General features: G+C 72.0%; 53 protein-coding genes and 3 pseudogenes (2 of these 56 only partly in view). 27 read left to right on the top strand and 29 right to left on the bottom strand.

Annotation, left to right across the window (positions count from 1 at the left end):
• On the bottom strand, positions 1-300 hold the 5' portion of the coding sequence (locus ACFWJX_RS25845) for a DUF6153 family protein (RefSeq protein WP_383247605.1). Its footprint begins 90 nt before the window's first position; 300 of the gene's 390 nt are visible here — the first part of the coding sequence; its start codon is at positions 298-300; the stop codon falls past the left edge of the window.
• Between the two features lie 193 nt (positions 301-493).
• Positions 494-1,108 (bottom strand): TetR/AcrR family transcriptional regulator, encoded by a 615-nt coding sequence (locus ACFWJX_RS25840; RefSeq protein ID WP_383247602.1) that lies wholly within the window; start codon positions 1,106-1,108, stop codon positions 494-496.
• A gap of 104 nt (positions 1,109-1,212) precedes the next feature.
• Here ACFWJX_RS25840 and ACFWJX_RS25835 point away from each other — a divergent pair, with 104 nt between their 5' ends.
• The 4 genes and pseudogenes from ACFWJX_RS25835 (at position 1,213) to ACFWJX_RS25820 (ending at position 4,612) form a co-directional block, all read left to right on the top strand.
• Complete coding sequence (locus ACFWJX_RS25835; protein ID WP_383247599.1) at positions 1,213-2,610, top strand: MFS transporter; 1,398 nt, start codon at positions 1,213-1,215, stop codon at positions 2,608-2,610.
• 99 nt (positions 2,611-2,709) lie between these two features.
• A complete protein-coding gene (locus tag ACFWJX_RS25830) occupies positions 2,710-3,237 on the top strand; it encodes an aspartate carbamoyltransferase (RefSeq protein ID WP_383247597.1) in 528 nt (175 codons plus the stop codon).
• A 61-nt stretch (positions 3,238-3,298) separates the two neighbouring features.
• Positions 3,299-3,709: pseudogene (locus tag ACFWJX_RS25825) on the top strand (GNAT family N-acetyltransferase); the annotation flags it as partial.
• A gap of 36 nt (positions 3,710-3,745) precedes the next feature.
• Positions 3,746-4,612, top strand: coding sequence for a class I SAM-dependent methyltransferase (locus ACFWJX_RS25820; RefSeq protein ID WP_383247734.1), 867 nt, complete (start codon positions 3,746-3,748; stop codon positions 4,610-4,612).
• Positions 4,613-4,705: 93 nt separating this feature from the next.
• Here the strand turns inward: ACFWJX_RS25820 and ACFWJX_RS25815 are convergent, their stop codons facing one another.
• Both ACFWJX_RS25815 and ACFWJX_RS25810 read right to left on the bottom strand, forming a co-directional pair.
• The gene (locus ACFWJX_RS25815; protein WP_383247594.1) at positions 4,706-4,960 is read right to left on the bottom strand and encodes a hypothetical protein; all 255 of its coding nucleotides are present in this window, start codon (positions 4,958-4,960) and stop codon (positions 4,706-4,708) included.
• A 459-nt stretch (positions 4,961-5,419) separates the two neighbouring features.
• Complete coding sequence (locus tag ACFWJX_RS25810; RefSeq protein WP_383247591.1) at positions 5,420-6,022, bottom strand: hypothetical protein; 603 nt, start codon at positions 6,020-6,022, stop codon at positions 5,420-5,422.
• A gap of 249 nt (positions 6,023-6,271) precedes the next feature.
• Between ACFWJX_RS25810 and ACFWJX_RS25805 the strand changes: the two genes are divergently transcribed.
• The 4 genes from ACFWJX_RS25805 to ACFWJX_RS25790 all read left to right on the top strand — a co-directional run bounded on the left by ACFWJX_RS25805 (position 6,272) and on the right by ACFWJX_RS25790 (position 10,548).
• A complete protein-coding gene (locus tag ACFWJX_RS25805) occupies positions 6,272-8,857 on the top strand; it encodes a tetratricopeptide repeat protein (RefSeq protein ID WP_383247588.1) in 2,586 nt (861 codons plus the stop codon).
• Positions 8,854-9,234 carry a hypothetical protein gene (locus ACFWJX_RS25800; RefSeq protein ID WP_383247585.1) on the top strand — a complete coding sequence of 127 codons (381 nt, stop codon included), beginning with the start codon at positions 8,854-8,856 and terminating at the stop codon, positions 9,232-9,234. Before ACFWJX_RS25805 ends, ACFWJX_RS25800 begins: the two co-directional genes overlap by 4 nt.
• Positions 9,231-9,899 (top strand): hypothetical protein, encoded by a 669-nt coding sequence (locus ACFWJX_RS25795; RefSeq protein ID WP_383247582.1) that lies wholly within the window; start codon positions 9,231-9,233, stop codon positions 9,897-9,899. The genes ACFWJX_RS25800 and ACFWJX_RS25795 overlap by 4 nt, the downstream gene beginning before the upstream one ends.
• Positions 9,900-9,963: 64 nt before the next feature.
• Entirely contained in the window at positions 9,964-10,548 is a 585-nt protein-coding gene (locus tag ACFWJX_RS25790) for a hypothetical protein (RefSeq protein WP_383247579.1), read from the top strand.
• 190 nt (positions 10,549-10,738) lie between these two features.
• On the opposite strand, the gene ACFWJX_RS25785 is transcribed toward ACFWJX_RS25790, so the two are convergent.
• Entirely contained in the window at positions 10,739-11,266 is a 528-nt protein-coding gene (locus ACFWJX_RS25785) for a hypothetical protein (RefSeq protein ID WP_383247576.1), read from the bottom strand.
• A gap of 247 nt (positions 11,267-11,513) precedes the next feature.
• Here ACFWJX_RS25785 and ACFWJX_RS25780 point away from each other — a divergent pair, with 247 nt between their 5' ends.
• Positions 11,514-12,572 (top strand): PucR family transcriptional regulator, encoded by a 1,059-nt coding sequence (locus ACFWJX_RS25780; RefSeq protein WP_383247573.1) that lies wholly within the window; start codon positions 11,514-11,516, stop codon positions 12,570-12,572.
• Between the two features lie 65 nt (positions 12,573-12,637).
• On the opposite strand, the pseudogene ACFWJX_RS25775 reads toward ACFWJX_RS25780, so the two are convergent.
• The 5 genes and pseudogenes from ACFWJX_RS25775 to ACFWJX_RS25755 form a co-directional block, all read right to left on the bottom strand.
• Positions 12,638-12,877 (bottom strand): annotated as a pseudogene (locus ACFWJX_RS25775) (hypothetical protein); the annotation flags it as partial.
• Between the two features lie 124 nt (positions 12,878-13,001).
• On the bottom strand, positions 13,002-15,236 hold the full coding sequence (secD, locus tag ACFWJX_RS25770; RefSeq protein WP_383247570.1) for a protein translocase subunit SecD: 2,235 nt from the start codon (positions 15,234-15,236) through the stop codon (positions 13,002-13,004).
• A gap of 60 nt (positions 15,237-15,296) precedes the next feature.
• Positions 15,297-15,668 carry a hypothetical protein gene (locus tag ACFWJX_RS25765; protein ID WP_383247567.1) on the bottom strand — a complete coding sequence of 124 codons (372 nt, stop codon included), beginning with the start codon at positions 15,666-15,668 and terminating at the stop codon, positions 15,297-15,299.
• Positions 15,669-15,716: 48 nt separating this feature from the next.
• On the bottom strand, positions 15,717-16,382 hold the full coding sequence (locus ACFWJX_RS25760; protein WP_383247564.1) for a response regulator: 666 nt from the start codon (positions 16,380-16,382) through the stop codon (positions 15,717-15,719).
• On the bottom strand, positions 16,379-17,332 hold the full coding sequence (locus ACFWJX_RS25755; protein WP_383247731.1) for a HAMP domain-containing sensor histidine kinase: 954 nt from the start codon (positions 17,330-17,332) through the stop codon (positions 16,379-16,381). The genes ACFWJX_RS25760 and ACFWJX_RS25755 overlap by 4 nt, the downstream gene beginning before the upstream one ends.
• 332 nt (positions 17,333-17,664) lie before the next feature.
• On the opposite strand from ACFWJX_RS25755, the gene ACFWJX_RS25750 reads away from it, so the two are divergent.
• From ACFWJX_RS25750 to ACFWJX_RS25740, 3 genes are read left to right on the top strand one after another with little or no spacing between them, the layout of a single operon-like run.
• Positions 17,665-17,994: a TraR/DksA family transcriptional regulator gene (locus ACFWJX_RS25750; RefSeq protein ID WP_383247561.1), complete on the top strand. Its 330-nt coding sequence runs from the start codon at positions 17,665-17,667 to the stop codon at positions 17,992-17,994.
• 48 nt (positions 17,995-18,042) lie between these two features.
• Positions 18,043-18,414, top strand: coding sequence for a TraR/DksA family transcriptional regulator (locus ACFWJX_RS25745; protein ID WP_383247558.1), 372 nt, complete (start codon positions 18,043-18,045; stop codon positions 18,412-18,414).
• Positions 18,411-19,214, top strand: a complete 804-nt coding sequence (locus tag ACFWJX_RS25740) for a hypothetical protein (RefSeq protein ID WP_383247555.1) — start codon at positions 18,411-18,413, stop codon at positions 19,212-19,214. The genes ACFWJX_RS25745 and ACFWJX_RS25740 overlap by 4 nt, the downstream gene beginning before the upstream one ends.
• Positions 19,215-19,225: 11 nt before the next feature.
• On the opposite strand, the gene ACFWJX_RS25735 is transcribed toward ACFWJX_RS25740, so the two are convergent.
• Together ACFWJX_RS25735 and ACFWJX_RS25730 are read right to left on the bottom strand one after the other, a co-directional pair.
• On the bottom strand, positions 19,226-20,191 hold the full coding sequence (locus ACFWJX_RS25735) for a DMT family transporter (protein ID WP_383247552.1): 966 nt from the start codon (positions 20,189-20,191) through the stop codon (positions 19,226-19,228).
• A gap of 266 nt (positions 20,192-20,457) precedes the next feature.
• Entirely contained in the window at positions 20,458-20,910 is a 453-nt protein-coding gene (locus ACFWJX_RS25730) for a DUF6299 family protein (protein WP_383247549.1), read from the bottom strand.
• A gap of 227 nt (positions 20,911-21,137) precedes the next feature.
• Between ACFWJX_RS25730 and ACFWJX_RS25725 the strand changes: the two genes are divergently transcribed.
• Positions 21,138-21,338, top strand: coding sequence for a DUF5999 family protein (locus tag ACFWJX_RS25725; RefSeq protein WP_086770839.1), 201 nt, complete (start codon positions 21,138-21,140; stop codon positions 21,336-21,338).
• Here ACFWJX_RS25725 and ACFWJX_RS25720 read toward each other — a convergent pair whose 3' ends face one another.
• Positions 21,339-21,740 (bottom strand): RidA family protein, encoded by a 402-nt coding sequence (locus ACFWJX_RS25720; protein WP_383247546.1) that lies wholly within the window; start codon positions 21,738-21,740, stop codon positions 21,339-21,341.
• Positions 21,737-22,915, bottom strand: coding sequence for an acyl-CoA dehydrogenase family protein (locus tag ACFWJX_RS25715; protein ID WP_383247543.1), 1,179 nt, complete (start codon positions 22,913-22,915; stop codon positions 21,737-21,739). The genes ACFWJX_RS25720 and ACFWJX_RS25715 overlap by 4 nt, the downstream gene beginning before the upstream one ends.
• A 157-nt stretch (positions 22,916-23,072) precedes the next feature.
• On the opposite strand from ACFWJX_RS25715, the gene ACFWJX_RS25710 reads away from it, so the two are divergent.
• Complete coding sequence (locus tag ACFWJX_RS25710) at positions 23,073-24,677, top strand: AMP-binding protein (RefSeq protein ID WP_383247540.1); 1,605 nt, start codon at positions 23,073-23,075, stop codon at positions 24,675-24,677.
• Between the two features lie 15 nt (positions 24,678-24,692).
• Positions 24,693-25,517: a PaaX family transcriptional regulator C-terminal domain-containing protein gene (locus ACFWJX_RS25705; protein WP_383247537.1), complete on the top strand. Its 825-nt coding sequence runs from the start codon at positions 24,693-24,695 to the stop codon at positions 25,515-25,517.
• 8 nt (positions 25,518-25,525) lie between these two features.
• Here ACFWJX_RS25705 and ACFWJX_RS25700 read toward each other — a convergent pair whose 3' ends face one another.
• Positions 25,526-27,835 (bottom strand): bifunctional salicylyl-CoA 5-hydroxylase/oxidoreductase, encoded by a 2,310-nt coding sequence (locus tag ACFWJX_RS25700; RefSeq protein ID WP_383247534.1) that lies wholly within the window; start codon positions 27,833-27,835, stop codon positions 25,526-25,528.
• 2 nt (positions 27,836-27,837) lie between these two features.
• Entirely contained in the window at positions 27,838-28,665 is an 828-nt protein-coding gene (locus ACFWJX_RS25695; protein ID WP_383247531.1) for an enoyl-CoA hydratase family protein, read from the bottom strand.
• A gap of 320 nt (positions 28,666-28,985) precedes the next feature.
• Here ACFWJX_RS25695 and ACFWJX_RS25690 point away from each other — a divergent pair, with 320 nt between their 5' ends.
• Positions 28,986-29,447, top strand: coding sequence for an ATP-binding protein (locus tag ACFWJX_RS25690; protein WP_319254752.1), 462 nt, complete (start codon positions 28,986-28,988; stop codon positions 29,445-29,447).
• Positions 29,448-29,456: 9 nt separating this feature from the next.
• On the opposite strand, the gene argF is transcribed toward ACFWJX_RS25690, so the two are convergent.
• Both argF and ACFWJX_RS25680 read right to left on the bottom strand, forming a co-directional pair.
• A complete protein-coding gene (argF, locus tag ACFWJX_RS25685; RefSeq protein ID WP_383247528.1) occupies positions 29,457-30,467 on the bottom strand; it encodes an ornithine carbamoyltransferase in 1,011 nt (336 codons plus the stop codon).
• A gap of 144 nt (positions 30,468-30,611) precedes the next feature.
• Positions 30,612-31,835 carry an arginine deiminase gene (locus tag ACFWJX_RS25680; protein ID WP_383247525.1) on the bottom strand — a complete coding sequence of 408 codons (1,224 nt, stop codon included), beginning with the start codon at positions 31,833-31,835 and terminating at the stop codon, positions 30,612-30,614.
• A 141-nt stretch (positions 31,836-31,976) separates the two neighbouring features.
• Between ACFWJX_RS25680 and ACFWJX_RS25675 the strand changes: the two genes are divergently transcribed.
• Both ACFWJX_RS25675 and ACFWJX_RS25670 read left to right on the top strand, forming a co-directional pair.
• Positions 31,977-32,975 carry an SPFH domain-containing protein gene (locus tag ACFWJX_RS25675; RefSeq protein WP_383247522.1) on the top strand — a complete coding sequence of 333 codons (999 nt, stop codon included), beginning with the start codon at positions 31,977-31,979 and terminating at the stop codon, positions 32,973-32,975.
• Positions 32,972-33,862: a hypothetical protein gene (locus ACFWJX_RS25670; RefSeq protein WP_383247519.1), complete on the top strand. Its 891-nt coding sequence runs from the start codon at positions 32,972-32,974 to the stop codon at positions 33,860-33,862. Before ACFWJX_RS25675 ends, ACFWJX_RS25670 begins: the two co-directional genes overlap by 4 nt.
• A 130-nt stretch (positions 33,863-33,992) precedes the next feature.
• Here ACFWJX_RS25670 and ACFWJX_RS25665 read toward each other — a convergent pair whose 3' ends face one another.
• The 9 genes from ACFWJX_RS25665 to ACFWJX_RS25625 form a co-directional block, all read right to left on the bottom strand.
• Positions 33,993-36,581 (bottom strand): polynucleotide kinase-phosphatase, encoded by a 2,589-nt coding sequence (locus tag ACFWJX_RS25665; RefSeq protein WP_383247516.1) that lies wholly within the window; start codon positions 36,579-36,581, stop codon positions 33,993-33,995.
• Positions 36,578-38,062 (bottom strand): 3' terminal RNA ribose 2'-O-methyltransferase Hen1, encoded by a 1,485-nt coding sequence (locus tag ACFWJX_RS25660; protein WP_383247513.1) that lies wholly within the window; start codon positions 38,060-38,062, stop codon positions 36,578-36,580. Before ACFWJX_RS25660 ends, ACFWJX_RS25665 begins: the two co-directional genes overlap by 4 nt.
• 108 nt (positions 38,063-38,170) lie before the next feature.
• Positions 38,171-39,097, bottom strand: a complete 927-nt coding sequence (locus ACFWJX_RS25655; protein ID WP_383247510.1) for a DUF4232 domain-containing protein — start codon at positions 39,095-39,097, stop codon at positions 38,171-38,173.
• Between the two features lie 183 nt (positions 39,098-39,280).
• The gene (locus ACFWJX_RS25650; RefSeq protein WP_383247507.1) at positions 39,281-40,204 is read right to left on the bottom strand and encodes an LLM class F420-dependent oxidoreductase; all 924 of its coding nucleotides are present in this window, start codon (positions 40,202-40,204) and stop codon (positions 39,281-39,283) included.
• Between the two features lie 23 nt (positions 40,205-40,227).
• Positions 40,228-40,689, bottom strand: coding sequence for a DUF6099 family protein (locus ACFWJX_RS25645; RefSeq protein ID WP_383247504.1), 462 nt, complete (start codon positions 40,687-40,689; stop codon positions 40,228-40,230).
• 218 nt (positions 40,690-40,907) lie between these two features.
• On the bottom strand, positions 40,908-41,234 hold the full coding sequence (locus ACFWJX_RS25640; protein ID WP_383247501.1) for a nucleotide pyrophosphohydrolase: 327 nt from the start codon (positions 41,232-41,234) through the stop codon (positions 40,908-40,910).
• Entirely contained in the window at positions 41,231-42,472 is a 1,242-nt protein-coding gene (locus ACFWJX_RS25635; RefSeq protein WP_383247498.1) for an ATP-binding protein, read from the bottom strand. The genes ACFWJX_RS25640 and ACFWJX_RS25635 overlap by 4 nt, the downstream gene beginning before the upstream one ends.
• Before the next feature lie 123 nt (positions 42,473-42,595).
• Entirely contained in the window at positions 42,596-42,976 is a 381-nt protein-coding gene (locus tag ACFWJX_RS25630; protein WP_383247496.1) for a cell division protein SepF, read from the bottom strand.
• A 1,111-nt stretch (positions 42,977-44,087) separates the two neighbouring features.
• Positions 44,088-44,603: a YceI family protein gene (locus ACFWJX_RS25625; RefSeq protein WP_383247493.1), complete on the bottom strand. Its 516-nt coding sequence runs from the start codon at positions 44,601-44,603 to the stop codon at positions 44,088-44,090.
• Positions 44,604-44,783: 180 nt separating this feature from the next.
• On the opposite strand from ACFWJX_RS25625, the gene ACFWJX_RS25620 reads away from it, so the two are divergent.
• From ACFWJX_RS25620 to katG, 3 genes are all read left to right on the top strand, one after another.
• Positions 44,784-45,386 carry a MarR family winged helix-turn-helix transcriptional regulator gene (locus ACFWJX_RS25620; protein WP_383247490.1) on the top strand — a complete coding sequence of 201 codons (603 nt, stop codon included), beginning with the start codon at positions 44,784-44,786 and terminating at the stop codon, positions 45,384-45,386.
• 128 nt (positions 45,387-45,514) lie between these two features.
• Positions 45,515-45,958, top strand: coding sequence for a Fur family transcriptional regulator (locus tag ACFWJX_RS25615; RefSeq protein WP_383247488.1), 444 nt, complete (start codon positions 45,515-45,517; stop codon positions 45,956-45,958).
• 107 nt (positions 45,959-46,065) lie between these two features.
• Positions 46,066-48,291 (top strand): catalase/peroxidase HPI, encoded by a 2,226-nt coding sequence (katG, locus tag ACFWJX_RS25610; RefSeq protein WP_383247485.1) that lies wholly within the window; start codon positions 46,066-46,068, stop codon positions 48,289-48,291.
• 100 nt (positions 48,292-48,391) lie between these two features.
• Here the strand turns inward: katG and ACFWJX_RS25605 are convergent, their stop codons facing one another.
• Complete coding sequence (locus tag ACFWJX_RS25605) at positions 48,392-48,601, bottom strand: DUF397 domain-containing protein (protein ID WP_383247482.1); 210 nt, start codon at positions 48,599-48,601, stop codon at positions 48,392-48,394.
• Positions 48,583-49,416: pseudogene (locus ACFWJX_RS25600) on the bottom strand (helix-turn-helix domain-containing protein); the annotation flags it as partial. The pseudogene ACFWJX_RS25600 and the gene ACFWJX_RS25605, both read right to left, overlap by 19 nt.
• Positions 49,417-49,666: 250 nt before the next feature.
• Between ACFWJX_RS25600 and ACFWJX_RS25595 the strand changes: the two are divergent.
• The 6 genes from ACFWJX_RS25595 to ACFWJX_RS25570 form a co-directional block, all read left to right on the top strand.
• The gene (locus tag ACFWJX_RS25595; protein WP_383247479.1) at positions 49,667-49,906 is read left to right on the top strand and encodes a hypothetical protein; all 240 of its coding nucleotides are present in this window, start codon (positions 49,667-49,669) and stop codon (positions 49,904-49,906) included.
• Positions 49,903-50,133, top strand: coding sequence for a hypothetical protein (locus ACFWJX_RS25590; RefSeq protein WP_383247476.1), 231 nt, complete (start codon positions 49,903-49,905; stop codon positions 50,131-50,133). Before ACFWJX_RS25595 ends, ACFWJX_RS25590 begins: the two co-directional genes overlap by 4 nt.
• A gap of 126 nt (positions 50,134-50,259) precedes the next feature.
• Positions 50,260-50,676, top strand: coding sequence for a hypothetical protein (locus tag ACFWJX_RS25585; RefSeq protein WP_383247473.1), 417 nt, complete (start codon positions 50,260-50,262; stop codon positions 50,674-50,676).
• Positions 50,673-51,329 (top strand): hypothetical protein, encoded by a 657-nt coding sequence (locus tag ACFWJX_RS25580; RefSeq protein WP_383247470.1) that lies wholly within the window; start codon positions 50,673-50,675, stop codon positions 51,327-51,329. Before ACFWJX_RS25585 ends, ACFWJX_RS25580 begins: the two co-directional genes overlap by 4 nt.
• A gap of 2 nt (positions 51,330-51,331) precedes the next feature.
• On the top strand, positions 51,332-56,053 hold the full coding sequence (locus ACFWJX_RS25575) for a putative T7SS-secreted protein (RefSeq protein ID WP_383247467.1): 4,722 nt from the start codon (positions 51,332-51,334) through the stop codon (positions 56,051-56,053).
• A 19-nt stretch (positions 56,054-56,072) separates the two neighbouring features.
• Positions 56,073-56,310, top strand: partial view of a hypothetical protein gene (locus ACFWJX_RS25570; RefSeq protein ID WP_383247463.1) — the 5' portion only. Its footprint extends 86 nt past the window's final position; only the first 238 of its 324 coding nucleotides appear in the window; it begins with the start codon at positions 56,073-56,075; the stop codon falls past the right edge of the window.

Below are 56,310 nucleotides of genomic sequence, written 5' to 3'. Positions count from 1 at the left end.
GGCCAAGGCGTCGGGCAGGGCGCCGGCCAGCGCGGGCGGCGCGTATGCGGAGCCGATACCGGCCGCCGCGCACGTTCCGTCGGCGTGTGCGAGGTGCCCGGAGCCGCCGTCGGTGTGCGAGCATGCCGCGCTGGCCTGCTCCGCGGCAGGAGCATGGGCCATGGTCATGGCGTGTTCGGGTGTCGGCGCGCCGCTGGGAGCCAGTGCGTGCATGCCGAGGATCCCGGCCAGCACGGTCAGCACCAGCAGCGCGAACAGCGGCCCAGCGGGGCGGCGGCTCGATCGGGTGCTGCTGGTCATGCCCGCCATCGTACGGATACACCCGCAAGTGCGTGAGGTTGAGGGACCCGCGCGCACGCCTGGCTTGCTGGCGGACACGGACTCATCGCCATGACATCCCACATGCCGAGCAGGCCCAATTCGCCCGTGTCGCCCCGCCTCGGCCACCTGGCGGCCCCTCCCGTGGCTAGCTCTTCGTCGTGGGCTGTCGGTGTTACGCCGCGCCTCCGGTTTCGGGTACCGGCTTGCCTGGTGGCGTGAAGGCGGCGAGCACCGTGGCGGTGATGTGGTGGGCGGCGCGGTCGGAGGTGAGACGGCCGGCGCGGATCTCCTCCGCGGCGCTGTGCATGATCGTGTGCAGGACATTGACCAGCCACGCGATCGGCAGGTCTGTGCGGAAGACGTCCTCGGCGCGGCCTCGGGCGACCAGTGTCTCGACCCGGGCGGCGGGCCCGGCATGCAGTTCGCGGATGCGTCCGGCGGAGAGTTCCTTCTGGGCGGCGACGAGCAGTGCTCGCGCCTGGTCCACCAGATGCCAGCCGGCCTCGACGTAACGCGCGAGGGCAAGCAGCGGGTCACCGGTCAGATCGACCGCGTCCAGTGCCTCGTTGCCCCGGTCGATGGCGCGGCTCATCGCCGCGTCGACGACCTCTGCCCGGGAGGTGAAGTGCGCATACAGCGTCACCCGGCCCACACCCGCGACGCGCGCGATCTCGCTCATGCTCGCCTCCGGGTTACGTCCGAGGCATTCAGCGGCGGCCTGCACGATCGCGTCGATGCTGCGCAGAGCGTCGGCGCGCTTGGTGGCCGTGGAGTTCTTGCTGCCCATGCACCCACACTACCCCAGCAAGTCGTACAGACCTGTTTGGCTTACACCCCCGGGACGTATAACGTGAACACCCTTGTACGACTTAACGAGGAGGGGTGAGGGTCATGAGCGACACGGAAACCACCACCACACACGCACCGGATGCACCGCATCCGCTGCGCTGGACGGCCCTGGGACTGCTCGGGCTGGCCCAGCTGATGCTGATCCTCGACATCACCGTGGTCGCGATCGCACTGCCCCACATGGGCGCCGAACTGGACCTCGGCCGCGCCGCACTGACCTGGGTGGTCAGCGGCTACGCGCTCACGTTCGGGAGTCTGATGCTGCTCGGCGGCCGGGCGGCCGATCTGTTCGGCGCCAAGCGGGTCGTCCTGGCCGGGCTTGCCGTGTTCACCGCCGCGTCGCTGGCCGCCGGACTGGCCACCGGCGCCCTGCTGCTGCTCGGTGCACGGATAGCCCAGGGGGTGGGCGCCGCGATGCTCTCGCCCGCCGCCCTGTCTGTGGTGGTGCGGCTGTTCGACGGCGACGAGCGCAACCGCGCGCTGGGCATCTGGTCGGCGCTCGGCGGCGGAGGCGCCGCCCTCGGTGTACTGCTGGGCGGGCTGATCACGGCAGGTCCGGGCTGGGCCTGGGTCTTCTTCGTCAACGTCCCCGTTGGCCTGGTCGTCCTCGTCTCGCTCGCCCGGATCCTGCCGAGTCTGCCCCGCGCGGCCACCGGTTCCCTCGATGTGCCCGGGGCCGCCCTCGTCGCCGCGGCGACCGGCGCCCTCATCTACGCCCTGATCCGGGCCGGCGACCACGGCTGGCTCGACGCTGTCACCGTCGTTCCGGTCGCCTTCTCGGCAGCTGCCTACGCCGCCTTCGCAGCGTGGCAGCGCCGGGCGACGGCACCTCTGATGGACCTCCGTCTGCTCGGCCGGCGCCAGGTGGTGGCGGGCACCTTCGTAATCGCTGTCACCACGGCGCTGATGGTGGGGGCCTTCTTCCTCGGCTCGTTCTACCTCCAGAACCATCAGGGCCACGGCGCCCTGACGACCGGCGTGCTGTTCCTGCCGGTGGCGCTGGTGACGATGGCCGCCGCTACCGCCGCCGGCCGCGTGATCGGCCGCCTGGGAGCACGGCTGCTGGCCGCGGTCGCCCTGGCCGTCGCAGCCGCCGGCTTTCTCGTGCCGGTGCTCTGCTCCGGAACCGCCGCCACGGTCACCGGTGTGAGCCTCGCCGCGGCGGGACTGGGCGCGCTGTTCGTCGTCGCCGCGGCCACCGCGCTCAGCAGCGTCGCCCCCCACGAGGCCGGCGTGGCCTCCGGGATCGTCAGCACCTTCCACGAATTCGGCGCCTCGGTCGGCGCCGCGGCCGTCTCCAGCGCCGCGGCCGCGAGCATTGCCGTCCCCACCGGCGCGAGCGCCGCCTCCGGCTTCGATGACGCGTTCCTCGTGGCCACGGGTGTGGCCGCGCTGTCCGCCGTCATCGCCCTGTGGCTGATTCCGTCCAAGAACGAGTAAGCCCGTGCCACCCACCAGGCGTCGGCCACGCGATGGAAGCGACCCACCCGAAACGAGCGGGCGTAGCGCACGCCTCGAACTGCGCAACGGAGGCACTGGATGAACGACAGCAAGCGCCGACTCTGGACGGCCGGCATCGCCGCAGGGAGTGTCGGCGCGGCACTGGCCGCAGTCCTGCTGATCGGGAACCCGCAGGAGAAGAGTGACGACGGGCGAACCGACAGGCAGGAAACGGTGGCCGAACGCGGTCAGACCGTGATGCCCTTCGACCTCGAACAGACCACCCACCACTTCACACCCACCAAGACGGGCGGGGTCCAGGACGTCGTCGCCGACCAGCCCGACGACACGAAGCAGATCGGCCTCATACGCACCCACCTCCAAGAGGAGGCCACAGCGTTCGGCCGGGGCGACTTCGGCGACCCCGCCCAGATCCACGGCGACCGCATGCCGGGCCTGGCGGAACTGGAACACGGTTACGAGCGCATCGAAGTGCGCTACCGGGAACGACCCGACGGGGCCACCCTCACCTACACCACGGCCGAGCCGGTCCTCGTCGACGCGCTGCACGACTGGTTCGAAGCGCAGCTCAGCGACCACGGCGACCACGCCGAAACAGGACACTGACCAGCGAGCCGAGCACCGGAGCGGGTCGTTACCGCGCACATCGCACGATCGGAAGTGGAGCTTGAACGACCCGTACGAGTTGACCGTGGGGGTGCCCTCCGTCGAGGTGTTCCGCCGTCTGCGCACCGATGCCGGCCTCTCGGACAAGGCCCCCGAAGCGGTGGCGCTCGCCCTCCCCCACACATGGCACGGGGTGGTCCTTCAGCACGAGGGGGAGCCCGTCGGCATGGGGCGGGTCATCGGTGACGGCGGTACCGCGTTCCAGATCGTCGACATGTGCGTACACCCCGCTCACCAAGGACGCGGACTGGGCAGGCGCATCATGGCCGCGCTCACCGCCGAGCTGGAGCGCCGGGCGCCCGCCACCGCATACGTCTCCCTGATCGCGGACGGCCCCGCCCGCTTCCTCTACGAGAAGTTCGGCTTCGCCGACACCGCCACGCACGACTCGACCGGCATGTACCGCGTCATGGACCCACAATCCACCGTTTCCCACAGGAGGCCCCCCGTGCCGGACGTTGTCAACACCGAGCAGGCACAGGCATGGAACGGCCCAGAAGGCTCCCACTGGGCCCGGAACCAGGACCGCTGGAACGCCGTGAACGAGGGCTTCAACGAGCCACTGCTCGATGCCGCCGGGATCGCCGGGGACCACCGGGTCCTCGACCTTGGTTGTGGCTCCGGGCAGACCACGCACCTCGCCGCGCTCAGAGTGCCCCGAGGGCACGCGCTTGGCCTCGACCTTTCCGGCCCGATGCTGACCGAGGCGCGGGCCCGCGCGGAGCGGGAAGGCATCACGAACGCCTCCTTCGTGCAAGGCGACACCCAGGTGTACCCCTTCGAGGAGGGCTCGTTCGACGCTGCGGTCAGCCGCTATGGGGTGATGTTCTTCGCCGACCCGGCAGCAGCCTTCGCTAACGTTGGCCGGGCACTGCGGCCCGGCGGGCACCTGGCGTTCGTCTGCCCGGCCGATGCCACACTCAACGGCTGGGTTGCGGCGATGGCGTCACTGCGCGAGTTCCTGCCCGTCGGCGACTTCGGACGGCCGGGGCTGCCCGGCATGTTCTCCCTAGCTGCCCCGGACCGCATCCGCGAAGTGCTCGCCGCGGCCGGATTCACGAGCATCAGCATCAACCAGGCGCAGGCGTACGGGACATGGGGACACGGAGCCGAGGACGCGGCGGCGTTCCTGCTTGGCACCGGCCCCGGCCGTCACCTGATGGACCAGGCCGACGCGGCCACGCGATCCCGCGCCCGCCGCACCCTGACGGACCATCTGCGCGCCCAGGAGATGGCGGACGGCACAGTCCGGCTGCTCAGCACGTCGTGGCTGGTCACGGCGGACCGCCCGACCGACCCATCGGACAGGCCCTAGTCAGCCTTCCAGGGGTGGAGCACTGCCGGCACAGGACCCCGGAATCACGACGGCCCGGTCTCTGAATACAAGTGTGTCCGGCTAATGCCGCGGCTACTGGACGGCCCAGGGCTCCGGTTCGACATCGGAGCCGCAGTCGCGCCGCCAGCCCATCCTCGGCACGGTGGACATCAGGACGGTCCGCGCGCTGCTCATCCCGGTGTCGCAGTCGATCTCCTGGCCCTTGCAGTCCTTCTCCGGCCAGAGCGCTTCTGGGATCCCAGGCTGCGCTTCACCGGTGGTGTCTACGATCCACGCGATGACGGGTATGGGCCATACGGCCTGAGGAGCGTCTTTCTCCTGCGCCAAGCACCACTCCTGCACCCCCCCTGGCCCGGCACGACACCAGCCTGTTGGCTGCAGCTTTGGAGCCCGACGAAGCCCTCGATGGAGCCTGCGTCCCGCAGCGGTTCGTTGTGCCCGACGTGGGGCTCACCTGAGGGACCCCACGACTGCACTATGCGGTCCGCCATGCGACCGGTCTCCTGCCGGTACGTCGCCTTGTAGCCGGTCGGATGATCCGGTTGGTCACCGTTCCCCTCCCTCGCTCACGCCCCCGCATCCACCCGAGTGCGACGAGGAGCATCATGTCCACGCTCGGACGACCGTTATCCCTGTACGCCAGAATTGGGCCGTACGACGAGCCGTCCCGCCCCTGCTCACGAGGCGCTGGCGCCGGACCGGATGCCGTCAGCGTCCCGGCCGTCCCGCGCGACTTCGGCCACGAGGGCGGGCTCCCGCAGGCAGACGCCTACAGACGCTTCCGTGTCATCCTGCAAACCGCTGACCAAAAGAGAGCACCCTCACCAAGATCCTGCAGGGCGGCCTCGGCGACAACAGGGAAGCCAACAAGAAGCTGCTCCCCGCCGCCGATTCCAGATGGATCCGGATGACTCGGTCAAGGTCTTGGAGGGTGTCGCCCATCTGGTGACTCAGCTGTCGAGTGATCAGCGAAGCGAATTCATCGACCTCCTCGGTTCGATGGCTGCGAAGGAGGCCGATCTTTCGCGCCGCGCGTTCCTGGAGGGCTTCCCTGAAGGGTTCGGACTTGTTGAGGACGGCTCCTGAAAGCGCGCAGAGGCGGAGTGCCGATGGCGGGCGGACCCTCACCTCGGCCACGGCGACATGCGCGCTCGCTCTGTACGGCCGGTGATGACGGCCACCTCGGTGACCGGTTTCCGCGAGGAACTCGCCGACCGGCTCCAGGAGTGCCTCACCGGGCGCGGGATCACCGACCTGGAACGTGCTGCGGTGGTCGGCGGACACCCGGTGGACCTGCTGTTCACCGCGGCCGGAGAGAACACGGCGGTGCTGATCGACTCCGGCCCGCCGCCCGGTGGTGACCCGGCGCGGCACCCACGGCTGACGCACGCGCGCAGCGACCTGCCGTCCGGGCTGCCGTCCGGGAGCTACGGGGCGGAGGCGTGCCCGGTGGGCCGGACCGTCCGGGTTCCGGCGTGGCGGATCCTGGGCCGGCGAGGAGACGCTGGCGGTGCTGTTCGACTGAGGGCGAAATCGAGCATTCCCGACCGGAATTTGTCAGAAAAAGTGTCCTCTGTCCTGGGAGTGGCGAGGGTGATCGCGGCTGGATATCTTCGGCCTTCGGGGAGAGGGGCACCGATGGGGGATTCCTACACCGCGGACATCGCCGGCCATCCGGCATGCGAGGTGCTCCTGGCCGCCTGGCACAGCGCGGACCCCGGGCAGAGGCAGGCGCTGGTACGGGGCATCGATGTGCCCCCGCCGATCGCCTTACGCAGCCGCTACCGCATGCTGCTGGACCCCGAAGCCCCCTCAGGCCCGTGGAACCCGGACCTGACGCCCGAAGCCTGGGCGCGGCAGTTACGTTTGGAGACCGAAGGCGACAACGCGCTGCGTGCGGGTTCGCTCTCCGTGGCGCTGACCGCGTACCAGGCCCTCCTCGAGGAGGAGACCGGAAGCGACCCGCGACTGCCCACCGTGCACGCCCACATCGGGCTCGGGACGATGGCCAGGGACCGGAACGACATCGAAGCCGCCACCGAGCACTTCGAGACGGCCACGGCGGTCGCCGGCGACTCGATGTACCGCTTCGGTCGTATGCAGGCGCTGGTTCACTGGGCCTACATGACGCTGTGGCACCACTCCGCGGAACTCGCCCTGGACCAGTTCCGGGAGGCGGCGGAGATCGCCGACGCCCTCGACGACCCGGTGTTCCAGGGCAACGCGCTGCTGGGCGCCGCGGAGTGCGCGGAGCGACTCGGCGAGCTGGACCGCATGGAACAGCACGGCAGGCAAGCCTTCGCCACGTTCTCGGCGGTCCGGTCGACCCAGGGCCGGGCGAACGCCGCCCAACGGCTGGGCGGCTGGCTGCACCGCCGCGGAAGGCACTCCGAGGCCTGGGAGTGGCTCGACCTCGCGTTGGCCGCCCTCCAGGAGGAGGGCAATCCGAACGGTCTGGTCAACGTGCACTCGTTGCGCGGCGATCTCTACCTGGACGACCGCCAGTTCGACGACGCCGAGGACGAGTACAACAAGGCGCGGGAACTCGCCGTCTCCGCGGAACTGCCGCGTGCGCAGGCGCACGCCGCGCAGGATCTGGCGAGGACGGCACGAGGTCGGGGGAACTGGGCCGAGGCGGTGGAGTTGTTCACCGAGTCCCTGGAGCGGTACCGGGGGATCGGGGATCTGCTGGGCATGTCCCAGGCCATGGGCAAGCTGGCGGAGGCACAGGAAGAGTGCGGCTCTGTGGAAGACGCGCTGCGGACCTGGCGCGAGGCCGTCGTGGAGGTCGAGTCCTACCGCGCCGACCACCAGGAGGAACGCTTCCAGCAGGAGTACCGGCGACGCTTCCGGGACATGTACGGGGAATCGCTGGCGGCGGCGGAGAGGCACGAATCACCCGAGACCTTCGCCGTGGTGGCCGACTTCCTGGCCGGCCGCAGACTGGCGGGCCTGTTGGAGGCGAGCAGCACCGCCATGGCCGGCGACGCACTGGACCAGCTCCATGAACTGCTGGCCAGGGCCGACCACGGACTGCTGGCGCACCGCCGGATCGCCCGCTCCGACGACGATCGCTTCGGCGACGACCGCCGGGAGAACCGGATACGCCGCCTGGGCGCGTTCGAACTCCGGCAGGGAGCCGAACACCCGGCCGGCAAGTCGCTGGACGACCTCCTGTCGGCCGTGTACCTGCCCCCGGCCGACGAGGGCGGCCCGCTCCTGGAGGCACTGCCTGACGGATGCCATGCGCTGCAGATCCTCCTCGACCCGGTGGACGAGGACCTGGTGCGCTGGTCGTGGAGCGCCCCGGGGGAACGCCCGGCCATGGGCAGCTTCCGGCTGGCACCGGCCGCGACGGACCTGTTGTCCGTGCTCAGGTCCGATGAGCTGGACGCTGAACGCCAGGCGCTGACGGCCGATGATCTGCGACCGCTGTCCACGCTGCTCCCACCGTCTCTGGTCGCGACGCTCGTGTCATCGGGACCGCACGACCTGCTGCTCATCCCGGCGGGTGAGCTGTGGCGGGTGCCGTGGGGTGCGCTCCCCCTCGAAGGCGGGCTTCTCCTGGGCGAGGTCGCGCGGTTCGTGGTCTGCCCCTCGCTCACGATCCAGCGGCAATTGGCCGCACGGCACCCCGGCACGCCGCACAGGGGCTCGCCTCTGGATGTCGATGTGTGGCGCAGCCCGCTCGTGAAGTGTCATCCGCTCAATCTGTTCCAGGACCGCCGATGGAACCCCCGTCGGCTGTCCTCCGCGGCCGAGGCCCGCGGCGCGATCTGTGACGGACGAGAACTCATGGTGCTGACCGGGCACGGCAGGCCGCGCGCCGAGACGGGCCACTATCTCGAACTCGACCAGGACGCATGGCTCCTGCCCGGCGACCTGCTCGGCCGACGCCCGCCCCGGCGACTCGCCCTCATAGCCTGCTGGGGCAGCGCCTACCCGGGCCGTGCGCCCAGCGACCCGATCAGCGTCGCCACGCTCGCGCTGGCCGGAGGCTCCGACGAAGTGCTGGCCACCGTGGGGGAACTGGGCGACTCCGTGTCGGCTACCCGTTACGTGGAGATGGTGCTGGACGCCCTGCCGGAGAACACCATGGCGGCGGCCGTGCACCAGGCCACCCGTCGGTTCCTCGCTCGACGGGAGCACCGCTCGCTCCCCATGCACCACTGGGCCCCTCTCATTCCCATCGGCACGCACCGGCCCCCCGGAGGTCAGCAGTGACGCCCCGCGCCCACCAGGATGTGGAGTACGAGCTCGACGAACCACTGGCATACCGGTGGACGAACGCCGCCTATGACATGTGCAGCGCGGACGACCCGGAGTTGACAGCGGTCGTGGAGGACTACGGCACGGTGACCCGGGTGGTCGTCAGCGGTGCCTGCCCGCGTTGTCTGGGGGACATCTTCCGCGAGGAGATCCTGACGGCCGCCGGCGAGGCAGGCGTGCTCGGTGACGACACGGCCGGCACCCCGGACCCGTACACGCGCATCAACGTGACGTGCAACTGCGAGTCGGCGCACAAGAACCGGCCCGCGGAGGTGCCGACGGGGTGCGGCATCACGTTCGCGCTCGAAGTGCTCCGGAACTCCACCGCATGACTCCCCAGGCGCGATTCCGCAAGCCGTCCTCCCCGCCGAGCGAGCGCGAACTCGCGGAGGACGCGGCCTGGCACGAGTACGCGGAGGAGTCGCTCGACCGGGCTCGGGCCAGTGCGGAGCAGTGGCGCACCGGCCTGGGGTTGCTGGTCACCGTCATGGCCGCCGGGCTCATGCTGGGCGGGCCCGGCAGGATGGCCGACCTGAGCCCCTTCTGGCGCGGTGTCGTGACGGCCGTGCTGGGATTCGGTTTCGCTGTGGCGCTCTACGGTCTGTGGGCCGCGTCGCGTGCTGCCGCGGTGGGTGGTTCAGGGCCCGTCGACCGGGACCGGCTGCGTAGCCGTTACGGGACCCTGGCCCGGTACAAGGCCGCTGCGGCGGCGAAGATCTGGTCCGACATCCGCAGGGCCAGGATCGCGCTGCTGGTCGCCCTGCCCGTGATCGTCGCCATGACGCTGACGTCCTGGTGGCTCCACCGCGACACCCCGACCGGGAATCAGGACTCGCGGCCCCGGGTCGTCGTGGTCACGCCCGGATCCGTCCTCTGCGGCGAACTGACCGCCGGGTCGCGGACCTTGACCGTCCTCACGGACGATTCCGCCACCCCTCGGCGGGTGTCGGCCGCCGAAGTCGTGTCCCTGACGGTCGTCGACTCCTGCCCGCCGTGAGCACACGCCGCCCGGCGTGGCTGGTGACCGTGACACCTCGAAACCGGGAGAGAAGGGAAGCGCCGTGAGCAGACCGAGCAGAGTCGCCTACGAACAGAGCGAGCTGGACTGGAACCGGCTGCGGCGCTATGCGCAGAAGGTGGCCCGGGAGACCCGGGCGCCGCGCGGAACCCGCCAGGTCGTCGAACGGTCGGAGCGCGTCCGCCAGGTCAGGAGTGGGCCCTTCGGCCTGTTCACGCGGCAGGAAACCTACACCGTCGACGTGCCACGAACCGAGACCGACGAATTCTGGGTACTGCAGACCCGGTCCTGGCACAAGAAGGAGCGCGGACAGGGGAATCAGGCGGACGAGGATCTGACTGAGTTGTACGACTACTGCCTCACCGTGAAGGGCGGCCTGACGGTCAGGGTGACCTCGGAGACGGATGCGTTCTTCAAAGGAGCGCTGACGTTCTCGGACAGGACGACGTCCGAGCGACCGATGACCGCCGACGATGTGATGCTCTTCGACTTCGAACCCGAAAGGTACTACCGGGAGAAGGGAAGGTTCACGATCGAGACCAACCGCGACCCCGACCGCAGACAGCTCAAGCACCACGCGAAGGGTGTCGGGCTCTCCCTCGCCCTGAAGCAACTGCACCAGAGGTGAGCACACCGACCCAGGCGGGGTACGACCGCGGCGGCGCGGTCCGCTGCCTCGGTGAGCCATGGCAGTCATGACATACGTCCTCGAGGCGTAAGGGAGTTGAACAGGAGCAGGAGAGAGGTCGCAGGGGGGAACCCGGCGGCGGCGTGACTCGGACTGCGTGGGTCAGGTGGAGTGGCTCAGACGCCGTGGCTCAGACGGCGTGGCTTCGCTGCCGAGGCGCGGCGTCACGCGGCCGCGGCCCGCCCCGATGGTGATCGCCGGCAACGCGTAGCCCGGAGCCGTCGCGCGCGCGAGCCCCCCTCGGCACGGGCAGCGCGGGCGACACGGGCGGCACCGACGCGGGCGGCACGGGTTCGTCCGGGAAGAGGCGGTGCAGCGGCCGTACGAGCACGCGGGTCGTGGCCCAGGCGGCCAGGACGGCTCCCCCGGCCACGACCGGGCGCAGCAGCAGCCCGGTGACCGGTCCCGGCGGCACGAACACAGCCACCGCGACCGTCGCGCCGACGCCCAGGGACCAGGCGAGCACCGTCAGCACGGAGAAGGCGACCGTCACGGGCACCCCGGCCATGTGCCACGCCCGCAGGTCCACGTCCGTGTCGAAACTGCCGACGGCGGCGACGCCCACGGCGGCCAGGAGCCAGAAGCAGGCGACCACGACGAGAGCTGCCGTGAGCAGGATCGTGGGCAGGCCCGTGGCCGCTGCCAGAAACGTGCGCATCTCCCGGTCCCCCTCTCCGTCCGCGGCGTGGATCACCGGATGCTCCGCCGGGCACGGCCGTACGGGCTCCGATGCCGGACCCCTGCCGGTGCCCGGCATCGGAATCACCCGCCGTGCTCCCCATGAGCCATGGTGCACCGCGACGCCTGGTGGGCGCATTGCCGGTTCCCGGCAGTGTTGATTAGGGTCTCCATGCCGGTGGCCGTCAGGAAAGCGTCAACGGCACGCCAAAAAACCGGGGGACGACGTGACGGAGCGGGCGGTGCCCGAGCAGTATCTGGCCGGTTACTCCGAGATCCTGGCCGAGGTGTCGGCCACCGGGCGTCGCCTCACCCGGGACGAGCTGGCTTCCCGCCGTGCCCTGGGCGAGTTGGCCGCCGAGGCGGGCCACGGGCTGCGCGCCCTCGTCAGCGCGCATCTGACCGCCGCCCGCACTGCCTGGCCGAGGACGCCCGGCTCCGCCGAGGACGCGCTCGCCGCCGTGCACCAGGCGGTCGACGCCTTCGCCGAAGGCTACGAACGCGCCCAACTCCTCGCCGTGCGCCAGGAAGAGGCCGCCCGCCGGGAGTTCATCGACGACCTTCTCTACGGCCGCAGCGACCTCGGCCGCCTCGCCGAACGCGCCGAACGCTTCGGCCTGCGTCTCTCCCACGCGCACGCCGTTGCGGTCGCGCAGGGTCCCGCCGCCTACGACGAGGGCGCACCGGTGCCCCGGCAGGTGGAGCGGGCGCTGATCTCCCGGTTCGACGACCGCAGCGTCCTGCTCACCACCAAGGACGGCCGGCTGCTGTGCATCGCCCCCGGCAACCAGGACGAGGTCCTCACCTACTTCGCCAAGCAGGCGCACGCCGCGACCGACGGCGGCCGGGTCGCCATCGGCCGCCCCCAGCCGGGCCCCGGCGGCGTCGTCCAGTCCTACGAGGAGGCACTCAACGCCCTCGAACTGGCCGAGCGCCTCGGGCTCGAGGAGCCGGTGCTGCGCGCCGCCGACCTCCTCGTCTACCCCGTCCTCACCCGCGACCGGCAGGCCATGGCCGACCTCGTCGTCGTGACACTGGGACCGCTCACCACGGCCCGTGGCGGCCCCCAGCCCCTGCTCGACACCCTCACCGCGTACTTCGACTCCGGCTGCGTCGCCGCCGAGGCCGCACGCCGCCTCACCCTCAGCGTCCGCGCGCTGACCTACCGTCTGGAACGCATCCACAAACTCACCGGCGCCAACCCGGCCGATCCGGCGCACCGTTACATGCTCCAGACGGCCGTGATCGGAGCCCGGCTGCTGGACTGGCCGGCCCAAGAGATCTGACCCGGCCGCCGCACCCCCGGGCCAGGACGGGGGTGCGGGGGCCTGATGAGACGTCAGAGTGCCTGTCAGGGCGTCTGCTTCATGGCGTCGACGACCGCTCGTTCGATGACGGCGCTGGTGGAGGTGACCGTGCCGGGCTTGATCAGCGCCTCCTCGCCGGTCCTCTTCTCCACCTGGACCGTGCGCTCGCCGAGGAAGACGTACGTCTTCCTGTCGAAGATCCACTCCTCTCGCTGCCCGCTGGTCTCGTCCAGCCGGGCCACCGCGACGCCGGGGCGGCCGACCGCGTCCACGGCGTCCTGGACGAACAGCTCCGCGAAGGCGGTCGGATCCCCGGCCCGTACCCGGGTACACATGTGAGTGCTCACCTCCATGAGCTGTCCGGCACCGCCCACCGCCTTCCCGTGACCTGCGTCACCACCACGGTCGTCATCGGCGGCGTTCATGGAGGACGACGGCCAGGGGCGTCGCCGTGAACATGGAGGAGTACGTTCCCACCGCGAGGCCGATGAGCAGGGCCAGGGCGAAGTCGGTCAGGGAGTCGCCGCCGAACCCGGCCAGCGCGGTGAGGATGAGCGCGGCGCCCGTCCCGGTGTTGACCGTGCGGGGCAGGGTCTGCCGCAGCGCCCGGTCGGCGCTGTTGCGGAAAAGGGTTCCGCGCTCCTTGCCCGCGTGTCGGGTCAGTTCCCTGAGGCGGTCGAAGACGACCACGGAGTCGTTGACGGAGTAGCCGATGACGGTCAGGAGCGCGGCCAGGAAGACGCCGTCGACGGGTTTGCCGAGCCAGGCGAAGACCCCGACGAGGATCACGACGTCGTGGGCGAGGGCGGCGACGGCGGCGGTGCCGAGCAGCAGGCGGAACCGGGCCGCGAGGTAGACGAGTTGGGCGCAGAGGGCGACGGCGAGGGCGATCAGCGCGCCCCGGCGCAGTTCCCTGCCGAGGCTGGGGCCGATGGTCTCGTCGCGGAGTTTGTCCGCGCGGCTGGTGAGATCGCCGACGGCCGCGCCGACGGCGTTCGCCTGCGCGTTGGTCAACTGGCCCGTCCGGACGGTGAGCCGGTTCTCGCCGGAGGTCTGTACGACGGCGTGGGGGAAGCCGGCGTCGGCGAGGGCGGCGCGGGCCCGGTCGGGGTCGACGGGGGTGGCGGTGGCGTACTCGACCTGACGGCCGCCGGTGAACTCGATGCCGAAGTCGAGGCCGCGCAGGGCGATGCCGGCTCCGGCGAGGACGAGTGCGGCGGCGGAGGCGGCCAGCCATCGGCGGGGGTGCCGCATCAGTTGCGGGTTCCTGCGCGCGAGCCGGTCGCGGACGGCGCCGGTGTGCGCGATGCCCGTGAGACGGGGCCGGCGCCGCAGGCCGGGGCGGGCGACGGCGAGGTCGGCGAGCACGCGGGTGATGACCAGGGCGCTGACCATGGAGGCGAGGACGCCGATGCCGAGGGTGACACCGAAGCCGCGGACGGGTCCGGAGGCGAGCAGGAACAGCAGTCCGGCGGCGATGAGGGTGGTGATGTTGGAGTCGGCGATCGCGCTGAGGGCGTTGCGGAATCCGGCGGCCAGGGCCGAGCGCGGGGTGGGCCGGTGGTGGGCCGCGTACTCCTCCCGGGCGCGCTCGAACACGAGCACGTTGGCGTCCACCGCCATGCCGATGGCCAGGACGAACCCGGCGAGTCCGGGCAGGGTGAGGGTGGCGCCGAGGGCGGCCAGGGCGGCGTAGGAGATCAGGCCGTAGCAGGCCAGGGCGACGGCGGCGAGGGCACCGAGGAGCCGGTAGACGACGATGACGAACAGGGCGGTCAGCGTGCTGCCGACGGCGGCGGCCCAGGCGCTGGCCGTGATGGCCTGCGCGCCCAGGGTGGGGCCGACGGTGCGCTGTTCGACGGTCTCCACCGGTACGGGGAGGGCGCCGCCGTTGACGAGCAGGGCGAGTTCGCGGGCCTCGCCGTCGTCGAAGGCGCCGTTGATCTGCGTGGAGCCGCCGCTGATGCCCGCACCGCACCTGACCGAGGGGTCGACCTGGGGCGAGGAGATGATCCTGTCGTCCAGGACGATGGCCACCCTGCGGGCCGGGTCGCCCGCCGGCCGGCAGGCCGCCTCACCGGTCAGGCCGGCCCAGCGGTCGCGGCCGGTGTCCTGGAAGTCGACGGTGACGTGCCAGCCCGCGCCGCTCTGCGGGTCGAACCGGGCGGCGGCCTCCTCGACGTCCTTGCCGGTCAGCGCGGCCGCGTCCAGGCGCAGGGGCTGTCCGGACTCGTCACGCAGGACGTGCGGGCGGGACCGGTCGGGCAGCGGTCCGGCCGTGGTGTCGGTGGCGGTGCCGAGGACGTGGTGGAAGCTGAGCCGAGCCGTGCGGCCCAGCACCTCCGCCGCTTCCGCCGGGTCCTGCACGCCGGGCAGTTCGACGACGATCCGGTCGCTGCCGGAGCGGACGATGGTGGGTTCGGCGACACCGAGCGCGTCGACGCGGCCGCGCAGCACCTCCACGGTGCGGTCGACGGTGTCTCCGCCGGCGTCGTCGGCGGCGGTGGGGCGGGTCTCGAGCACGATCTGGGTGCCGCCGCGCAGATCGAGCCCGAGGTGGACGGGCACGGTCACGGCGACGTACAGGGACAGGGCGACGACGGCGAGGGCGAGCAGCCCTCGGATGCGCTGGGCGCGGGTCAAGCGGGCCTCCGGCAGGCATGCCGCGTCCGGGCGGGACCGCGGCGAAGGAAAAAGGGGACGTCAGATGCCTGGAGGAGGCGGCGGAGCGCGCAGCGGGTGACCGTCCGCCGGTCGCGGGCGGACGGAGGGATGTACGGCCGTCGGCGGGGCCGGGATTCCCGGCGGCGCGGGATCGGCCGAGTGCCGGGGGACGAGTGCGGCGGCGGGCGGTGCGGGGAGGTCGCCGTGGACGCGGACCGCGGCCGTGCGGACCGCGGGCGGCGCGTCGTCGGCGACGGGGGCGCCGCTCGCCTGCACGGAGACGGTGTCCGGGGCGTGGGAGGTGTCGTAGGCGGCCGGGGCGAGGAGGTTGGCGAGGACGACGAGGAGGGCGACGAGCAGAGCCGCTGCAGTCGCCCTGGGACGGGGGACGGGGCGCGCCGTGCGTGTCATGTGCCGTCCCCCTCTCCCGCGTTCCGTCGTGGTTTCCGTGCCGGCGGTTCAGGGTTCGATGAGACCGGCGCGGATGGCGTACCGGGTGAGTTCCAGCCGGTCGCGCATGCCGAGTTTGTGCAGGAGGTTCGCACGGTGCCGGTGGACGGTCTTGATGCTGATGAAGAGCGTATCCGCGATCTCCTTCGAGGAGTTGCCCTCCGCGACGAGTTTGAGGACTTCCTCCTCGCGCGCGGTCAGCAGCCGGTCCGGGGGTTCCTCGCCGTGGCGGACGCGGTCGAGGTAGTTGCGTACGAGGGCGGTGACCGCGCCGGGGTAGAGGAAGGGTTCGTCGCGCACGGCGGCCCGGCAGGCGGCGACCAGGTCGCGGTCGGCCACGGACTTGAGCACGTATCCGCCGGCCCCGGCCTTCAACGCCTGGAAGAAGTACTGCTCGTTGTCGTGCATCGTCAGCATCAGGATGCGCAGTCCCGGTTTCAGCGCGACGAGTTCACGGGCCGCCTGGAGGCCGGTCATCCGGGGCATGGCGATGTCCAGCACGGCCAGGTCGATGTCGTGGGCCCGAGCCAGGGCGATGGCCTCGGCGCCGTCCCCGGCCTCGGCGACGACCTCGAGGTCGGGTTCCCGGTCGAGGATGAGCCGCACCCCGCGTCGTACCAGCGCGTGGTCGTCGGCGAGGAGGATACGGATCGCGGACGGGTCGGTCGGGGTCATGGCACCTTCTTCCGGGCGGGCACGGTCAGCCGGACCTGTGTACCGGTCAGCGGCTCGGAGACGATGTCCAGGGTGGCCCCCACGAGCAGCGCCCGTTCACGCATCCCCCGGATGCCCGCGCCCTCGTGCCCGATGCCGGTTCCGCTGCCGTCGTCGGCCACGGCCAGCACCAGCGCGCCGTCCGTGTGCCGCAGGCTGACCTCGACCCGGCCGGCCCCGGCATGGCGGGCCGCGTTGGTCAGGCTCTCCTGGGCGACCCGGTACAGCACCAGCTCCGTCTGCGGGTCAAGGGCCGGCAGGTCCGCGTCGAAACGGCGCAGGACGCGCAGCCCGGCGTGGGTGGTGAACTCGGTGGTGAGCGAGGTCAGGGCGCTGACCAGGCCGAGGTCGTCGAGTACGCCCGGCCGCAGCCGGCGTACCAGGCGGCGTACTTCGTCCAGGCTGCCGCGGGTGATCTCCTGGGCCTGCTGGAGTTCCCCGCGCAGGGGCTCGTCCGCCTCGTCCGCCGCCCGCTTCAGCGACAGCAGGATCGCGGTCATGGTCTGCCCGACCTCGTCGTGCAGCTCCTGCGCGATGCGGCGGCGTTCGGCCTCCTGCGCCAGCAGGACGCGTCCGCTGCTCGCCGCCCGCTCGTTCTCCAGCCGGTCGAGCATGGCGTTGAAGGTGCGGATGAGGTCGGCGACCTCGCGCAGGCCGTGCGCGGGCAGCCGCTGGCCGGGGCGCAGCAGGTCGACCGTGGTCATCAGGCGGGTGAGCCGGTCGAGCGGGGTCAGCGCGAGCCGCAGGAGGGCCGCGTTGGCGACCAGCATGACCAGCAGGCCGCCCACCAGGATCACCGCCTCGGTGAGCAGGACCGGTACGGAGACGGTCACCGGAGCCCACAGCAGCAGCGCGGTGGCCGTGCCCAGCACCACCGCGTTCAGCCCGAAGATCCGCCAGAACAGGGACACCGGGAATCGCGCCTTTCGTCGTGACACGGTGCGTACACCTCGTACACCGTTCCTCTCGTCGCCGGGGCCGGTCGCCGCCCCCGCGCGCGTGAGCCGCGGGACGCGGACCGACCGGCCCCCCAGACAGCCTGCGGGCTGTCCGGCGCCACGTCGATGGGCTCTGATGCCCATTTCCTGCCGTGCGCCCCGCCTGGGCGGCGGGCCCGATGGGCACCGGGTGGCGCGCGAGATGGGTACTGCGCCCGATAGGCGTGGCGCGGCACATCGGCGACGGTGGAGACACAGCGGCCGCGACCGGCCGGCCGCTCCCCCACCGGAGGAGGAGGACCGCCATGTCGTCGCTCGACACGCCCCCGACCGAAGGCCGTCCCGAGCGTCTGACGGCGCACGAGGCCCGGCAGCGTCTGGAGCACGAGCGCAACGCCCGGCTGACCCAGCTGCGGGCCATCGACGAGGCCGGGCGGGACGGGGCGGACCAGGTGATGTCCGGGCAGAAGGACGCCGTCCAGCGCGTGCTCGCCGAGATCGAGGCGGCCTTCGCGCGTGTCGGGGACGGCAGTTACGGCACCTGCCTGGGCTGCTCGCGGCCCGTCCCCGCCGAACGCCTGGAGATCCTGCCCTACACGCGGTTCTGCGTCGTCTGCCAGCGCCACTGTGCCTGACGTCCGGCACTTCCTTGTCCTGTCACGTTCTGACCGAGGGGTGAAGTCGTGAACCACCGGACCGTCGTCGAACGGACCCCGGCCCTGTCCGCGGAGGACCTCGCCGCGCTGCGCGAGAACCTGCGCGAGCAACTGCTGTTCCGCCGGGAGCAGATCCAGCAGCTCACGGCCGCTGCCCCGGCCCGTGGGGACGCGCTGCGCGAGCGGCGGGCATCCTCGCAGGTGGAGGTCGGGATCCAGCTCGCCGCCTCCGCCCGTATGGTCCTCGCCGACGTGGAGGCGGCGCTGCGCCGCATGGACGAGGGCCGCTACGGCACCTGCGGCCTGTGCCGGCGGCCCATCGCCCGCGAGTTGCTGGAGATCGTGCCGCAGGCCCGTCACTGTGCCCGTTGCCGCCAGGTCCGGGAGGCGGACCGGTGATCCCCGCGCCCCGTCGCGGCTCCGGCCGGCACCGGCCGTGGCCGCTGTGCCGGCAGTGCTACGGCCTCGCCCTCGACCTGGGCGGCGCCCGTACCCGCGCCTGGACCTCCGACCGGGGCACGATCCTCGACGTCCCCACGGTGACCGGCTCGGGGAACGGGGAACCGGTCCCGGAGCCGGGAGCCGCCGACACCGCCGGTACGGCACGGATGCTGGACCGGCTGTTCGGCGACCGCCGGCCGGCCGCCGGCCGCCCGCTGGTCATCGTGACCGCGCCCGTCCTGGACGGCGTCGCCCACCGGGGCCGGGCCCGAGCCGCCGTCGAGGTCCTGCGGCCGCGCACCGTGCTCACCGTCCCCACCGCACGTGCCGTCGCCGTGGCGGCGCGGGCCGACCTGTCCCGGCCGCTCCTGGTCGTGGACCTCGGCGCCCGTCGCACGGAGGTCGTCCTGCTCGCCGACGGTGCGGTGATCGACGCCCGCGGCACCGCCCTGGGCACGGATGACGTCGACGGCACCGGCCGACCGGGCGCCCTCCTCGTCGACGCCGTCACCGCCATGGTGACCGCGATGCTGGAGCAGGACCGCACGCCGCGGACGCTGGACGCCCTCCGGCGTGGTGCCCTGCTCGCCGGCGGGGGCGCCCTGCGGCCCGAGATCCCCTACCGGTTGACCGGCAGGCTGCACACTCCGGTCCGCCCGGTGCCCGCCCCGCACACCGCGGCCGTGCGGGGCGCCGCGGAACTCCTGCGGGCCGCGCACACCCACCCCTCGGCCACCGGCACGGTGGGGGCGGGCTGACGGCCCCCCGGCTACCGGCCCTCGGCGACCGCCCCCTTCACGGGGACGGCGAGGAGGACGAGCCCCACCCCGAGGACGGCCAGCCCGCACCAGGAGACGTACGGCAGGCGCTCGCCGAGGACGGTGACGCCCAGGACGGCCGCGACGGCGGGCTCGGCCAGGGTCAGTGACGTGGCCGCCGACGCGGACGTACGGCGCAGTCCGTGCCCGAAGAGGCGGTAGGAGAGGTAGACGGTGAACAGGGCGAGATAGCCGGCCACGGCCGCGCCCCTGACGGTGCCGAGCCAGGTCACGTCGACGAACGGCGCGAGCGGCAGGACGAGCAGCCCGGCCGCGCCGAACAGCGCGCCCATCACCGCGCCGGACTCGTGCCCGTGGGTGATGAGCCGGCCGCCGATCGACGCGTAGACGGCGTACGAGAGTCCGGCGAAGGCCGCGAGCAGGACGCCCGTGAGGTCCACCGGTGTGCCGGCTCCGGTGAGCCGGGGGCCCAGCACGAGGAGGGTGCAGCCGAGGACGGCGGCCGAGGTGGCGCCGGTCCAGCGTGCGGTCGGCCGGGCCCGGCCGGTGAGCCAGGACAGGAGTCCGGTGAAGACGGGTGCGCTGCCCAGGGCGATCACGGTGGCCACGGCCACGCCGGTGCGGGCCACGGCCGGGTAGAAGGTGACCGGGTATCCGGCGACGGCGAGGGCGCCGAGGACGAGCAGCCACCGCTCGGAGCGGGTGCAGCGGGCCGGCAGCGAGCGGGCGCCGCGGGAGGTGAGGAGGAACAGGATGCCGCCGAGGGCGAGACCTGCGCAGCCGATGGCCGCGGCGGGCGCGCCGGCCGGGGCGAAGGAGGCGGTGGTCCCGGTGGTGCCCCACAGCAGGCACGCGGTGAGTATCGGGGCGGGACCGCCGAGGAGCGGGTGGTGGGGGCGCGGGGCCGCCGGGGCGGCCGGGCGCGGGGAGGTCAGGCGTGAAGTGCTGTTCGGCACAGTCGTGGTCTTCCGTCGTCGAATGCGTCTGGGACTCGATCCGGAACGGGCGCACGACACGGCCGCCGGCCGGCGCGGGAGGCGGCCGGTCGGGGCGGGGGGTCACTGCTTCGGTGCTGCGCCCGTCAGACGGCGAGCGGCGGAAGCACGACGTGCCAGTACGTATTCACCCGGCGATCCTAACGTGCGTGGGCGGGGCCCCGGCAGCCCGCCCGCCGGGACCACAGCACCCGCGACGTCAACGCACGCGACGTCGGTTCACGCTCTCAGCTCGCCGTCAGCGTCACGTCCTGCTCGGCCGCCGCGTGGAAGTGCGGCAGCGGAAGGCCGCCCGCCGGGCGCAGTTCCATCACGGTGGCCTCGACGCGGGCCGCGCCGGGCTCCACCGGGTCGGGCGCAGGCTTGCCCGTGTTCACCCAGCGGTGCTCGGCGCCGTCGCACACGGCACGGGTGCCGCCGATGCCGTGCCGGGTGGTCGAGGACTTCTGCCCGACGGAGGAACTGACGAAGACGGGACCGGAGTTGCCGGTGCAGCGGTAGGTGCCGGAGAGGGTGACGGTACCGTCGGCGGCGACCCGGCCGACCGGGTCGACGGTCACGGACTCGGACGGGCCGGCGGTCGCGGTCACCGCGGGCGCGGCCAGCAGGAGCAGGGCGGCGCCGGCGGCCGCGGTGAGGACGGGACGCAGGACGGGGCGCGGGACTGGGTGGAACGACATGGGTGGACCTCCTGGTAGGGGGTTCCACTGGTACCGGGAGGGCGGGCCCGCGACCGTGATCGTCACTCCTTCGGTGGCGAGTCCGCACCGTGCGTCGGCGAACGGTCCGCGAGTTGTCCTGGTGCTGTCACACTCCCCGGCGGGCTCTGGCGGCGGCCCCCGCGCGAGCGCATGGTCGGTTCAACGGGGTCCACCGCCCGGTGACCCCACCGACGTGGAGGTGCGCCATGTGTACCCACCGGACCCCGAGCCCCACGGCCGACCCCGCACACGTCGTCGCCGCCCACCCCGAGCAGGGCTGGACCCTGCTCTGCGACGGCACGATCGTCTTCGACGACTCCGGCGAGCTGCTGCCCGACGGCCGCGTCGTGGCCCCGCACCGCGTCCCGGCCGAACGGCGCCCCGTCGCCGTCGCCGTCGCGGCCTGATCAGTCCCCCAGGACGGCGAACCCGTCCAGCTCGACGAGGGCCTCCTCGTCCCACAGCCGTACGATCCCGACGACCGCCATCGCCGGGTAGTCCCGGCCGGCCAACTCCCGCCACACGCGCCCGAGTTCAGGGGCGGACGCCCGATAGGCGGCGACGTCCGTGACGTAGACGGTGACGCGTGCCAGGTCCGCGGGGGTGCCGCCGGCCGCCGCGAGGGCGGTCAGCAGGTTGGCCAGGGCGCGGGCGAACTGGTCCGGCAGCGAGTCGCCGACCACCTTCCCGTCGGCGTCCAGCGCGGTCTGGCCGGCCAGGAACACCAGGCGTGAGCCGGTCGCGACGACCGCGTGCGAGAAGCCGGCCGGCGGGGACAGGCCGGGCGGGTTGACGCGCTCGGCGGTCATCGGACGCCCTCCGGCCCCGCTCGGGACGGCACGTCCTCGCCCGCCGCCTCCGCGCGCTCCGCCTCCGCGTACAACTCCTTCGCGATGATGGCGCGTTGCACCTCGCTCGCCCCCTCGTAGATCCGTGGCGCCCGTACCTCGCGGTACAGGTGTTCCAGCAGGTGGCCCCGGCACAGGGCGCGGGCGCCGTGGAGCTGGACGGCCGCGTCGACGACGTACTGCGCGGTCTCGGTGGCGAGGAGCTTCGCCATGGCGACGCGGCGTGGCACGTCCGGGTCGCCGGTGTCGTACGCCGTGGCGGCGGCGTAGACCATCAGGCGGGCCGCCTCCGTGCGCAGGGACATCTCGGCGACCTGGTGGGCGACCGTCTGGAGGTCTCTCAGCTTGCCGCCGAAGGCGTCTCGTCGCGCGGTGTGGGTGAGGGTGGCGTCGAGTGCGGCCTGGGCCATGCCGACGGCGAAGGCGCCGACGCTGGGCCGGAAGATGTTGAGGGTGGCCATCGCCACGCGGAAGCCGCGGTCCGGTTCGCCGAGCAGGTCGGCCGTGGTCACCGGGACGGCGTCGAAGACGAGGGTTCCGACGGGGTGCGGGGAGAGCATGTCCAGGGCGGTGCCGGTCAGGCCGGGGCGGTCGGCGGGGACCAGGAACGCGGTGACGCCGCGGGCACCGGCTCCGGGCGTCGTACGGGCGAAGACGGTGGCGAAGTCGGCCTCGGGGGCGTTGGAGATCCAGCACTTCTCACCGGTCAGGCGCCAGCCGCCGGGGCCGTCGGGCTCCGCGGCGAGGGAGAGGGCGGCCGCGTCCGAGCCCGCCCCCGGCTCGCTGAGCGCGAACGCGGCCACGGCGCTGCCGTCGGTGACGCGGGGCAGCCAGCGCTCGCGCTGCTCGCGGGTGCCGTGCGCGTGGACGGGGTGGGCGCCGAGGCCCTGGAGGGCGAGGGCGGTCTCGGCCTCGGTGCAGGCGTGGGCGAGGGATTCGCGCATCAGGCAGAGGTCGAGGGCGCCTGAGGTGAACAGGCGGGACAGCAGGCCCAGTCGGCCGAGTTCGGCGAGGAGGGGGCGGTTGACCCGGCCCGGTTCGCCCTTCTCGGCGAGCGGGCGCAGCCGGTCGGCGGCCAGGGTGCGCAGCGCGGCACACCAGGCGGTCTGTTCCGGTTCGAGCGAGAATGCGGGCATCGCCGCCCCTCTCCACCGCTGGCCTTTCCTCTGCCGCTCCCACGGTATCGCGAACCGTTGACTGTCGTCACCAACGCGATACGCTCGGTGCGCGAGCCCACCACCACGCCCGCCACGGCGCCCCGGGCGCCCACCAAAGGCAAGGGGGCGACCCGCCATGCACGCCTCGGCCCACGTCGACACCTTCGCGCGCGACCACCTCCCGCCACCCGGCCAGTGGCCCCGGCTGCGTTTCGGCCTGCCGGAGCTGCGCTACCCCGAACGGCTGAACGCCGCCGCCGAACTGCTCGACGGCGGCGCCCCCGGCCGGCCGGTGTTCCGCACCCCGACCGGCCCGTCCTGGACGTACGGGGAGCTGCGCGCCCGCGTCGACCGGCTCGCGCACCTCCTCACCGGCGAGCTGGGCGTCGTACCGGGCAACCGGGTGCTGCTGCGCGGGCCGACCACGCCGTGGCTGGCGGCCTGCTGGCTGGCGGTGCTGAAGGCGGGCGCGATCGCGGTCACCGTGCTGGCCCAGCAGCGCTCGCACGAACTGCGGACGATGTGCGAGATCGCCCGGGTGGAGCACGCCCTGTGCGACATCCGCTCCGTGGACGACCTCGCCAAGGCGGAGATACCGGGGCTGCGGATCGCGGTGTACGGCGGTGACGCCCCCGACGACCTGCTGAACCGGCCGGCGCCCGGCGCCCCGTTCACCGCCGTGGAAACCGCCGCCGACGACGTGGCGCTGATCGCCTTCACCTCGGGCACCACCGGCCGGCCCAAGGGGTGTCTGCACTTCCACCGGGACGTGCTGGCGATCGCCGACACCTTCTCCCGGCACGTGCTCGCTCCGCGCGCCGACGACGTGTTCGCGGGCAGTCCCCCGCTCGGTTTCACCTTCGGTCTCGGCGGGCTGCTCGTCTTTCCGATGCGGGCCGGCGCGAGCGCCCTGCTGCTCGAACAGGCGGGCCCGCAGCAGCTGTTGCCGGCCATCGCCGAGCACCGGGTGTCCGTGCTGTTCACCGCGCCCACCGCCTACCGGGCGATGCTCGGCGTCCTCGACGGGCACGACGTGTCGTCGCTGCGCCGCTGTGTCTCCGCCGGTGAGAACCTGCCCGCGGCCACCTGGCGGGCCTGGCACGAGCGGACCGGGCTGCGCCTGATCAACGGGATCGGGGCCACCGAACTGCTGCACATCTTCATCTCCGCGGCCGACGAGCGGATCAGGCCGGGCACCACGGGTGTTCCCGTGCCGGGATGGCAGGCGCGCGTGCAGGACGAGAACGGCGAGCCCGTCCCCGACGGTCGTCCCGGGCTGCTCGCCGTGCGCGGCCCGGTGGGCTGCCGCTACCTCGCCGACCCGCGGCAGCGCGAGTACGTGCGCGACGGGTGGAACGTCACCGGCGACACCTACGTCCGCGAGGACGACGGCTACTTCCGGTACGTGGCCCGCGCCGACGACATGATCGTGTCGGCCGGGTACAACATCGCGGGCCCCGAGGTGGAGGACGCGCTGCTGCGGCATCCCGACGTCGTCGAGACGGCGGTCGTCGGACGGCCGGACGAGGCGCGCGGGCAGCTGGTGGTGGCGTTCGCCGTCCTGCGGGCCGGGGCGCGGCCGGACGCCGAGGCGCTGCGGGAGTTCGTCAAGGCGGAGCTGGCGCCGTACAAGTGTCCGCGGGAGATCGTCTTCCTGGACGCGCTGCCGCGCACCGCGACCGGCAAACTCCAGCGCTTCCGGTTGCGCACCACGGGTGATACCGATGGTGACCAGCAGTGATGCCGACGACCTAAGATGATCAACGTGTCCGACCAGCCCGCACCTCGGTCCCTCATCGTCACGCTCTACGGCGCGTACGGCCGCTTCGCGCCGGGCCCGGTGCCCGTCGCCGAACTGATCCGGCTGCTCGCCGCGGTCGGCGTCGACGCGCCCTCCGTGCGCTCCTCGGTGTCCCGGCTGAAACGACGCGGCCTGCTGCTGCCCGCCCGCACGGCGCACGGGGCCGCCGGTTACGAACTGTCCGCGGAGGCCCGGCAGTTGCTGGAGGACGGCGACCGGCGCATCTACGCCACCGCGCCGCCCGAGGACGAGGGCTGGGTGCTGGCGGTGTTCTCGGTGCCGGAGTCGGAGCGGCAGAAGCGGCACGTTCTGCGCTCCCGGCTGGCCGGTCTCGGCTTCGGCACGGCCGCTCCCGGCGTGTGGATCGCCCCCGCCCGGCTGTACGAGGAGACCCGGCACACCCTGGAACGGTTGCGCCTGGACGCCTACGTCGACCTCTTCCGCGGCGAGCACCTCGGCTTCGCGCCGACCGTAGAGGCCGTCGCCCGCTGGTGGGACCTGGCAGCCATCGCCAAGGAGCACGAGGCGTTCCTCGACCGCCACGCGCGCGTGCTGCACGCCTGGGAGCGGCGCGCGGACACCCCGCCGGAGGAGGCGTACCGCGGCTACCTCCTCGCCCTGGACGCCTGGCGCCACCTGCCCTACACCGACCCCGGGCTGCCCGCCGGGCTGCTCCCTGGGGACTGGCCGGGGGCCCGCTCGGCGGCCGTGTTCCGAGGGCTGCACGAACGGCTGCGGGACGCGGGCGCCGAGTTCGCGGGCCTCCTCCCGGACGCCTGACCCGGGCCTCAACTCCCCAGCGCAAGGCGGGGCTTGGGGGCGTCGATGCGGCCGGTCCGGGGTGGCCGGCTGCCTGCCCGGTACGGCGCCGGCCAGACGGCGCCCGGTCCGTCGTAGCCCTGCTCGGCGGCTGCGTGCAGCGTCCAGTGCGGGTCGTACAGGTGCGGGCGGGCCAGCGCGCACAGGTCCGCGCGTCCGGCCAGGAGCAGCGAGTTGACGTCGTCCCAGGAGGAGATCGCGCCGACCGCGATCACCGGGACCCGCGCCTCGTGCCGGATCCGGTCCGCGAACGGCGTCTGGTACGACCGCCCGTACTCCGGTGCCTCCTCGGCGACGACCTGTCCGGTGGAGACGTCGATCGCGTCGGCGCCGTGCGCGGCGAAGGCGCGGGCGATCTCGACGGCGTCCTCGGCCGTGGTCCCGCCGTCGGCCCAGTCGGTCGCGGAGATCCGCACGGTCATGGGCCGTTCCTCCGGCCACACGGCCCGTACGGCGTCGAAGACCTCCAGCGGGAACCGTAGCCGCCGCTCGAGCGAGCCGCCGTAGGCGTCGGTGCGCCGGTTCGTCAGCGGGGAGAGGAACCCGGACAGCAGGTAGCCGTGCGCGCAGTGCAGTTCGAGAAGGTCGAACCCGGCCCGCGCGGCCCGCCTTGCGGCCGCCACGAACCGCTCACGCAGATCGGTGAGTTGCGCCCGGCCCAGCTCCCTGGGCAGCTGGCTTCCCGGCTTGTACGGCAGCGGGGAGGCGGCCAGGAGCGGCCAGTTGCCGTCCGGGAGGGGTTCGTCCATGCCCTCCCACATCAGCCGGGTCGAGCCCTTGCGCCCGGAGTGGCCGAGCTGCACGCCGATCGCGGTGCCCGGCGCCCGCTCGTGCACGAAGTCGGTGATCCGCCGCCACGCCTCCCCCTGCCGACCGGTGTAGAGACCGGCACAGCCGGGTGTGATGCGCCCCTCGGGGGACACGCACACCATTTCCGTCATCACCAGTCCGGCCCCGCCGAGGGCGCGGGCGCCGAGGTGGACGAGGTGGAGGTCGCCGGGGACGCCGTCGGCCGCCGAGTACATGTCCATCGGGGAGACGACGACCCGGTTGCGCAGGGTCAGACCGCGCAGTCGGAACGGCGTGAACATCGGGGGGGTGCCGGGCGGGCAGCCGAACTCCCGTTCCACGCCGGTGGTGAAGCGCCCGTCGCGCAGCCGGAGGTTGTCGTGGGTGACGCGGCGACTGCGGGTGAGCAGGTTGAAGGCGAACCGGCGCGGCGGCTGGCCGACGTACAGGGCGAGGTTCTCGAACCACTCCAGGCTGGCGCGGGCGGCACGCTGGGCGGAAGCGACGACCGGCCTGCGCTCCTCCTCGTAGGCGGTCAACGCCGAGCGCAGGTCGGGGTGTTCCTCCAGGCAGGCCGTCAGCGCCAGCGCGTCCTCGACGGCGAGCTTGGTGCCGGAGCCGATGGAGAAGTGGGCGGTGTGGGCGGCGTCGCCCAGCAGCACCACATTGCCGTGCGACCAGCGCTCGTTGACCACCGTGCGGAACGTCGTCCACGCCGAGTTGTTCGACCTGAGCGGCCGTCCGCCGAGCGCGTCCGCGAAGATCTTGGCGCAGCGCTCGACCGACTCCTGCGGGGTGACTTCGTCGAATCCGGCCGCGTGCCACACCTCCTCGCGCATCTCGACGATGACGGTGGAGGCTCCGGGTGCGTAGGGGTAGCCGTGCAGCTGCATCACGCCGTGCTCGGTCTCGGCGATCTCGAAGCGGAAGGCGTCGAAGGCGAAGTCGGCGGCGAGCCAGATGTAGCGGCAGCGGTGGGCGGTGACTCGGGGGCGGAAGACGTCCGCGTAGGCCTCTCGGGTGGCGCTGTGCACGCCGTCGGCGGCGACGACCAGGTCGTAGGTCTCCGCGAGGCGCTCCACCGGGGGTGCCTCGGTGTGCGGGCGCAGGTCCACGCCGAGGGCGTGGCAGCGGGTGTGCAGGATCTCCAGGAGGCGTTTTCTGCCCAGGGCGGCGAAGCCGTGGCCTCCGGCGGTGTGGCGGGTGTTCCTGTGGACGATCTCTATGTCGTCCCAGCGGGTGAAGTTCCGCCGGAGGGCCTCGTGGACGGCGGGGTCGGCGTGTTCTATGCCGCCGAGGGTCTCGTCGGAGAGGACGACTCCGAAACCGAAGGTGTTGTCGGGGGTGGTGCGTTCCCAGAGGGTGACCTGGCGGTCGGGGGCGCGCCGTTTCAGGAGGGCCGCGGTGTACAGACCTCCTGGGCCTCCGCCGATGATCGCGATGCGTGGGGGGTGCGCCCCTGGGGTCGGCGTTCCCACGTCGGCCACCATGGTTACCGTCCCCTCCACTTCGGGGGGCGCTTCTCCGTGAAGGCCGCGTGGAACTCCGCGTAGTCCTCGCCGTTCATCAGGAGGGCCTGGGTCGCCGCGTCCAGCTCCACCGCCGCCGCCAGGGGCATGTCGAGTTCCGCCGTCAGGAGGGCCTTGGTCTGGGCGTACGCCAGGGCCGGTCCGTCGGCCAGGCGACGGGCCAGGCGGTGGGCTGCCTCGTCCGCGTGGGCCTCTTCCGTCAGTTCGCTGATCAGGCCGATCCGCTCCGCCTCGGGTGCGCGTACCGGTTCGCCCAGCATGAGGAGGCGAGTGGCGTGGCCGAGGCCGACGACGCGGGGCAGGAGGTAGGCGGCGCCCATGTCGCCGCCGGAGAGGCCGACGCGCGTGAAGAGGAACGCGAAGCGGGCGCTGGGGTCGGCGACCCGGAAGTCCGCGGCCAGGGCCAGCACCGCGCCCGCCCCGGCGGCCACCCCGTGCACGGCGGCGATCACGGGGAACGGACACTCCCGTATCGCCCGGACGACCTGGCCGGTCATCCGGTTGAAGTCGAGGAGCTGGGCGGTGTCCAGGGCGAGGGTGGCGCCGATGATCTCCTCGACGTCTCCGCCGGAGCAGAAGCCACGTCCCTCGCCGGCCAGCACCAGGGCGCGCACCGTGCGTTCCCGGGACAGTTCGGCGAGCAGGTCGCGCAGGTCGGCGTAGGCGCCGAAGGTGAGCGCGTTGAGCTTCTCGGGGCGGGCGAGGGTGACGGTGGCGACGCCGTCGGTGTGGGTGACGCGCAGGTGGCGCCAGTCGGAGGTGCGGGCGGCGGAGCCGGTGAAGGGACTCATGAGGGCGGCCTCCTCGACGAGCGGTCCCCTCGAAGTTATCACCTGTATGTGACTGTCGTCAGGAGTGCGCGATAGGCGAGGCGGGTATGCGACGGATGTGTCACCGCGTGACCGGTCCGCGTCACACGCGTCACCGGTCGTCGATAACGCGGTAACAACGGGATCAGGGGTGGGCGCGGGACCGTTGTGCCGGGTAGGCCGACCGGTGACGGGGCGGACGGTCCCGTACGGCGACCGGCCTGGGCCTCTGGCGGAGGCCGCCGTACCATTCCTCAAGTCGAAAGCAGGACCGCCTGATGCCGTACACGGGAACCTGCGCCATGAACGGACTCGCCTTGCACGAACGCCCCTCCGCAGCCGCCTCCTGGCGCATCGCGCTGCCGCACTCCGCCGCGGCCGTGCCGGTGGCCCGTGCCCTGGTCCGCACGGCGCTGGCGGAGCTGGAGCACGGGGCGGACAGCGACACGGCTGAGCTGCTGACCGCCGAGCTGGTGGCGAACGCCGTGGAGCACACCGCCGGGGACGATCCGATAGAGCTGGTGGTGCAGCTGCTGCCGACCGGCTGCCAGGTCGAGGTGCACGACCCCGACCCGGTGCCGCCCGGCGACCTGACCCGTCCGGCCGCCGGCCGGGAGCCCGACCCGTGGCAGGAGCACGGGCGCGGGCTGCTGCTGATCCGGGCGCTCAGCTCGTCCTGCGGTCACCGGCCGACGGAGAACGGCAAGGCGGTGTGGTTCCGGCTGGCCGCGGTGCCGCCGCAGGGGCGGCCGCGTCCGGCGTAGAGCCGGACCTCACCTGGCGATCGTCGCGACCAGGACGGCCTTGATGGTGTGCAGCCGGTTCTCGGCCTCGTCGAAGACGACGGAGTGGTCGGACTCGAAGACCTCGTCGGTGACCTCCAGCGAGTCCAGGCCGTGCCGGTCGTGGATCTCGCGGCCGACCTTGGTGCCGAGGTCGTGGAAGGCGGGCAGGCAGTGCAGGAACCGGACGTCCGGGTTGCCGGTGGCACGCAGGACGTCCATGGTCACGGCGTACGGCGCGAGGGCCGCGATCCGCTCGTCCCAGATCTCCTTGGGCTCTCCCATGGAGACCCACACGTCGGTGGCGACGAAGTCGGCGCCCCGTACGCCCTCGGCCAGTGACTCGGTGAGGGTGACGCGCGCGCCGCTGGTCTCGGCCAGTTCGCGCGCGCGGTCGACGATCTCCTGGGCGGGCCAGTAGGTCTTGGGGGCGACGATCCGCACGTCCATGCCGAGCAGGGCACCGGTGACCAGGTAGGAGTTGCCCATGTTGAAGCGGGCGTCACCGAGGTAGGCGAAGGCGACCTCGTGCAGCGGCTTGGCGGTGTGCTCGGTCATGGTGAGCACGTCGGCGAGCATCTGGGTGGGGTGCCAGTCGTCGGTGAGGCCGTTGTAGACGGGCACACCTGCGTGCGCGGCCAGCTCCTCGACCTTGTCCTGGCTGTCGCCGCGGTACTGGATGCCGTCGTACATCCGGCCGAGGACGCGCGCGGTGTCCTTCACGGACTCCTTGTGGCCGATCTGCGAGCCGCTCGGGTCGAGGTAGGTGGTCGAGGCGCCCTGGTCGGCGGCGGCGACCTCGAACGCGCAGCGGGTGCGCGTGGAGGTCTTCTCGAAGATCAGCGCGATGTTCCTGCCGGTGAGGTACCGCGTCTCGGTCCCGGCCTTCTTGGCGGCCTTCAGCTCGGCGGCCAGCTCGATCAGTCCGCGGAACTCCTCCTGGGTGAGGTCCAGCTCCTTGAGGAAGTGGCGGCCGGCGAGGGCGGTCGGGACTGTCGCCATGGGGGCGCTCCAGAGGTGCGGTGAACAAGTGCCCTCGAACGGGTTCAAGGGCAGGACCAATGACAGGACCATGGAAGTCTATACGACATTAAGCATTTCTATACATCCCCGTCCCGCTCCCCCGTCCCGCCCTCCGGTCGGCGCCTATACCGGCCCCCGCTCCACCGGACAGCTCATGCAGCGCGGCCCGCCCCTCCCCCGGCCCAGCTCACTGCCCGGGATCTCTATGACCTCGATGCCCTGCTTGCGCAGATGCGTGTTGGTGGTGGCGTTGCGTTCATAGGCGACGACGACGCCCGGCTCGACCGCCAGCACGTTGCAGCCGTCGTCCCACTGCTCGCGTTCGGCGGCGTGCACGTCCTGGGTGGCGGTGAGGACGCGGATCTCGCTGAGGCCGAGAGCGGCGGCGATCGCGCGGTGCATGTGCTCCGGCGGATGGTCGGTGACCTTGAGTTCCTTCTCGCCGACGCCCGGTTCGATGGTGTACGAGCGGAGCATGCCGAGGCCCGCGTACTGGGTGAAGACGTCGCCGTCGACCATCGTCATCACGGTGTCGAGGTGCATGAAGGCGCGCCGCTTCGGCATGTCGAGGGCGACGATCGTGGTGGCCGAGCCCGCCGCGAACAGCTTGTGGGCGAGCATCTCGACGGCCTGGGGGGTGGTGCGCTCGCTCATGCCGATGAGGACGGCGCCGTTGCCGATGACGAGGACGTCCCCGCCCTCGATGGTGGAGGGGTAGTCGGCCTGGCCCTCCGACCAGAGCTGGAACGTTTCCGCGCGGAAGAGGGGGTGGTAGCGGTAGATCGCCTCGAAGTGCACGGTCTCGCGCTGCCGGGCCGGCCAGCGCATCGCGTTGATGGAGACGCCGTCGTAGATCCAGGCGGAGGTGTCGCGGGTGAAGAGGTGGTTGGGGAGGGGGCCGAGCAGGAAGTCGTCCAGCTCCATGACATGGAAGCGCACGGAGGTCGGCTCCGCGTGCGCGTCGAGGAACTCCCTCTTGGTCATGCCGCCGACGAGGACCTCGGCCAGTTCGGACGCGGGCAGGTTCTCGAAGGCGGCACGGAGGTGGTCGGTGGCGAGGACCCCGTACTCCTTCTCGTCGAAGACCCGGTCCAGGACGAGCGCTCGGGCCGCCGGGATCTCCAGGGCCTCGGTGAGCAGATCGCCGAAGATGTGGACGGCGACACCGCGGTCCCGCAGGACGTCCGCGAAGCCGTCGTGCTCGGCGCGCGCCCGGCGCACCCAGAGCACGTCGTCGAAGAGGAGGGCGTTCTTGTTGCTGGGGGTGAGCCTTTTGAGCTCGAGATCCGGCCGGTGCAGGATGACGCGGCGCAGCCGCCCGGCCTCGGAGTCGACATGGAATCCCATGCCTCCATCCTGACCTTCGGGGCCCGCCTTCACCCGCTCCTGGCCGGATTCCGCCCGACGTTGTTTTCGTCCCCTTGACGACAAGTGAACCCCTCCGTTATCGTCGCAGTGACGAAAATCGTTCGACGCGAGGGGGATCCCGTGGCCGACATCACCCGGCGCCTGGGCTGGCGCCACCTGCGGGGCGCCCCGACGGCGCACATCCGCCACCACCGCTCCGGCACGCTGGTGCACGACGGCCCCGGACTCAGCTTCTGGTTCCGCTCGCTGACCGCCGCGCTCTCCGAAGTTCCGGTGGACGACCGCGAGTTGGCCATGACCTTCCACGCCCGTACGGCCGACTTCCAGGACCTCGCCGTGCAGGCGACCGTGACCTACCGGGTCAGCGACCCGGCCGTGGCCGCCGCCCGCCTCGACTTCTCGATCGACCCGGACACCGGGGCCTGGCGCGGCGCTCCCCTGGAACAGCTCGGCACCCTGCTGACCGAGACGGCCCAGCAGCACGCGCTGGACGTGCTGGCCCGTACGCCGCTGTCCGAGGCACTGGTCGACGGGGTGACGTCGGTGCGTGAGCGGGTCGCGGCCGGGCTCGCGGCGGAACCCCGGCTGCCCGCCACCGGCATCGAGATCGTCGCCGTACGTGTGGTGGCGCTGCGACCGGAGCCCGAGGTGGAGCGGGCCCTGCGTACCCCGGCGCGCGAGCAGATCCAGCAGGAGGCCGACCGGGCGACGTACGAGCGGCGGGCGGTGGCCGTCGAGCGGGAGCGGACGATCGCCGAGAACGAGCTCGCCAGCAAGATCGAACTTGCCCGGCGCGAGGAGCGGCTGGTCGACCAGCGCGGGACGAACGCCCGCCGCGAGGCCGAGGAGAACGCGGCGGCCGACAAGGTGCGCGCCGAGGCGGAGGCGACCCGGACGGTACGGCTGGCCCACGCGGAGGCGGAGGCCGCGCGTGAGGTGGGCGAGGCACGGGCGGAGGCCCAGGCGGCCTGGCTCCGGGTGCACGCGGACGTCGATGTGACGACCCTGCACGCGCTCACCGGCACCCGGCTCGCGGAGAACCTGCCGCGCATCGACAGCCTGACCGTCTCGCCGGACGTGCTGACCGGGCTGCTGGCCAAGCTCGGAGCATCGGAGTGAGTCTCGCCCCGCGGGCCGTGCTGGTCCACCGCACCACGGAGTACGAGGAGTTGGTGGCCCGGCACGGCACGCACGGCCAGGCCGCCTTCTTCCTCTCCACGCGGGGCCGGGACATCGAGGAGATCGCCGAACGCCACCGCCGCACCCGGCGGGCCCTGGCCGAGGTGACGGCGGCGATTCCACTGACCTGGCGCCAGACACGCGTGGAGCGCGGGGACTTGGACCGCTTCCTGTTCGCGCCCGAGGACGTCGTGGTCGTGGTCGGCCAGGACGGGCTGGTGGCCAACGTGGCCAAGTACCTCGCGGGACAGCCGGTGGTGGGCATCGACACGGACCCCGGCCGCAATCCGGGCGTCCTGGTCCGGCACCGGCCCGCGGACGCCGGGGCGCTGCTGGCCGCCACCGCGGGCGTCGAGGAGCTGACCATGGTGGAGGCCGTCGCCGACGACACCCAACGGCTGGTGGCACTGAACGAGATCTACCTCGGCGCGGCCGGCCACCAGACCGCCCGGTACCGCCTGGGCCTCGACGGCGACGGGGGTGCCGCCGAGGCCCAGGCCTCCTCCGGGGTGCTGGTCGGCACCGGCACGGGGGCCACCGGCTGGATCCGCTCGGTGTGGCAGGAGCGGGGCGGGAGCGTCCCGCTCCTGCCGGGACCGTCCGAGCAGCGGCTCCTGTGGTTCGTCCGGGAGGCCTGGCCGTCCCCGGCCACGGGAACCTCGCTGGTCGCGGGCGAACTCGCGGCCGGCGCCAGGCTGACCCTGACCGTCGAGTCCGAGCGGCTCATCGCCTTCGGCGACGGCATCGAGAGCGACGCGGTGGAGCTGACGTGGGGGCAGCGGGTGACGGTGGGGGTGTGCGGGGAGCGGCTGCGGCTGGTGGGCTGAGCCCGGGTTCCCTCGCCGCCGCCCACGGGTGGGCCGAGCCCCGCTCTCCTCGCCCCGCCACCCCCTCCCGTCCCACCCTGGACCCCGCTCCTCGAACTCCCCCGGAGGGGGACCCCCAAGGGGCCGTATTTCACAGCCTCGGGTCCACCGGCTCCGATTCCAAGGCCAGTACGCCGAACACCGCCTCGTGGACGCGCCACAGGGGCTCGCCCTCCGCCAGCCGGTCCAGGGCCTCCAGGCCGAGGGCGTACTCGCGGATCGCCAGGGAGCGCTTGTGGTTCAGGAAGCGCTGCCGCAGCCGGGCGAGGTTGTCGGGGCGGGTGTACTCCGGGCCGTAGATGATCCGCAGGTACTCACGTCCCCGGCACTTGACGCCCGGCTGGACCAGGCGGCCCGCCGTGCTGCGGACCGCCGCCCCCAGCGGCTTGACGACCATGCCCTCGCCGCCGCGGCCCGTCATCTCCAGCCACCAGTCGACGCCGGCCCGCACCGACGCGGGGTCGGCCGTGTCGACGTACAGGCGCCGGGTCGTCCGGAGGAGACCGGTGCTGTCGTGCTTGACCAGCCGGTCCAGCAGGGCCAGTTGGTCGTCGTGGGGCAGGGCCGCGAGACTGCGGCCCTGGACGGCGAGGATCTGGAACGGTGCCAGGCGGACGCCGTCCAGGCCGTCCGTGGTCCAGCAGTAGCGGCGGTACGCCTCGGTGAACGCGGCCGCGTCCGAGGCGCGTTCGCGCTGGCGGGACAGCAGGTCCGAAACGTCGACCCCGCGCGCGGCGGCGCCCTCCAGCGCGGCCAGGGCGCCCGGGAAGACCGCGCCGGACGCCGCGCCGACGGCCGCGTACTGCGAGCGCAGCAGCCCGGCCGCCTTCAGCGACCACGGCATCAGTTCCGCGTCCAACAGCAGCCAGTCGGTGTCGAGTTCGTCCCAGAGGCCCGCCTCGCCGACCGCCGCGCGGATCCGGCCGAGGATCTCCTCCGTGACCGCTCCGTCGTCGAAGAACGGTCGTCCGGTGCGCGTGTAGAGCGAGCCCGTCGGGCCTCCCCCACTCTCGGCTGCGCTCGAGCCGGAGGTGCCCCCCACCCCGAACCGCTTGCGGGCCGTCTCCGCGTCCCGGCACACCAGGGCCACCGCCCGCGAGCCCATGTGCTTCTCCTCGCACACGACCCGCGCGACACCGTCCTCGGCGTACTGCGCGAACGCCTCGACCGGGTGCTCCAGATACCCCTCGACACGACTGGTCGCGGTGGGTGCCATGGTCGGCGGCAGGTACGGCAGCAGGCGCGGGTCGACGGCGAACCGGCTCATGACCTCCAGGGCCGCCGCCGCGTTCTCCTCCCGCACGGACACCCGTCCCGCGTGCCGGGTCTCGACCACCCGTCGGCCGTGCACGTCCTTCAGGTCCAGCGGCCGCCCGTCGTGCCCGCCCGGCGCCTCCGCCCGCAGCGGCTTCACCGGCTCGTACCAGACCCGCTCGGCCGGTACGTCGACCAGTTCCCGCTCCGGCCAGCGCAGCGCGGTCAGCTTGCCGCCGAACACGGCGCCGGTGTCCAGGCAGATCGTGTTGTTGAGCCAGCTCGCCTCCGGGACCGGGGTGTGGCCGTAGACGACGGCGGCCCGGCCCCGGTAGTCCTCCGCCCACGGGTAGCGCACCGGCAGGCCGAACTCGTCGGTCTCGCCGGTGGTGTCGCCGTACAGGGCGTGCGAGCGGACCCGGCCCGAGGTGCGGCCGTGGTACTTCTCCGGCAGACCGGCGTGGCAGACCACCAGCTTGCCGCCGTCGAGGACGTAGTGGCTGACGAGGCCGTCGAGGAACTCCCGTACCTCGGTGCGGAACTCCTCGCTCTCGCGCTCCATCTGCTCGATGGTCTCGGCGAGTCCGTGGGTGGGCTGGACCTTGCGGCCGCGCAGAAAGCGGCCGTACTTGTTCTCGTGGTTGCCGGGCACGCACAGCGCGTTGCCCGACTTGACCATCGCCATCACGCGGCGAAGCACGCCGGGGCTGTCGGGGCCCCGGTCGACGAGGTCGCCGACGAAGACGGCCTGCCGGCCCTCCGGGTGGACGCCGTCGACGTAGCCCAGCTTGCCGAGCAGCACCTCCAGTTCGGAGGCGCAGCCGTGGATGTCGCCGACGATGTCGAAGGGGCCGGTGAGGTGGGTCAGGTCGTTGAAGCGCTTCTCGGTGACGACCGTGGCGCTCTCGATGTCCGCCACGCCCCGCAGGACGTGCACCTTGCGGAAGCCCTCGCGCTCCAGCTGCCGCAGGGAGCGGCGCAGTTCGCGGATGTGGCGCTGGATGACCCGGCGGGGCATGCCGGCGCGGTCGGCGCGGGCCGCGTTGCGCTCGGCGCACACCTCCTCCGGCACGTCCAGCACGATGGCGATGGGCAGCACGTCGTACTGCCGGGCCAGGTCGATCAGCTGCCGTCGGGAGTCCTGCTGCACGCTGGTCGCGTCGACGACGGTGCGCCGGCCCGCCGCGAGCCGCTTGCCCGCGATGTGGTGGAGGACGTCGAAGGCGTCCCGCGAGGCGCTCTGGTCGTTCTCGTCGTCGGCGACCAGGCCGCGGCAGAAGTCGGAGGAGATGACCTCGGTGGGCTTGAAGTGCCGCCCGGCGAAGGTGGACTTGCCCGACCCGGACGCGCCGATCAGCACGACGAGGGAGAGGTCGGTGACGGGCAGGACACGGCCCTGCTCCGGGGATACCTGAGCGTCGGTCATGCTGCCTTCGCCTCCTTCTCGTCCTTGCTGCTCGGTGTGGCGGTGCTCAGTGAGAACACGGCCATCTGGGTCGGGGGTCCGACCTCGGGGTCGTCGGGCCCGACGGGCACGAGGTCCACGTCGTAGCCGTGCCGTCCGGCGACCTCGGTGGCCCAGGTGCGGAACTCCGCGCGGGTCCACTCGAAGCGGTGGTCGCCGTGCCGGACGTGGCCGGCCGGGAGGGTCTCCCAGCGGACGTTGTACTCGACGTTCGGGGTGGTCACCAGAACCGTGCGCGGTCGGGCCGAGCCGAACACCGCGTACTCCAGGGCGGGCAGCCGCGGCAGGTCGAGGTGCTCGATCACCTCGCTGAGCACGGCCGCGTCGTAGCCCTTGAGCCGGGTGTCGGTGTAGGCGAGCGAGCCCTGGAACAGGGTGACGCGCGAGGCCTGCCGCTCGCCCATGCGGTCCAGCTTCAGCCGCCGGGAGGCGATGGTCAGGGCACGCATCGACACGTCGACGCCGACGATCTCCGTGAACCGCGGGTCCTTCAGCAGCGCCTGTACCAACTGGCCCTGGCCGCAGCCGAGGTCGAGGACACGGGCGGCGCCGGACTCGCCGAGCGCGGCCATGATCGCGTCCCGGCGCTGCACGGCGAGCGGGGTCGGCTTCTCCTCGGTCTCCGCCTCCGCCTCGACCGCGTTGTCGATCTCCTCGACCGCGCTGTCGTCGGTCTCTGCGAGCCGCACCAGCTCCAGGCGCTCCATCGCCTGCCGGGTCAGCGACCAGCGGCGCGACAGGAACCGGCTGGTGATCAGCCTCTGCTCGGGGTGGCCGGGCAGCCAGCCGTCACCGGCGCGCAGCAGCTTGTCGACCTCGTCGGGAGCGACCCAGTAGTGCTTGGCGTCGTCGAGGACGGGCAGCAGGACGTACAGGTGCCGCAGCGCCTCGGCGAGCGTCAGCGTCTCGGACTCCAGCACGAGACGCACGTACCGGGAGTCGCCCCAGTCGGGGAACTCCGTGTCCAGCGCGACCGGTTCGGCGCTCACCGCCCAGCCCAGCGGCTCGAACAGGCTCCGGACGAGGTCGGGGCCGCCGCGCGCGGGCAGCGCGGGCACCTCGACGCGCAACGGCCGTGGCCGGGCGGGCAGTTCGGGCTTGGCCGTGCACACGCCCCGCATGGCGCTGGAGAACACGGCGCTCAGCGCGACGGCGAGCAGCGAAGAGGCCGCGTAGGGGCGGTCGTTGACGTACTGCGCGAGGGCCGCGTCGGGGGCGCCACCGCGGCCCTTGCCCTTGCCCCGGCGGACCAGCGCCACGGCATCGACCTCCAGCAGGAGCGCCGCCGTGCAGCGTTCGGCGTCCGCCTCGGGGTAGAGGACGTGCGCCGTGCCGTAGGAGGTGGAGAACGCCTGCGCCTTGTCGGGATGCTTGTGCAGCAGGAAGCCGAGGTCGGTGGCGGGACGTTCGCGGGTGCCGGTGGTGGTGATCGTCAGGAACACGGTGGTTGCCTCGAAAGGGTTCGGAAGGAGCGAAAGCGCTGGTGGTGCGCCTGCGCGCCCCTCCAACGTACAGACAGGGGCGCATGGGCACCCAGGGGTTTTTCCGAGCTACTCCGCCGCCCGCTTCCACGGCCGGACGCCGAGCTTTCCGGTCGTGCCGAGGTCCAGTCCGGGCGTCACGACGACCGGGTCCGCACCCTCCTTGGCCCGGACCCGGACGTAGGGGACGTTCACCGGCGTCCCGAAGTCGGTGGTGTTGCGCCACACCAGACTCGCGAGCGCCGTCTCGCCCGGCTTCAGGGTGACGGGCTGGGGCGCCTCGTCGGGTCCGGCCCCGGTGGTGATCTCGCCGCTGCCCTTGAGGATCTCGACGCCGTCGACCGGCTCACGGTTGTCGTCCAGCAGCTCCAGCAGCGGGTAGCCGTTGACGGAGTAGTCGCGCGTTCCGCAGTTGTGCAGGTGCAGTCCCACGACGCGCAGGCCCATCGCCGCGTCGCCCTCGTCGGCGAAGACCCGGACCCCGGAGGCCGGGCAGTCGCCCGCCTCGGCCGGTGCCTCGTCGGCGGGCACCTTGGTGACATCGCCGACCGCGGCCCGCGTCACCGACGAGGATCCCGGCGCCACCATCCCCAGGTGCACGGTGCCACGGACGGTCTTCCCGGCTCCGACGGCGCGCACGGTCTCACGCTTGTTGCCCATGACCTCACCGGCGCTGTTGGTGAAGTTGACGAGGATCGTGTACGTCATCGCCTCGGTGCCCTGGTTGGTGACCTCGTACGCGGCGGAGATGCCGGAGTCCGTGGGCAGCCGGTCGGCGGTGACCGAGAGGCTGCGCTCAGGAGACGGGGTGGGCGACGGGATGGTCACCGAGGTGATGCGGACGCCGTCGATGCCCGGGTCGATCACCTGGGTCGCGGGTGACGGCGTACCCGCGCCGGGGCCGCCGTTCCCGGTGTCGGCACGTTCCGTGCCGCACGCCGAGAGCAACAGGACGGCGGCGAGGGCCGGAAGGAGAAGGGGTGCGGGTCTGCGCATCCCGTCACCTCATCAGGGGGCCGCCCCGGCGACTGTGGTGGAGGCCATAATTCCGGTCACAGGGCTGTCACAGGTGCCCGCGATCGCCTGGAGGCGTCTCCGGGGGATCACCTTCGCGTCCCGGTGCACCGGACATCGTTGTCCGGCGCCCGGAACGCGTGGGCTGTGCGGCGTACGGCGTCGTTACGGCAGCTGCGACTGCACCTGGGCGGAGATCAGCTCCAGGTGGTCCAGGTCGTGCAGGTCGAGGACCTGGAGGTAGAAGCGCGTGGAGCCGGTCTCGGCGTAGCGGCCGATCTTCTCGACGACCTCGGCCGGGGTGCCCGCCAGGCCGTTCTCCTTCAGCTCGTCGACCTCGCGGCCGATCGCGGCGGCACGGCGGGCGACCTCCCGGTCGTCCTTGCCGACGCAGACCACGAGGGCGCTGGAGTAGGTGATGGCGTCGGCCGCGCGTCCGGCCTTCTCGGCGGCGGCGCGGACCCGGCCGAACTGCCGCTCGGTGTCCTCGACCGAGCTGAACGGCATGTTGAACTCGTCGGCGTAGCGGGCGGCCAGCCGGGGCGTACGGCTCGCGCCGTGACCGCCGATCAGTACGGGGATCTTCGCCTGGGCGGGCTTGGGCAGGCCGGGCGAGTCCTTGAGCTGGTAGTACTCGCCGTCGAAGTCGAAGGTCTTGCCGGCGTCGGTGGCCCACAGGCCGGTGACGATCTCCAGCTGCTCCTCCAGGCGGCCGAACTTCTCCTTCGGGAAGGGGATGCCGTACGCCGCGTGCTCCTCCGCGAACCAGCCCGCGCCCAGGCCGAGTTCGACGCGACCGCCGGACATCTGGTCCACCTGGGCGACCTGGATGGCGAGCACGCCGGGCAGCCGGAAGGTGGCGGCGGTCATGAGTGTGCCGAGGCGGATGCGCCTGGTCTCCCGGGCCAGCCCGGCCAGGGTGATCCAGGCGTCGGTGGGGCCGGGCAGGCCGTCCGAGTCGCCCATCTTCAGGTAGTGGTCGGAGCGGAAGAAGGCGTCGAAGCCGAGGTCTTCGGTGGCCTTCGCCACCGCGAGGAGGGTGTCGTAGGTGGCGCCCTGCTGGGGTTCGGTGAAGATGCGGAGATCCATGTCTCCATCCTGCACGAGCGGGCTCACCCGTCTCGCAACACCCCTTCGCGCGCCGCCAGCTTGCGCAGCATCTCCAGGACCCGGTCCCTGGACTCGTCCGCCGCGTCGATCGCCTCCATGCACTGCCAGTACGTCCCCTCGTCGGCCGCCGCACTGGCGACGCCGACGAGGGCGATGCCGACCTCGCCGAGCAGGTCGGCCAGGCGGAGGAGGGCCTCGCGGGCGTCGTCCAGCTTGGTGAGCCGGGCGGCGAGCAGGTCACCGGGATCGAGGTCCGGGGTGTCCAGTACCCCGCAGCCCCGGCCCGCCAGCTCGGTCAACCCCAGGGCCTCGCCGCGCAGTTCGGGCGGGCCCGAGACCGCGAGGCGACTGCCTATCGCCTGGGCCAGGGCCTGTGCCTGCCACACCTCGGTCAGGGTCCGTCTCCCGTCGACACTGCCCGCGAGAGCCCGGCTACTCGTCAGGATGAGCCGCACCGCGTCCATGGGGCGCCCCCGTCTGTCCCGACGTGCTCCGCGCACGTCCACGTCACCGCTTCACTACCCAGAGTGAAGGCCTGTGGGACGAAAAGCCAGAGGAAGACGGAAATCTGTGGACAACAAATCGGTCTCGGACCGCTGAACGATTACGGTGAGTGATATCGGAGTCCGGTTCCTCCGGCTGCCGAGGACGTACGGCTCCGCGTCCGCGGCTACGGCTACGGCTACGGCGCCGGAAATCTCCGCTCGTTGCGGTCGATCTTCGCGTCCAGGGCCGCCAGCGGATCGATGCCGAGCACCTCGCACAGTTGCAGCAGATAGGCGAGCACGTCGGCGACCTCGTCGGTCACCCGGTGGGCGCTCTCCGGGTCGTCCATCACGCGCGACGACTCCTCAGGCGTCAACCACTGGAAGATCTCCACCAGTTCGGAGGCTTCCACACTGAGCGCGGAGACGAGGTTCTTGGGGGTGTGGTACGGCTGCCAGTTCCGGGCGGCCGCGAACTCGGCCAGCCGGCGCTGGAGCTTCGCCACGTCGAGATGTTCTGTCACGGCTCCAGGTGTACCACCGTGACGCCGGCCGTCCCCGCGGCCCAGGAGGCGTCGCTCACCGCCCCGACACAGCGGATGTGGCCGCGCTCGCCCATCCGGACGGCCAGCCGCAGCAGCTCGCGGCGCTGGCGCGGGTCCAGGTCCCGGTCGAAGCCGTCGGCGAGCACGGTGAGGGCGCGCATCGCGTCCGGCACCTCGCCGGGCGGGTCCACGTCCAGGACGCCGGGGCCGGTCAGCAGGACCAGAGTCAGGGCGAGGTGGCGCAGTTCGCCGTCGCCGAGGCGGGCCAGTTCGGTACGCGGCCCCACGCCCCGGTCGAGGAGGGCACGGACGGTTCCGTCACCGAGGGGCTCGGCGAGTACGTCGGTCACCGGCCCCGCACAGCCTGCCCGGACGGCGGCGACGAGCTGCGCGTGCCGCCGTACGCACTCCTCACGGGTGCGCCACAGGACGTCGGCGAGGTTGTCGCAGCCGCCCAGCAGGCGTCCGGAACCCGAGCGGGCGGGGGCCCGCATCCGGTCGGGCCGTGGATCACAGGCGAAGACGGAACGCAGTGCGACGACCATCTGTTCGGCGGCCGCGATCACCTGGCGCTGTCCGTCGGTCTTGCCGGCCACGCGCAGCGGCAGCAGGGCGGTGGCGAGGCGGTCGTCGGGCAGCGGGGCGCGGGTGACCGACGAGGAGCCGGCGGTGTGCCAGGCGGCCTGGACCGTACGCCGGCCCGGGTCGCGCAGCGCGGTCTCCAGCAGCACGAGCCCGCCCGCACTCAGCCGCTCCCCCACGATCCGCAGGTCCGGTTCGGCCTGTACGGCGACGTCGAGCCGGACCGGTCCCTCGGGTCCGTCGGCCGTGCATCCGATGCGGAACCCGCGCCGGTGCTGGGCGTCGGGCCGGGACCGCTCCGGCACGCAGGCGACGGGGTCCGGGAACACCTCCCGGACCGCGCCGCCGCCCGCGAGCCGGGCCAGTGCCTCGTACGCCCGCAGCGCGCTCGTCTTCCCGCTGCCGCTGGGTCCGGCGAAGAGGGTGACCGCGCCGAGCGGATGGGCGGCCCGCCGATGCCGGGCGAAGGCGGAGAGCCGCAGCTCGGTGAGACCTGGACGGGCAGGGCGGGACGGCTGGGAGGGCTGGGAGGGGTGGTCGACGGGAGGCGGAAACCCGGCGGCGGGCGTGGGCCCGACGGCAGACGAGGACACGGAGGAAGGCGAGGACACAGGGGATGTCAGCGGCACGGCCATACGCGGACCGTAGGACTCCGCCGGTCTGGCGAACCGTTCCGCCCTGGTGAGCTTCCTACGAACGGGCGACGGCGCGCGCGGGGCGGCCCCGGTGAGTAACCGTCACCGCCCGGCGCGCCCGTCTCACACCCCCGCGCCCTCCATGAGCCCGCCCACCTCGGTGCCCGGCGGGGTCAACAGAAACACGTTGCGGTCGACCCGGTGCATCCCGCTGGCGAGGCCGAAGACCACGCCGGTGGAGAAGTCCAGGACCCGCTTGGCGACGTCGGTCTCCGCGCTGCTCAGGTCGAGCAGCACCGGGACGCCCGCCATCAGGGTCTCGGCGACCTCGCGGGCGTCCGCGAAGACATTGACCCGCAGGACGACGAAACGCCGCCGGGTCTCGGTCTCCGCGTCCGGCAGCGAGCGGTGGCTCACCGCCGACGGCCAGGCGTCCCGGCCGCGCAAGGGAACGACCTGAGCGAGCCCTTCCCACTGTTCATCGGTGACGTCGTAACGGTTCACCGGCACCCCCCGAACTGACTCGCTTTCACTGCCTGCACCAGCCATTCTTACGCCAAGTCACCCGTTCGGCCCAACAGCGACACGGTCCGCGACAGCCCCGGGAGCAACCGGGCGGCATCTCACCTCCGCCACCCCGGAGTCCCCACCTCCACGCGCACCCCGCTCGCCGGCCTCGATTACCGTCCGGGGCCGCGCACTTGGCGAAAGCCCGCCCCGACGACACCCGCTCGGCGGACCCGGCCGGCCGTGTCGTGCGCCCTCTCCCGAGACTCCCGCACCTCCCGACGCTTCCGGCGCCCGTTCCCTGGCGCCTGCGCCTGGTCACCGTTCCACCGGGCGGCGACGAGGGGGCCCGCACCAGCCAGGCCGTGCGAGAGCCGGTCACCGGTCACGGGGTCCACGGACAGCCGTGGCCCCTGCTGTCCGGCCACGGCATCGCCCTCACCCCGACGGTCGACGGCGGCCACGACTTCACGTACGACCGTCTCCGCCGGCACCGCTTGTGCGGCTGGGGCACGGCGGTGCCCCGGCGAGGGCGCCGGCGACCGGCGCGCTCGTCACCGGCGCGGCCGGGCTGTGGCGGCTGCCCGTGCCGTGGCGGCCTGCGGCGACCGGTGACGGTGGCGCGCCGGCCACGGATCTGGCGGGGCGGGCGGCCGGCGCACCGGGGATGGCGCGGGCCGGGTGCCTGGGCGCGGCCCGCGCCGCGCAGCGACTCCCCTGGTTCGTCGCCCCGTTCCTGCCGGCCGGCTCTCTGCGCGGTGCGCCGGGGCGCACGGGGCCCGCGAGGCGCGGCGGGCGTGCTGCTCCGGGTCGCCGAGGTCGCCACCGCCTGGCAGCCGGCCCTCGGCGCGCCGGCCTGGCCGCGCGGGAGTCGCGCCCGGCCGGCGTTGGCCGTCCGGCCCCTCGTCCCGCTCCGGCGAGCCCGACGGTGCGGCCATGGGCACGCCCCGGCTGGGGACGCGGGTCACGTCGGCCGGACGGTCCTCTCCGGGCCCGCTTCGAACTGCGGCCACCGACCCGGGCGCAGGCCTTCGGAGCGACACCGCAGACGCTGTCGAGCACGGACCTGGGCAACGCGCTGCGGAGCGCGCCCTGGTGAGTGAGACCGTCAGCCGGTCGTGCGCGTGAAGCGCAGCGACATGGCGACCGTGGTCAGGCCGCGGATCATGCCCATCTGGTTCCAGCCCATGCCGAACTCCTTGCGGTCCACGGTGAATTCGCCGTCCAGCGTGAGCGCGTCGGCGTCGGCCCCCACCAGGCGCGCCGTGAAGGAGAGCGGCCGGCTGATGCCCCGCACGGTCAGCTGCCCGACGACGTGTACGGCGTCGCCCTCGCGGAGTTCCACGCTGCGGGCGGCGAAGGTGATCCGGGGGTGGTGGTCGGCGTCGAAGAAGTCGGCACCGCGCAGATGCGTGTCCCGCTTGGCGTGCTTGGTGTCCAGGGAGGCCACGTCGATCGTGATGGTGCCGACGGCGGACCCGTCGGAGCGGACCTCGCCCTGGCCGGCCACGGCGGTGAAGGTGCCCTTGACCGTGACCAGGTTCCACATCGTCTTGTGCCGGAACGCGACGGTGGAGGCCCCCGCGTCGAGCTGCCACAGTCCGGTTTCCACGGCGACGGTCATGGTGTTCTCCTGCTGTCGATTGCTGACGTTGCCGTCATCGGTGTCATCGGCTGACGTTGCCGCCATTGCCCAGTGATCCAAATTTGGATGACCATAGGCTCGAAGGTAGCGGGTTATCCAAATCTGAACAACCCCGCTGCCCGCACTTCTCCAAATTTGGACGACAGGTACACTCGACTCATGGCCGAGCCCGAGGTGCACAGCACCGACCTGCCGGAATGCCCGTCCGCACAGGGCACCGGCCTGCTGCCTCAGGAGCTGAGGGGCTGGATGGTGATGCTCGCCGCGGTGGGCGCGGTGGAGCAGCGCCTGCGGTCGGTCCTGAAGGAACGGCTCGACGTCTCGCACGACGAGTTCCTCGTGCTGTGCCTGCTGGCGGAGCAGCCGGAGGAGGGGCTGCGGATGACCCGTGTCGCGGAGCTGCTGGGCCGCCCGAAGACCCGGCTCACCTACCAGGTCGCCTGCCTCCAGCACGCCGGCCTCCTCACCCGCAGGTCGGTCTGCGGTGACAAGCGCGGCGTCGAGGTGGCCCTCACGGACAAGGCCCGCCTGCTGCTTCAGGAGACGTCCGGCGCCTTGGCCGAGACGGTCGCCGAGGCCCTCGCGCATGTCATCGGCCCGGACCAGCGCGAGGCGATGCACGGCCTGCTGCCGGGGCTGCACGCGGCGACGGGGACGGCGCAGACGGCGGCCGGGACACCGGCGCAGACGGCGCCGGCCGCTGCGGCGGACGAGATCCCCGCGGGGATGGCCGAGGAGGCCGCCGTCCGAGCGAGCGACTGACGCCGACGACCTCGGAGCCCTTCCCCGCCGCCTCCCGGAAGGGGACCTTCCGCCCGACCCGACGCGACACAGACTTGGATCGATTCCATTTCTTGAACCGTTCGTGTTTATGGGGGTAGGTTGGCCTCATGACCGCACCCGGAAATCCGTCCACGGCTGAGGAGCTGCGCGGTGCCGGCCTGCGGGTGACGGCCGCCCGCGTCGCGCTGCTCGACACCGTCCGCCACGGCGACCACCTCGGGGTCGAGGCGATCGCCGCCGGTGTGCGCGACCGAGTGGGCCACATATCGTTGCAAGCCGTGTACGAGGCGCTCCACGCGCTCACCGCGGCAGGTCTCCTGCGCCGTATCGAGCCGCCCGGCAGCCCTGCCCGGTTCGAGGGCCGCGTGGGGGACAACCACCACCACCTCGTGTGCCGCTCCTGCGGCACCGTCGCCGACGTCGACTGTGCGGTCGGACACGCCCCCTGCCTGACCGCCTCCGACAACCGCGGCTTCTCCGTCGACGAGGCCGAGGTCATCTACTGGGGCCAGTGCCCCGCCTGCTCCAGCACCCCTGATGACCACGTGTGACCTCGTTGACCTGTTGACCTCTGTAACCCCTGTGACCACCCCTGTGACCACCTGATCCACGCAGTACCTCAGCACCGTGATCCCCGTAGTTCGGAAGGATTCCCCCAATGACCGAGAACCATGACGCGATCGTCACGGACCCGAAGGCGGAAGAGGCGGGCGGCTGCCCGGTCGCGCACGGGCGCGCCCTCCACCCGACCCAGGGCGGCGGAAACCGCCAGTGGTGGCCGGAGCGCCTGAACGTCAAGATCCTGGCCAAGAACCCGGCCGTGGCCAACCCTCTCGATGAGGACTTCGACTACGCCGAGGCGTTCAAGAACCTCGACCTCGCGGCCGTGAAGCAGGACATCGCCGAGGTACTGACGACCTCGCAGGACTGGTGGCCGGCCGACTTCGGCAACTACGGCCCGCTGATGATCCGCATGGCCTGGCACAGCGCCGGCACCTACCGCATCAGCGACGGCCGCGGCGGCGCCGGCGCCGGTCAGCAGCGCTTCGCCCCGCTCAACAGCTGGCCGGACAACGCCAACCTGGACAAGGCCCGCCGTCTGCTGTGGCCGGTCAAGAAGAAGTACGGCCAGAGCATCTCCTGGGCCGACCTGATGGTCCTCACCGGCAACGTCGCCCTGGAGCAGATGGGCTTCGAGACCTTCGGCTTCGGCGGCGGCCGCGAGGACGTCTGGGAGCCCGAGGAGGACGTGTACTGGGGTCCCGAGACCACCTGGCTCGACGACCAGCGCTACACCGGCGACCGCGAGCTGGAGAACCCGCTCGGCGCCGTCCAGATGGGCCTCATCTACGTCAACCCCGAAGGCCCGAACGGCAACCCGGACCCGCTGGCCTCGGCCCGCGACATCCGTGAGACGTTCCGCCGGATGGCGATGAACGACGAGGAGACCGTCGCGCTGATCGCCGGCGGCCACACCTTCGGCAAGACCCACGGCGCCGGCCCGGCCGACCACGTCGGCGACGACCCCGAGGCCGCCTCCCTCGCGGACCAGGGCCTCGGCTGGAAGAGCACCTACGGCACCGGCAAGGGCGGCGACACCATCACGTCCGGCCTGGAGGTCACCTGGACCGCCACGCCGACGCAGTGGAGCAACGGGTTCTTCAAGAACCTGTTCGAGTACGAGTACGAGCTGACCGAGTCCCCAGCCGGCGCCAAGCAGTGGGTGGCCAAGGACGCCGAGGCGATCATCCCCGACGCGCACGACTCGTCGAAGAAGCACCGCCCGACGATGCTCACCACCGACCTGGCGCTCCGCTTCGACCCGATCTACGCGGAGATCTCGCGTCGCTTCTACGAGAACCCCGACCAGTTCGCGGACGCCTTCGCCCGCGCCTGGTACAAGCTGACCCACCGCGACATGGGCCCGAAGTCGCTGTACCTCGGCCCGGAGGTCCCGGCGGAGACCCTGCTGTGGCAGGACCCGCTGCCGGAGCGGACGTACGAGCTGATCGACGCCGACGACATCGCCGCTCTCAAGGCGCAGGTCCTCGCCTCGGACCTGACGGTCTCCCAGCTGGTGTCCGTCGCCTGGGCGTCGGCCTCGACGTACCGCGACAGCGACAAGCGCGGCGGTGCCAACGGCGCCCGCATCCGCCTCGAGCCGCAGCGCGGCTGGGAGGCCAACGACCCCGACCAGCTCGCGCTCGTGCTGCGCACCCTGGAAGGCATCCAGCAGTCCTTCAACTCGGGCCGCACCGACGGCAAGCAGGTCTCGCTGGCCGACCTGATCGTGCTGGCCGGTGCCGCCGCGGTCGAGCGGGCCGCCAAGGAAGGCGGCTTCGAGGTCGAGGTTCCGTTCACGCCGGGCCGGGTGGACGCGACCGAGGAGCACACCGACGCGGAGTCCTTCGCCGCGCTGGAGCCGACCGCCGACGGCTTCCGCAACTACCTCGGCAAGGGCAACCGCCTGCCGGCCGAGTACCTGCTGCTCGACAAGGCCAACCTGCTGACCCTGAGCGCGCCCGAGATGACCGTCCTCGTCGGCGGCCTGCGCGTCCTGGGCGCCAACCACCAGCAGTCGCCGCTCGGTGTCCTCACCACCACGCCCGGCTCGCTGACCAACGACTTCTTCGTCAACCTGCTCGACCTGGGCACGACCTGGAAGTCGACCTCGGAGGACCAGAACACCTTCGAGGGCCGCGACGCCTCGACGGGCGAGGTCAAGTGGGCCGGCACCCGCGCCGACCTCGTCTTCGGCTCGAACTCCGAGCTGCGCGCGCTGGCGGAGGTCTACGCGAGCGACGACGCGAAGGAGAAGTTCGTCAAGGACTTCGTCGACGCCTGGGTCAAGGTCTCCAACCTGGACCGCTTCGACCTGGTCTGATCCCCGCGCGCCGCGCGCACCTGGCGCACCTCGCGTGAAACGGCCGGGCCGCTCCTTCGGGAGCGGTCCGGCCGTCGGCGTCCGGGGCGGTGGTCCCTGCTCAGTCCCTCAACTGCCCGTCCCTGACCGCCGAAACGAAGGAGGCCCAGCCGGAAGCCCGGAACACGAGCACCGGCCCGTCCGGAACCTTGCTGTCCCGAACCGGGACGGCGGCGGCGAAGTCGTCGGAGACCTCGAGGCAGGCGCCACCGTCCTGGTTGCTGTAGCTGCTCTTGCGCCAGGAGGCGGCAGTCAGGTCGATGGATCGCACGTTGCTTCCTCCAACATCCGCAGGATGAACTTGCGCGACTCAGCCGGAGTGAGCGCCAGGTCACGCACGGCATCGTACGTCTTCTGCAAACGTACAACCGAGCTGGATTCCTCGATGAGTTCGCCCCGGTATCCATTCTCGGTATACGCGACGGTCCTGCCCTCCGGAAGGAGCAGGTACCACATATCGGCGCTCATGAGGCCGTGCGGTCCCGCGCTCTGTAGCAGCACGTGAACCGTCACGTTGGTTCGCTCCGCGGCATCCCTCAGATGTTCCAGTTGCCCTCGCCACTCCCCCACATCCCGCAGCGGCGTACGCAGCACCGCCTCCGACAGGATCGTCCGGAACGGCGGCGCGTCCTCCCCCTCCAACAACTCCCGCCGCCCCATCCGCGCCTCCACCTGCTGCTCAAGCTCCTTCCCCTTGAGCCCGCCCGCCGCCAGCACCTCCCGTGCGTACCCCGGCGTCTGCAACAGCCCCGGCAACACGCTCACCGCGAAGTGCCACAGGCTGACCGCCTCCGCCTCCAGGGCCATGTACCGCCGGTACCGCTCACGGAACTGCGTATGGTCCCCGGCGGCCAGTTCCCACAACGCCAGCAGCAACCCCGGCGTCCCGTAGTGCGTGTCGAGCGCCTGGACGACCTCCGGGCTCCCGAGCGTCTCGCCCTTCTCCATCTTGCCGAACAACGACCAGTCCCAGCCGAGCCGTTCACCGAGCGCCCGCAGGCTCGTCCCGCTCCCGGCCCGCAGGGTCCGCAGTTCCTCGGCGAACCGCTGACGGGGTTCCTGGCTGCGGCCGGTGACGACGCGTCGCTACGGCATACCGCTCCCTCCGGGACGTTCGCGTGAGCGATGTGGAACATGTGGAACGTGTGGAACGTGTGGAACCACGTTCGCGCGACGGGGAAGCACCGTTCCGTCCACGACCCGGCCGCACGCATCCGGCCGCATTCTCGTAGCGACCGGACTACGCAGCGTAATTCAGCCGGCGCAGCCGGGTCATGGAATCAGCGGAACCGCACCACCGTCCGCACCGCCGCCCATCACACCGACGAGGACAGACATGACCCCCACACCTCCCGCTCCCCGCACCGTCAAGGTCCAGGAGGCCCTCGCCGCCCGCGACGCCCTCGCCACGGCCCTCTCCCGGGCCGGCATCCAGCTGCCCGCGATGGACATCCGCACCCCGTGGGCGGACGACCGCAAGGCCGAAGCGCAGTACGCGCTGGTCCACCTCGGCGTGTGCTCGGCCCCGGTCGCCCTCATGCTCGCGGACGTGATCACGAAGGGGATCGCCGGGTGACAGGGGACGCCGGCGGGATCCCCACCGTCGGCGAGGCCGTCCACGACAGCGCCCGCGACCGCGTCGGACGTGTCATGGGGCACGTGGGCCCGTACATCCAGCTCCGCCCGCTCACCGGTGGCCGCGAATGGGACGCCGACCCCGACCGCCTCCGCCCCCTCACCCCGGCCGAACTGCTCAGCGCCCTCGTCGCCGAGGCGAACGCCCGGAGCAGACGGCCCAGATGACCGCGCCACGCCATCCACCGAAGGCGGTCCCGTCCCGGCGCCCCCACACCTTCACAAGAACCGCCCCCACCCTCCCGCGCGTCCTGTTCTACGGTGCCATCAGTCACTCACGTCCAGGGAGGAACCGTGCAGCAGCCCAAGGCCGCGCTCGCCGAGCGCATCGCCGAGCGGAGATGGGGAGGCGACGACCCTCGTGCCCTGGTCGGCGAGATGCGGCGTTCGGTGCTTCTGGTGCCGGTGGCCGACGGGGGTCTGTGGTCGGTGCGTTCGGGCGGGGTGCGGTGGATCTGCGGGTTCACCGACGAGGCCGCGCTGGCCCGGTTCGCCCTGCACCACGGGCCCGGCGACCAGCCGATGGAGTACGCGGCGCTGCTCGGCGCGCGCATCGTGGACGAGATCGTGCCCACGCTGGGCGAGCCCGCCGGTCTGGCCGTCGACATCGCCACCGAGGACGGTTCGATGTTCTTCCCGCCGGTCGTCGGCATCGTTCCGGAGGCGGTCGCCGTCGACACCGGTGAGGCGGAAGAGGGGGCTCGGTCATGAGCGGTGACGGTACGGACATCAATCTCGACAAGGCGTCCGTCGCCAAGTTCACGCAGGGCGTGGGCGCGACGATCGACCAGCTCGGTGAACTCGGCGGCGCCACCGGCTCGATCATGGGCAAGGGCTTCTCGGAGCTGGCGATGACGGGAATGGAGGCCGGGCACCACGGCCTCTCGGTCGACTTCGAGGACTTCTGCGAGCGCTGGGAGTGGGGTGTGCGCGCCCTGGTGCACGACGCCAGCGAGCTGGCGAACCGCCTCGGCCTGGCGGCGGGCACCCTGTGGGAGCACGACCAGTACGTCGCGGGCACCCTCAAGGTGGGCGCCAACTCCCTGTTCGGCGGGAACCCCCATGCCAGCGAGGAGGACATCGCCAAGCAGGACTGGGGCGACATCTTCACGCCGGACTATCTGAACCCGGACTGGAGTGCCGAGTCGTTCGACAAGGCCGGCGAGGAGATGGAGCAGACCTGGAAGGACACCGGGCGTACCGTCCTCACCGAGGGCCAGGGCGGTCAGCGGTCCGAGATGCTCAACGACGCACTCGGCATCTCCGACGACCAGTGGAACCAGGCGCTGGACGACACCTTCGGCCCGTCGCCGGAGGAACGCGCCGAGCAGGCGCAGCAGCAGGGTGAGTCCGAGGGGAATTGACAGTGGGTATCGGCGACTTCATCAGTGACATCACACCGGACTCGGTCGAGGACCTCGTCGAGGACGGCACCGAGTGGGTGGGCAACCGGGTCGAGGACGCGGGCAACTGGACCGCCGACCGGCTGGACGACGTCGGCTGGGAGTCCGGCGCGGACTGGGTGCGTGAACAGTCCCGCTCGGTCGCCAACCGGCTGGGCGCCGAGGTCGACGAGATGGACCTCGGACAGACCGAGGACAAGACCAAGCTGATCTACGGCAGCCCCAGCAAAATCACCTCCACCGCCACGAAACTCCGCGCCTTCCAGAAGGCCTTCGACGGCACCGGCGACGGCCTCAAGGGCATGGACCCCTCCCGGCTCAAGGGCGAGACGGCCGACGCGCTGCGCACCGCGGTGAGCACCCAGCCGCCCAAGTGGTACAACGCCGCCGACGCCTGCACGAAGGCGGTGGGCGCGCTGGACGCGTTCGCCGACACCGTCACCTGGGCGCAGGGTCAGGCCCAGGCGGCGATCGACAAGTGGAAGGAGGGCGTCAAGGCGTCCGAGAACGCCGCCGACGCCCACCGCAAGAAGGTCGACGACTACAACAGCGCCGTCGACCGCTACAACGCCCAGCCGGCGGACAAGCGCGACCCGGCCTCGCTTCCGCCCAAGCCCGGGGAGACGTTCGACGACCCCGGCAAGAAGCTGATGAAGGAGGCCCAGGACATCCTCGCCGAGGCCCGCAAGCAGCGGAACTCGGCGGCGGAGACGGCCCGTACGGCGGTCCGCGCCGCCCGCGACATGGCTCCGGAGAAGCCGTCGTACGCCGATCAGCTGGGCGACGGGTTCAAGGAACTGCAGATCATCGGCGACCATGTCGGCGGCGGCATCATCAAGGGCACGGCGGGACTGCTCAACTTCGTCCGCAGCGTCAACCCGTTGGACCCGTACAACATCACGCACCCGGCCGAGTACGCCACGTCCCTCAACAGCCTGGCCGCCGGACTGGTGGTCGCCGCCAACGACCCGGTCGGCACCGGCAAGCAGATGATCAGCGACTTCATGAAGGACCCGGCCGAGGGCTTCGGCCGCCTGATCCCCGACCTCGCGCTCACCGCGGCCACCGGGGGCGGCGGCGCCGCGGTGAAGGGCATCCGCATCGCCGAGGAGGCCGCCGACGCCGCGCGGCTGCGCAAGCTGGTCGACGACGCCCCGGACGGGACGCACAACCGACCGGACGGCGGGCGCACCACCGACGGCACCGACCCGGTGGACCTCGCCTCGGGCCGGATGTTCCTGCCCCAGACCGACCTCGAGATCCCCGGCATCCTGCCGCTGGTCTTCACCCGCCGCACCGAGTCCGGCGCCACGACCGGCCGCTTCCTGGGGCCCGCCTGGACGTCCACCGTCGACGAGCGCCTACAGATCGACGCCATCGGTGTCCTCCACATCACCGCCGACGGGCTCCTGATCCCGTACCCGCACCCGGTCCCCGGCGCGCCCACCACACCGGAATCGGGCCGGGCCCGCACCCTGCTGGCCCGGGACGCCGACGGCGACTACACGGTCACCGACCCCGACACCGGTCTGACCCGCCACTTCACCGCCCCGCCCGGCACCGAACCGGGCGACGACGGCACGGCCTGGCTGTCGACCGTCACCGAACGCAACGGCCACACGATCACCGTCGACCGCGGCGAGGACGGCCTGCCGCTGGCCCTGGTCCACTCGGCGGGCCCCCAGGTGAAGCTGTCCGTCGCCGACGGCCTGGTCACCGCCCTGTCCCTGGCCGGCGCGGGCGAGAACGGCGCGGACCTGCCGCTGATGGGATACGGCTACGAGGACGCCGATCTCACCACCGTCACCAAGCCCTCCGGCGCCACCACCACCTTCGTCTACGACGACCGCCACCGCGTCATCGCCTGGATCGACTCCAACGGAAGCCGCTACGACTACGTCTACGACGACCGGGACCGCGTCGTGGCGGAGGGCGGCGAAGCGGGGCACATCCAGATCACCCTCACCTACACCGAACCCGACCCCGAGACCGGCCACCGCACCACCACCCTGACCACCGCCGCCGGACACACCACCCGCCACGTCATCGACGACCACTGCCGGGTGATCGCCACCACCGACCCCCTCGGCCACACCACCCGCTCCACCTTCGACACCCACGGCAACCTGCTGACCCGCACCGACCCTCTCGGGCGGACCACCGCTTACTCCTACGACGACGCGGGCCGGCTTGTCACTGTCACTCGTCCCGACGGCAGCACGGTCCGGGCGAGGCACAGCCCCACAGGGCTACCGGTGGAGCTGAGCGATCCGGACGGCGCCCGCCACACGCAGGAGTTCGACGAGCGCGGCAACCGGATCGCGCTGACCGACCCGGCCGGCCTCGTCACCCGCTACACCTACGACGCCGCCGGCCGCCCGACTTCCGTCACCGATGCCCTCGGCGCCACCACGACGATCCTCTGTGATGCCCGGGGCCTTCCGGTGGTGGTCACCGACCCGGTCGGGGGCACCACCCGTCTGGACCGCGACGCCCTCGGCAACCTCGTGCGGATCACCGACCCGGTAGGGGGAGCGACCCGCTTCGTCTGGGACGCCGACGGCAATCTCGCCCAGCGTGTCGATCCGACCGGGGCCACGACGTCGTGGACGTACGACGGGGAGGGCAACTGCCTCACCCGCACCGACCCCGTCGGCGGAGTGACCCGATTCGAGTACACCCACTTCGACCTGCTCGCCGCGCGCACCTACCCGGACGGCGCCCGCTACGAGTTCGAGCACGATGGCGCCCTGCGTCTGACCAAGGTCACCAATCCGCACGGACTCGAATGGAGATACTCGTACGACGCGGCCGGGCGATGTATCTCCGAGACCGACTTCGACGGCCGCACCGTCACCTACCGCCGTGACGCGGCGGGACAGCTGACGGCGCGCATCGACGCACTCGGCGGCACCGTCTCGCTCACCCATGACGTACTGGGTCAGCTGATCCGCAAGGATGTGGAGGACCGGGGCACCAGTTACGCCTACGACCCGGCAGGGCGTCTTGTCCACGCCTGCGGTCCGGACACGGAACTGACACGCCAGTACGACCGCTGCGGCCGGCTCAAGACCGAGATTGTCGACGGCCGTGCCCTCACGTACGCGTACGACGCACTCGGCCGCCGGACCCGGCGCGTGACCCCCACCGGTCATGTCACCAAGTACACCTATGACGAGGCCGGCCGTCCCGACCAGCTGACCACCGGTGGTCACCGCATCGCTTTCGCCCACGACGCCGCGGGCCGGGAACTGTCACGGGTCTTTGGCGATTCCTTCACGGTGTATTCCGCCTGGGACGAGGCGGGCCGCCTGACCGCCCAGGAACTGACGGAGTCCGGCCGCGTCCTCAACAGCCGTAGGTATTCCTACCGCGCCGACGGCCACCTCGTCGCGCTCGCCGACCGGCTCTCGGGCACCCGCACCTTCGACCTCGATCCGGCAGGCCGCGTCACCGCCGTGACCGCCGACGGCTGGAGCGAGCGGTACGCCTACGACGCGAGCGGCAACCAGACCTCCGCCTCCTGGCCTGCTTCCCACCCCGGCCACGAGACCACCGGTGCCCGGACGTACGAGGGCACCACCCTCACACGTGCCGGACGTGTCCGTTATGTACATGACAGCCTCGGCCGCATGGTGCAGCGGCGAAAGACCAGCCTGTCCGGCAGCTCGGCCACATGGCGTTACGAGTGGGACACCGAAGGTCGCCTGACGTCCGTCGTCACTCCCGACGGGACTCGATGGAGATACCGCTACGACCCACTGGGCCGCCGCACGGCCAAGCAGCGCCTGTCCGCCGATGGCCAAACTGTCGTCGAGGAAGTGCGATTCGCCTGGGACGGTGCGGCGCTGTGCGAACAAACCACCGTGTCCCGAGAGATGCCCAACACGGTCGCCCTCACGTGGGACCACCGCGGCCTGGCGCCGCTGGCCCAGACCGAACGCATCCTCGCTCCGGACACCCAGCAGCAAGAGATCGACCGCCGTTTCTTCGCCATCGCCACCGACCTCATCGGCAGCCCCACCGAACTGGTTGACGAGAACGGCGACATCGCCTGGCGCACCCGGAACACGCTCTGGGGTAGTACCGCATGGATCAGCGCCAGCACCACCTATACCCCGCTCCGGTTCCCCGGCCAGTACTACGACCCTGAAACGGGCCTCCACCACAACGTCTTCCGCCACTACGATCCCGAGACCGCCCGATATCTCAGCGCAGATCCCCTCGGCCTGGAGCCCGCTCCCAATCCAGTGACCTACGTGGTCAATCCTCATGTGTGGGCCGATCCACTGGGCTTGTCTCCCTATCCCTCTCGCATCGAAGGCGGCGGGTGGGATCTGCGAGGTCACAACCCACTCAGCATCGTTCCCGACAATGCCGAAATGCGGATACTCAAACCAGACCCCAACGGCGGCGCGCAGAAGGGCGTGGAATACAAATGGGAAGATCCCGAAACCGGCAACATGGTCCGGCTTCGGGTACACGACAAGGACGGAACCGCTCCGGTCGGCTCCAACGCGGCGAACGGTGACATCTACCGTATATCGATCGGTGGAAAATACCAGGACGAGGTGGGAAACCTGTATCACCGGCAGGTCCACAACCCGAACAGTCCACACCACAACCCTGGCGCCGCCCACGACACACACATTCCCTGGCCGAGCCAGTTTCCACTTCCGTACTAGTGACGAGGGGTGCTCCGAGTTGAAGTCCCACGAATTCATCAAAATCGCACGCAAGGTTCTGGAAGGCGATGCGAAGGTACGAGAGCGCGCAGCCGACGAGGTGACCGACCATCTAGGCGCTTACACACCCGCCCAGGCATCGGCCTTGGCAACACTGCTGGCGGCGACCGCCGCCGCCGAAGAGGTGGAGGACTCGGCCATGGAGGCCGAGTTGCACGCCATCATCGAACTCACTGCCACCGGCCACGTCCGTCTCG

It is taken from the genome of Streptomyces sp. NPDC058335 (assembly GCF_042723915.1).
In the GTDB taxonomy this organism is placed as follows: Bacteria; Actinomycetota; Actinomycetes; order Streptomycetales; family Streptomycetaceae; genus Streptomyces.
This window is presented reverse-complemented; position numbering and strand designations above follow the sequence as displayed.

Coding starts and splice junctions, on each gene's coding strand:
- ACFWJX_RS25645 (WP_383247504.1), bottom strand. CDS start 40,689: ATGGACGCGGTGCGGCTCATCCTGACGAGTAGCCGGGCTCTCGCGGGC.
- ACFWJX_RS25680 (WP_383247525.1), bottom strand. CDS start 31,835: ATGGGATTCCATGTCGACTCCGAGGCCGGGCGGCTGCGCCGCGTCATC.
- ACFWJX_RS25760 (WP_383247564.1), bottom strand. CDS start 16,382: ATGACCCCGACCGACCCGTCCGCGATCCGTATCCTCCTCGCCGACGAC.
- ACFWJX_RS25700 (WP_383247534.1), bottom strand. CDS start 27,835: ATGGTGGCCGACGTGGGAACGCCGACCCCAGGGGCGCACCCCCCACGC.
- ACFWJX_RS25615 (WP_383247488.1), top strand. CDS start 45,515: ATGACCGCACCCGGAAATCCGTCCACGGCTGAGGAGCTGCGCGGTGCC.
- ACFWJX_RS25695 (WP_383247531.1), bottom strand. CDS start 28,665: ATGAGTCCCTTCACCGGCTCCGCCGCCCGCACCTCCGACTGGCGCCAC.
- katG (WP_383247485.1), top strand. CDS start 46,066: ATGACCGAGAACCATGACGCGATCGTCACGGACCCGAAGGCGGAAGAG.
- ACFWJX_RS25650 (WP_383247507.1), bottom strand. CDS start 40,204: ATGGATCTCCGCATCTTCACCGAACCCCAGCAGGGCGCCACCTACGAC.
- ACFWJX_RS25635 (WP_383247498.1), bottom strand. CDS start 42,472: ATGGCCGTGCCGCTGACATCCCCTGTGTCCTCGCCTTCCTCCGTGTCC.
- argF (WP_383247528.1), bottom strand. CDS start 30,467: ATGGCGACAGTCCCGACCGCCCTCGCCGGCCGCCACTTCCTCAAGGAG.
- ACFWJX_RS25795 (WP_383247582.1), top strand. CDS start 9,231: ATGACTCCCCAGGCGCGATTCCGCAAGCCGTCCTCCCCGCCGAGCGAG.
- ACFWJX_RS25725 (WP_086770839.1), top strand. CDS start 21,138: ATGTGTACCCACCGGACCCCGAGCCCCACGGCCGACCCCGCACACGTC.
- ACFWJX_RS25690 (WP_319254752.1), top strand. CDS start 28,986: ATGAACGGACTCGCCTTGCACGAACGCCCCTCCGCAGCCGCCTCCTGG.
- ACFWJX_RS25730 (WP_383247549.1), bottom strand. CDS start 20,910: ATGTCGTTCCACCCAGTCCCGCGCCCCGTCCTGCGTCCCGTCCTCACC.
- ACFWJX_RS25835 (WP_383247599.1), top strand. CDS start 1,213: ATGAGCGACACGGAAACCACCACCACACACGCACCGGATGCACCGCAT.
- ACFWJX_RS25750 (WP_383247561.1), top strand. CDS start 17,665: ATGTCGTCGCTCGACACGCCCCCGACCGAAGGCCGTCCCGAGCGTCTG.
- ACFWJX_RS25580 (WP_383247470.1), top strand. CDS start 50,673: ATGAGCGGTGACGGTACGGACATCAATCTCGACAAGGCGTCCGTCGCC.
- ACFWJX_RS25805 (WP_383247588.1), top strand. CDS start 6,272: ATGGGGGATTCCTACACCGCGGACATCGCCGGCCATCCGGCATGCGAG.
- ACFWJX_RS25620 (WP_383247490.1), top strand. CDS start 44,784: ATGGCCGAGCCCGAGGTGCACAGCACCGACCTGCCGGAATGCCCGTCC.
- ACFWJX_RS25785 (WP_383247576.1), bottom strand. CDS start 11,266: ATGCGCACGTTTCTGGCAGCGGCCACGGGCCTGCCCACGATCCTGCTC.
- ACFWJX_RS25710 (WP_383247540.1), top strand. CDS start 23,073: ATGCACGCCTCGGCCCACGTCGACACCTTCGCGCGCGACCACCTCCCG.
- ACFWJX_RS25840 (WP_383247602.1), bottom strand. CDS start 1,108: ATGGGCAGCAAGAACTCCACGGCCACCAAGCGCGCCGACGCTCTGCGC.
- ACFWJX_RS25705 (WP_383247537.1), top strand. CDS start 24,693: ATGATCAACGTGTCCGACCAGCCCGCACCTCGGTCCCTCATCGTCACG.
- ACFWJX_RS25830 (WP_383247597.1), top strand. CDS start 2,710: ATGAACGACAGCAAGCGCCGACTCTGGACGGCCGGCATCGCCGCAGGG.
- ACFWJX_RS25720 (WP_383247546.1), bottom strand. CDS start 21,740: ATGACCGCCGAGCGCGTCAACCCGCCCGGCCTGTCCCCGCCGGCCGGC.
- ACFWJX_RS25655 (WP_383247510.1), bottom strand. CDS start 39,097: ATGCGCAGACCCGCACCCCTTCTCCTTCCGGCCCTCGCCGCCGTCCTG.
- ACFWJX_RS25595 (WP_383247479.1), top strand. CDS start 49,667: ATGACCCCCACACCTCCCGCTCCCCGCACCGTCAAGGTCCAGGAGGCC.
- ACFWJX_RS25765 (WP_383247567.1), bottom strand. CDS start 15,668: ATGACACGCACGGCGCGCCCCGTCCCCCGTCCCAGGGCGACTGCAGCG.
- ACFWJX_RS25665 (WP_383247516.1), bottom strand. CDS start 36,581: ATGACCGACGCTCAGGTATCCCCGGAGCAGGGCCGTGTCCTGCCCGTC.
- ACFWJX_RS25625 (WP_383247493.1), bottom strand. CDS start 44,603: ATGACCGTCGCCGTGGAAACCGGACTGTGGCAGCTCGACGCGGGGGCC.
- ACFWJX_RS25715 (WP_383247543.1), bottom strand. CDS start 22,915: ATGCCCGCATTCTCGCTCGAACCGGAACAGACCGCCTGGTGTGCCGCG.